Below are 55566 nucleotides of genomic sequence, written 5' to 3'. Positions count from 1 at the left end.
AGCGCGGTATCGAACGAGGCCTTAGGTGACGCGTAGATCGGGCGATTGCCGAGAAACGTCCAGGGGCACGTGTTCGAGACTATGGAGAGCACGAGATCGTTGATCGGCTCCTCGCCCGCCCGCTCCAGGGTGATCGTCCCGCTGCGGCGGTGCGGTTCCCCCATGAGCGCGCGCATCACCTGGCGGAGGTAGAGGGCGTGGGTCGATCTCCTGCCGCGCTCACGCTGCTGCTCCACCCGGCCGACCACGCCGGCGTCGAAGCCCAGCCCGGCGTTGAAGGTGAACCAGCGGGCCGGCACCGACTCGTCCTCCGAGCCCGGGGTGCCCGAGGCGAGGCCCAGTCCGACGGTCCGCTCGCTGCCCTCGCGCAGGGCGTCCAGCAGGGCGCCGGTGGCCTCCACGGCGTGGTTGGGCAGGCCGAGGGCGCGGGCGAAGACGTTGGTGGAGCCGCCGGGGACCACCGCGAGACGGGGCAGGTCCTGAGGGGCGGGGCCGGCGTGCAGCAGGCCGTTGACGACCTCGTTCACCGTGCCGTCGCCGCCGAGGGCGACCACCAGCTCGATGTCGTCGCTCTGTGCCGCCTGCCGGCCGAGGTCGCGCGCGTGGCCGCGGTACTCGGTGGTGACCGCCTCCAGCTTCATCTCGCTCGCGAGCGCGTGGATGAGCACGTCGCGCGTGCGCGCACTCGTGGTGGTTGCCGCCGGATTGACCACGAGAAGTGCACGCATGGTTTGCAGGGTACCTACTGGGTGGTACCCGGCCCAGACCGAGGTGGAGAACCGAGGTGGGGATCGGGGTGGGCGCACGGCGTGGGCGGTGCGCCGGACGCGCCCGCGGGTTCGTGCGCGCCGGGGGCTACCCTGCAAGGGTGAGCAGTGAGCAGAACCCCACCGTCCCTCAAGCCGCCGAAGAGCCCGGTCCCCGTCCCGGTCGGCTGACCGCCGCGGCGGCGCTCGCCGCACTCGAGGGTCTGGCACTCGTCGTCGGTGGTGCCTGGATGCTGGTGGGCGGTCTCACGGGCCACCCCGACGACCGGACGTCGGCCCTCACCGGCGGCGTCACCCTGATCGTCCTCGCCCTGCTGCCGCTGCTGGCCGCCCGCGGGCTGATCGCCCGGCGGGGCTGGAGCCGGGGGCCCGCCGTCATCACGCAGATCATGGCGCTGCCCGTGGCCTACAACCTGCTGCAGGCCGACAGCGTGGCCATCCCGGCGGGCATCGTGCTCGGTGTCGTCGCCGTCACGGCGCTGGTGCTGCTCGTGAACCCCACGACCACCCAGGCCCTCGGGATCCGGGGGCCCGGCGGCGCGGAGAAGTAGGCCGTCCCGCCCGGCGGTGTCCGGGCGCGTCCGGTGCCCGGTGGTCCGTCCTCGCGGCCGGCTACTCCTCGACCAGCAGCTTCTCCCGCAGCTGCGCCAGCGTGCGGGCCAGCAGCCGCGAGACGTGCATCTGCGAGATGCCGACCTCCTGCGCGATCTGCGACTGGGTCATGTTGCCGAAGAAGCGCAGCAGCAGGATCCGTTTCTCCCGCGGCGGCAGGTCCTCCAGCAGCGGTTTGAGCGACTCCCGGTACTCGACGCCCTCCAGGGCCTCGTCCTCCGCGCCCAGGGTGTCCGCGACCGCCGGGGACTCGTCGTCGGTGTCCGGGACGTCCAGGGACAGCGTGGAGTACGCGTTGGCCGACTCCAGGCCTTCCAGGACCTCCTCCTCCGAGATCGACAGCTTCTCGGCGAGTTCGTGGACCGTGGGGGAGCGTCCGTGCAGCTGCGAGAGCTCCGCCGTGGCCGTGGTCAGGGCCAGCCGCAGCTCCTGGAGCCGGCGCGGGACCCGCACCGCCCAGCCCTTGTCCCGGAAGTGCCGCTTGATCTCGCCGACGACCGTCGGGGTCGCGTACGTGGAGAACTCCACACCGCGGTCCGGGTCGAAGCGGTCGACCGACTTGATCAGTCCGATGGTCGCGACCTGGGTGAGGTCGTCCAGCGGCTCGCCGCGGTTGCGGAAGCGGCGCGCGAGGTGCTCCACGAGCGGCAGGTGCATGCGGACCAGCCGGTTGCGCAGCTCCGCGTAGGCGGGGCTGTCCTTCTCCAGGGTGCGCAGCTCGGCGAACAGGAGGCGCGCCCCGCTGCGGTCCTGCGGGTCGTGCCGCGTGCCCTGCGTGCCCCGTGCACCGGGCGCGTCGTCCTCGGTGTGTCGCTCGTGCTCGCTCATCGTCCCGCCCGTTGCCCTTTCCCGAGCCCTCGCCTCCGCTCGGACGGGCCGGACGGGGGTGTCCCCGGTCCGCGGCCCGTCGCCCGGGACGACGACCCCCGGGGAGGCCTCGTCCTCCGGATGCGGACGGGCCTGCTCGGGGATGCCGTCGATGCCGTCGATGCCGTCCGCCATGCGTCGGTTCTCGTTCTCAGAACGAGTGCCCTCGGCCGGCAGCTCCCGTGTGCCGTTCTCGTCCCGCACCGGCCCGTCCCCGTCCCTCACGTCGGCCCGGGTCCCGCGCCGCGCTGTTTGTAGAGGCTGATCGAAACGGTTCTGTCCTCGTCCACGGCGGAGGAGACCTTGCCCGCCAGGGCGGACAGCACGGTCCACGCGAAGGTGTCCCGCGAGGGCGCGTGGCCGTCCGTGGTCGGTGCCGAGACGGTGACCTCGAGCGAGTCGTCGACCAGGCGGAAGACACAGCTGAGCACCGAGCCGGGCACGGCCTGCTGAAGCAGGATCGCGCAGGCCTCGTCGACTGCGATGCGCAGGTCCTCGATCTCGTCGAGGGTGAAGTCCAAACGGGCTGCGAGGCCGGCCGTCGCCGTACGCAGCACCGACAGGTAGGCACCCGCGGCCGGCAGCCGGACTTCGACGAAGTCCTGGGTCGCGGGCTCGCCTGCGATCTGGGACACCCTCACCTCCAAGGTGGTACAAGCGTTACAGGGCCGAGGATCGACCCCGGGGCAACGCGATACGTGGTTCAGCGGTGACGTTATCGCGCTCCGAACTTTCCTGTCCCCGAGACCCCAACCCCGCACTGTCACTCATAGTAAACACATGAACACGCACAGTGGCTAGAGGTTCGGGGGGCTCAAATCGGAAGAGCGCGCGCCGGGTTGACGTACCCAGGCCTCAGACGGTCGAACCGTCCCCGGCCGAGGTCACACGAGGACGTGATCTACGAAGCACCAACGCCAGTTCTCGCCCGGTTCGAAGGTGCGCATGACCGGGTGACCGGTCTCGCGGTGATGCGCCGTGGCGTGCTGCCTCGGCGAGGAGTCGCAGCAGCCGACGTGCCCGCAGTCGAGGCACAGGCGGAGCTGCACCGGGTCCGTGCCCTCCGCCAGGCACTCCGGACAGGTCTGGCTGCGCGGCTCCGGTTCCGGGTGCGGCAGCGCGTCGGCGTGCGTGCACTGTTTCATGATTGCCAGGTTACGACGGGTGTGCGGATGACCGCGCGGAAGAAGAGGGCGGGCGAGGACGATGGACGTGATGCCGCTGCTGTTGCTGGTCGCGGGCAGTGCCGCGATCGCGGCGGCGGGGCGGCGGGTGCCGGTGCCCGCGCCCCTGCTGCTGGTCGCGGCGGGGCTGGCGGTGAGCTACGTCCCAGGGGTGCCCGACTACACCCTCGACCCGCACATCGTCCTGCCCCTGCTGCTGCCGCCGCTGCTTCACACGGCGGCCACCGACAGCTCCTACCTGGACCTGCGGGCTCAGGTGCGGCCCGTGGCGCTGCTCTCCGTCGGCTACGTGCTCTTCGCGACCTTCGTCGTCGGCTGCGCCGCGTACCTGATTGTGCCGGGCCTGCCGCTGACCGCGGCCCTGGTCCTCGGCGCGGTGGTGGCGCCGCCGGACGCCGTCGCGGCCACGGCGGTCGCCCGCCGGGTGGGTCTGCCGTCCCGGATCACGACGATCCTCCAGGGCGAGTCCCTGGTGAACGACGCCACCGCGATCACCGCCTTCAAGGTGGCGCTCGCGGCGGCCGTGGGCGAGGGGGCGACCTGGGCCGGCGGGATCGGGGAGTTCCTGATCGCTGCGGTGGGCGGTGTGGGCGTGGGTCTGGTGCTGATGGTGCCGATCCACTGGCTGCGCACGCATCTGAAGGAGGCGCTCCTGCAGAACACGCTCTCCCTGCTCGTCCCGTTCTTCGCCTACGCGGTGGCGGAGCAGGTGCACGCGTCCGGAGTGCTCGCGGTGGTGGTCGTCGCGCTCTTCCTCGGGCACCGCGCGTGGGAGGTCGATTTCGCCACCCGTCTCCAGGAGGAGGCGGTGTGGAAGATGGTGGCCTTCGTCCTGGAGTCGGCCGTGTTCGCCCTGATCGGGCTCCAGCTCCCCGTAGTGCTCAAGGGACTCGGGGAGTACGAGGGTGTCGACGCCGCCTGGTACGCGGTCGCCGTCTTCCTGGTGGTCGCCGCCGCCCGCTTCGTCTGGGTCTACCCCGCGACCTTCCTGCCGAGGCTGTCGGCACGCGTCCGCGCGCGCGAGGGGGACATGTCGTGGAAGGGCCCGTTCGTGATCAGCTGGGCGGGAATGCGCGGGGTCGTCTCCCTGGCGATCGCCTTCTCCATTCCGCTCACCGTGCACGGCGGCGAACCGTTCCCCGAGCGCAATCTCATCCTGTTCCTCACCTTCACCACGGTCATCGGCACCCTGGTCGTCCAGGGCGTCAGCCTGCCGCCGCTGATCCGCCTGCTGAAGTTCCCCGCGCACGACGTACAGGCCGAGACGCTGGCCGAGGCGAACGCCCAGGCCCAGGCCTCCCGTGCCGCCCAGCAGCGCCTGGAGGAACTCCTCACGGACGAGCGCAACGCCCTGCCGGTCCCCCTCGCGGACCGTCTCCGCACGGTCCTGGAGCGCCGCCGCAACGCCGTCTGGGAGCGGCTCGGGCAGGCCAACCCGGTCACCGGGGAGAGCGTGGACGACACCTACCGGCGCCTGTCCCGGGAGATGATCGGCGCCGAACGCGAGGTGTTCGTCCGGCTGCGCGACGGCCGCTACATCGACGACGAGATGCTCCGGACCCTGCTGCGCCGGCTGGACCTGGAGGAGGCGGCGGCGTACCGGGAGACGACGTAGCACGGACCGGCACAACGCGGGCCGTTCGGCCGGGACGGTCCGCGGGCGGTGGGCGCCGCCGGTGCCTCACGCCGACCGGCTCAGGGGAAGGGGCGGCCGGTGACGACCGCCGCCAGGGTCGTCCCGCGGGCGAAGGCCCCCTCCTCGGTGAGGGCGAGCAGGGCGTGCAGCATCTTGGCCACGTAGACGCGCTCCACGGGGAGGCCGTGGCGGTGCTCGAAGTCCTCGGCGAAGGAGTCGAGCCCGGGGGTGGTGCGGGCGTAGCCGCCGCAGTGGAAGCGGTCGTCGACGCTCCAGACGCCCCGGACCCCGCCGAAGGCGCGCACCTGGAGGCGCCGTACGTCGTCGGTGAGGAAGCCGCCCTTGAGGACGGATATCCCGAGCGCTCGTCTCCCCGGGGGCAGGCCGGCCGCCAGCCCGGCGAGCGTGCCGCCGGTGCCGCAGGCGAGGGCGGCCACGTCGGCGTGCTCGCCCAGTTCCTCGCCGAGGGCCCGGCAGCCGCGGACCGCCTCCGCGTTGCTGCCGCCCTCGGGCACGACGACCGCGTCCTCGGCGCCCGCCGCGCGCAGCAGGGCGCTCAGGGTCTCCGGCTCGGATGCGCGGCGGTAGGTCGTACGGTCGACGAAGTGCAGCCGCATGCCGTCGGCCGCGCACCGGGCCAGCGAGGGGTTGAGTGGCCGGTCGGCCAGTTCCTGGCCGCGTACCACGCCCACCGTGGACAGCCCGAGCAGGCGGCCGGCGGCGGCCGTCGCGCGCAGGTGGTTCGAGTAGGCGCCGCCGAACGTGACGACCGTGCGATCCGTCGCCATGGCGAGATTCGGTGCCAGTTTGCGCCATTTGTTGCCGACCAGCTCGGGGTGGATCAGGTCGTCCCGCTTGAGGAGCAGCCGGACACCGAGCCGCTCGAACCGCCCGTCGACGACCTCCTGAAGAGGGGAGGGCAGACGGGGCCGCAGGGCGGCGAGGCCGCTGGAGTCGGTGCCGGTCACCCCGTCATTGTCGCGCCGCCGCGCGAGGCGGGCACGTCACCTCAGCCGGTCGCCGATCCGGTTGCGCATCGACGCCATGGTGAAGCCCCTCGGGTCCACCTTGCCCGGCTGCCATTCGAGGTGGCCGATGACGGATCGCTCGTTCCACCCGTGGTGGCGGCAGACCGCGGCGGCGGCCCGCTCGATCGCCTCCAGCTGCGCCGCGGGCCAGGGATCCTCGCCGTCGCCCATGTTCTCGCACTCGAACCCGTAGAAGTGCCGGTTGCCGTCGGTGTTCGCCTCGTTGTCGCCCGGCAGTCCGCGCTCCGCGATCACCGCGCGCAGGACGTCGTCGTCGCCGAGCCCCGCGTGGTTGGCCCTGCCGTACCCGACCAGGTGGACTCTGCCGTCCTTGGTGATCACCCCGTGGCACAGCGGCCCCGGCAGGCCCGCGTAGCCCTTGCGGCAGATGTCCACCGTCCGCGCGCTGCCCTTGGTGACCGTGTGGTGGATCATCACGCCGTGCACGGGCCCCCAGGGCCCCTTGTGGTTGCGGTTGTGGTCCCGCCAGTCGCCGACCTCGACGACGGTGAGTCCCTCCGCCTTGAGCGCCTTGACGAAACTGCTCGCGGACATGGGTGAGGCCACGCTCGGCTCCTTCACTCTGCGCGACGACCGCCCGGCGCGCTCGCCTCCTACGGTGCTTGTACCGAAACGGAGCGCTCCCTAGTACTTGTTCGGTCCGCGAGCGACGAGATTCGGACAATGTCGTTCCGGTGAACGGCCTTGGGCAGGGCCGGACAAGAGGCCGAGGGGGTCGAACAGGCGCTCATATCTGCCCTGGTCTCCGGTGATCCATTCCCGCTCTTTCGGGTAATAGCATCGGCACGCTCCGTGAGTAAGGCTGGTCCCCGCACATCGATGCCGGGCGCAGCCGTCCGGCATGACCGGGAGGGCAATTCCTTATGTCGGTAGGCGAAGAGGTCCGCACCGAGCAGACCAGGCCGCAGCAGAGCCTCGGCACGGCGGCCGCGCGGAACCTGGCCACCACGACCAAGTCCGTTCCTCAGATGCAGGAGATCAGCTCGCGCTGGCTGCTGCGGACCCTCCCCTGGGTGGACATCCAGGGCGGTACGTACCGGGTGAACCGGCGCATGACCTTCGCCGTCGGCGACGGCAGGGTGACGTTCGTGAAGACCGGCGACCGCGTCGAGGTCATCCCGGCGGAGCTGGGCGAGTTGCCGGCCCTGCGCTCGTACGAGGACGAGGAGGTCCTCTCGGAGCTGGCGCAGCGCTGTGAGCAGAGGGAGTTCGGCCCCGGTGAGGTGATCGCCTCCTTCGGCGGCCGGGCCGACGAGGTCTACCTGCTGGCGCACGGCAAGGTGGAGAAGGTCGGCAGCGGCCCCTACGGCGACGACGCGGTGCTCGGCGTCCTCGCCGACGGCGCCTACTTCGGCGACGAGGCACTGCTCGACGCGGACGCCATCTGGGAGTACACCGCCCGGACGGTCACCGCCTGCACGGTGCTCGTGCTGCCCCGCCAGGAGGTGGAGCAGGTGTCGGAGCGTTCCGACTCCCTGCGGACGCACCTGGAGGAGCGGCGCTCGATCCCCGACCAGCCCACCAACCGGCACGGCGAGAAGGCGATCGACCTCTCCGCCGGCCACAGCGGCGAACCCGACATCCCGCACACCTTCGTCGACTACGAGGCCCGTCCCCGTGAGTACGAACTGAGTGTCGCCCAGACCGTGCTGCGCATCCACTCACGCGTCGCCGACCTCTACAACCAGCCGATGAACCAGACGGAACAGCAGATCCGCCTGACCGTCGAGGCGCTGAAGGAGCGCCAGGAGCACGAGCTGGTCAACAACCGCGAGTTCGGACTGCTGCACAACTGCGAGTACGACCAGCGGATCCAGCCGCACGACGGGGTGCCCGGCCCGGACGACCTGGACGAGCTGCTGAGCCGCCGGCGCGGTACCAAGCTGCTCCTCGCCCACCCGCGCGCCATCGCCGCGATCGGCCGTGAGCTCAACAGGCGCGGGCTCGTCCCCGAGACGATCGACATCGCGGGCAACCGCATCCCGACCTGGCGCGGGGTGCCGATCTACCCGTGCAACAAGATCCCGGTCACCGAGGCCCGTACGACGTCGATCATCGCGATGCGTACCGGGGAGCAGGACCAGGGCGTCATCGGTCTGCGGGCCACCGGGATCCCGGACGAGATCGAGCCGAGTCTGTCGGTGCGTTTCATGGGCATCAACGAACAGGCCATCATCAAGTACCTGGTCACGGCCTACTACTCGGCCGCGGTCCTCGTCCCGGACGCGCTCGGAATCCTGGAGAACGTCGAGATCGGCCGCTGGCAGTGACGCCAGTCTCCCGAACGCCGTGTCCCCGCCCTCCCGGGCGGGTACACCCCGGGGGTACGCAGGTGGACGGATGGGGGAGGTGAGTCCATGACGGAGGCTCCGCTCGGCGTCACCGACCCGCTTCGTCCGACCGGGCTGGAACGGCACGGGGGCATCGGCACGCAGCGGGAGAAGGCACCGGAGACGCCCTCCGACGGGCGGGGGGAGGAGGCGTCGCCCGAGGGGCACGAGGCGGCGGCGCTCCTGCGGGAGTCGCGGGCATCGGTCGACCCCGAACTGCGTTCCGCCCTCGCGTCCTTGCCCGCCGCGATGCGCCGCACCGCGCTCTACCACTTCGGATGGCAGCACGCGGACGGCAGCCCCGCGGCCGGTAACGCGGGCAAGGCGATCCGGCCCGCGCTCGTCCTGACCTCGGCCGCCGCCCTCGGTGGGCCCGAGGCCCGGGCGGCGGCGGTGCGGGCCGCGGCCGCGGTCGAACTGGTCCACAACTTCACCCTGCTCCACGACGACGTGATGGACCGGGACGTCACCCGGCGCCACCGGCCGACGGCGTGGACCGTGTACGGCGATGCCGACGCGATCCTCGCGGGGGACGCCCTGCACGCACTGGCCCTGCGGATGCTCGCGGCGGACCCGCACCCGGCCTCCGCCGCGGCGGCCGCCCGGCTCGGCGACTGCGTCATGGAGTTGTGCGAGGGCCAGCACACGGACACGGCCATGGAACGGCGCGCCCCGGGCGAGGTCTCCCTGGAGGAGACGCTCGCCATGGCCGAGGCCAAGACGGGCGCGCTGCTGGGCTGTGCCTGCGCCCTCGGCGCGCTGTACGCCGGCGCCGCGGACGAGGACGTCGAGGCCCTGGACCGCTTCGGCCGGGAGGCCGGGCTGGCCTTCCAGCTCATCGACGACGTCATCGGCATATGGGGCGACCCGCAGCACACCGGTAAGCCGGCCGGGGCGGACCTCGCCTCCCGCAAGAAGTCGTTGCCCGTCGTCGCCGCCCTCACCTCGGGCACCCCGGAGGCCGCCGAACTCGCCGAGCTCTACGCGGCGCCGTACGAGGAGGACAAGGAGGATCTGGAGCGCACCGCACTGGCCGTGGAGCGGGCGGGCGGCCGGGACTGGGCGCAGGCCCAGGCGGCCGACCACATGGCGAGGGCGATGCAGGAACTGGCCCGCGCCGTGCCCGACCCGCAGGCGGCGGGCGGACTGCTCGCGCTGGCCGAGTTCGTGACCCGGCGCAGCACCTGACCGTCGCCGCGCCACCTCGGTCGGCCCGGGCGGGCCGTCGAGCAGCCCGGTGACCGCGCAAGACCCCGGAGCCCGTGCAGGGCCGTACGGCACCTGACCGACGTACGGCCGCACCGCCGAGGGCTCCGGTCCGGCGGGTCCCGCACTTCCCCACGGTGTGCGGGGCCCGCCCCCTTCGCCGAGCGGCCGGCCAGCTCCAGGCCGACGGTCCGCCGCCGGCACCGGCCGATAGGCTCAACCGCCGTACACACGAGCGAGGTTGGGACGAGAGGGCGGCGGGACATGGGCGTGGTGATCCGGACGGCGGGGAAGGGCGACCGGGAGCGGATCGTCCGGCTGCTGGACGAGGCCTTCCAGGACGATCCCGTGAGCAGCTGGGTCTTTCCCGACGTGGCACACCGTCGCCGGACCCACCACCGGCTCATGGCCGCCTTCACCGACGCCGTGCTCGCCGACGGGCGCATCGACCTCACCGAGGACGGTGCGGCCTGCGCCCTGTGGCTGCCGGTGCCCGCGAGCGAGCACTCCGGCGGCGCAGCCGGTGACGGTGACGGTCCCGCCCGGGTGCGCGAGGCCGTCGACCCGGGAAACGAACGCGTCGAACTGATAGCCCGGCTGACCGAGGGCATCCATCCGTCGGACCGGGCCCACGAGTACCTGTGGATGATCGGTGTGGTCCCGCGACGGCAGGGCGAGGGCCTGGGCACCGCGCTCATCGAGTCGGTTCTGGACCGCTGCGACCGTGAGGGGCTGCCCGCCTATCTGGAGGCGAGCAGCGCCCGGGGCAGGGGCCTGTACGAACGTCTCGGCTTCGAGTTCACCGGACGCGCCCTGGAGCTGCCGGACGGCCCCCGGATGTGGCCGATGTGGCGGGAGCCGAGGACGCCGGCGGAGACCTGACCGCCGCGCCGCGATCGTGGCCCTGGCCGGTGGCCGCTGCCACCCGGCCAGGGCCCGGCGGACATCTTCCTGCTCGTCGCGGGCTCGGTGCTGCTTGTCCTCGGTGCCAGGGTCCGGCGGGAGCTGAACCTGAGGCTGCACCTGCCGCCGTCCCTGCTCGTCCCGCTCGTCACGCCGCTCGGCGACCTCTCCGGGCTGCTGATCGCGGCGCGGCAGTCCGACGGACTCGTCGCGGTGGTGACGGGCGTCGCCGCGAGGAACGCCGTCCCGTCCGTGCCCGGTGCGCCGGCGCCGGCGGTCGGCGTGGCCGGCCTGCTGCGTCTGGGCGGGCCTGCGCCGCACGGGATGGGCGCACCGGGGGCTGCCGGGCCGCCTCAGGCGCGCGTGGGGCCTGAGCGCGCCACCTCCCGGCCACGCCGGCTCTCCCGGCCATGCACACGTCCCCAGGGGCGTACTACGCCCCCGCGGCCACCTGGCTCCCAGGCGGCCCCCGGCGCACCGTGGGCCGGGCAGACGAAACCGCACCCGGTCCACCGTGGCCGCCGTGTTCGGCGGTCTGCGGACCGGGTGCGGAAAGGCAGACGCCACGACCGAAACGATCGCGGGTCGAAGGGCTTGATCCGGGATCAGGCCTTCTTGGTCTCCCAGAAGATCTTGTCGATCTGGGCGATGTAGTCCAGGGCCTTCTGGCCGGTCGCCGGGTCCTTCGAACCCTTGGCGGCCGACAGGGCCTTCAGGGTGTCGTTGACCAGCTGGTGCAGCTCCGGGTACTTCTCGAAGTGCGGGGGCTTGAAGTAGTCGCTCCACAGCACGGAGACGTGGTGCTTCGCCAGCTCGGCGCGCTGCTCCTTGATGACCGTGGCACGCGTCTGGAAGTGCGGGTCGTCGTTACCGGCCATCTTCTCCTGCACGGCCTTCACCGACTCCGCCTCGATGCGGGCCTGGGCAGGGTCGTACACGCCGCAGGGCAGGTCGCAGTGGGCGCTGACCGTGACCTTGGGGGCAAACAGGCGGGAAAGCATGAAGCGTTCCTTCCTCGTGATCGTCTTCTCAGGGGGGACATTACTCCCTGCGAGACCCGTTTTCGCGGGTGCCCCCATGGGCTTAGGACAAAAGTCCGGGGTGAGACGGAGACTGGTGGAGGAAAGACCGGGGAGGTGCCGGGTGATGCCGGAGTCGTCGCAGGAGCACGAGCGTCCGAGAGGGACGTTGCCGTTCGGCCCGGCCGTGGTGACCGGGCCGTCGATGGTGCCCACACTGCACCACGGGGACGTGCTGCTCGTGCACTGGGGGGCGCGCGTCCGGCCGGGTGACGTGGTCGTGCTGCGCCACCCCTTCCAGCAGGACCTGCTCGTGGTCAAGCGGGCCGTCGAGCGGCGCGGGGCCGGCTGGTGGGTGCTCGGGGACAACGCCTTCGCGGGCGGGGACAGCACCGACTACGGGGTGGTCCCCGGGGAACTCGTGCTCGGCAGGGTGCGGTGGCGCTACCGGCGGCTCAAGGCCGGTCAGCGTTCGCCCTTCGCCGTGGCCCGCTGGGCGCTGACCGCGCTCAGGCCGGTGCTCGGCGACCGGTCCGCCTCCAGGCGTTTGCGGGCCCGGTAGGCCGCGACGTTGGCGCGGGTGGCGCAGCGGTCGGAGCAGTACCGCCGGGAGCGGTTGGTGGAGGTGTCCAGGTAGGCGTTGCGGCAGGGGGCCGCCTCGCACAGGCCCAGCCGGTCCACGCCGTACTCGGTGAGGTGGAAGGCGAGGCCCATCGCCGCGATGGCGGCGAAACCGGCGGTCGCGTTGGACGGGTGGTCCGCCAGGTGCATGTGCCACAGCGGGCTGCCGTCGTCGTCGCGGTGGTCGTGGCCGGAGATCTGCGGGCTCACCGGGAACTCCAGGAGCAGCGAGTTCAGGAGGTCCACGGCGAGGGTCTCGTCGCCGCCGTCGGCCGCCTCGAAGACCGCGCGCAGCCGCCCCCGTACCGAGCGGAACCGGGTCACGTCGGTGTCCGTGGCACGCCGGGCCGCCGACTGGTTGGTGCCGAAGAGCTCCCGGACGGCCTCGACCGAGGTGAGGGAGTCCTGTCCCCGGGCCGGCTCCTCGGTGTTGACGAGACGGACGGCGTAGTCCGAGTAATAGGCCAGTTCCACTTGTAGTCCTTACGGAGGGGCTCTAGGGTCGTGCCTGCGGTCAGGTAAGAGCTGATCGTGCATCCAGGGTATTACGTGACACACGCGAGGGAGGGGCTCGATGACGGACGCGGACATCGCCACCACGATCACGCCCGCAGCCGACTGGCAGGCCTGGCAGCAGAGCTGGGACCGGCAGCAGGAGTGGTACATGCCCGACCGGGAGGACCGCTTCCGGGTCATGCTGGACATGGTCGAGGCCCTGGTCGGCCCCGCGCCGCGCGTCCTCGACCTCGCCTGCGGCACCGGGACCATCACGGCCCGGCTGCTCACCCGGTTCCCCGAGGCCACCAGCACCGGCGTGGACCTCGACCCGGCCCTCCTCGCCATCGCCGAGGGCACCTTCGCGGGCGACGACCGGGTCTCCCTCGTCACCGCCGACCTCAAGGACCCCGACTGGACGGCGAAGCTGCCGTACGACTCGTACGACGCCGTCCTGACCGCCACGGCCCTGCACTGGCTGCACGCCGAACCCCTCGCGGCCCTCTACGGTCGGATCGCGGAGCTGGTCCGCGACGGTGGTGTCTTCATGAACGCGGACCACATGATCGACGACACGACGCCCCGGATCAACGCGGCCGAGCGCGCCCACCGGCACGCGCAGATGGACGCCGCCAAGGCGAGGGGCGCGCTCGACTGGGCCGAGTGGTGGCAGCTCGCCGCCGACGACCCGGTCCTCGCCGGGCCCACCGCCCGCCGCTTCGAGATCTACGGCGAGCACGCCGACGGCGACATGCCCTCGGCGGCATGGCACGCGCGCGTACTGCGCGAGAAGGGCTTCGGCGAGGCGCGGCCGGTGTGGTGCTCGCCGTCGGACACGCTGCTGCTCGCGCTGAAGTGACCCGGTGACAGGCGGAAGGGGGCGGTACGGAGATCCGTACCGCCCCCTTCCGGTCGCCCGGGGCGCTCAGAGCACCTTGGACAGGAACGCCTTCGTCCGCTCGTGCTGCGGGTCCGTCAGGACGTCGCGCGGGTTGCCCGACTCGACCACCACACCGTCGTCCATGAAGACCAGGCTGTCGCCGACCTCGCGGGCGAAGCCCATCTCGTGGGTGACGACGACCATCGTCATGCCGGACTCGGCGAGGTCCCGCATGACGTCGAGGACGTCACCGACCAGCTCCGGGTCGAGGGCCGAGGTGGGCTCGTCGAACAGCATCAGCTTCGGGTCCATCGCGAGGGCCCGCGCGATGGCCACGCGCTGCTGCTGGCCGCCGGAGAGCTGCGAGGGGTAGTTGCCGGCCTTGTCGCCGAGGCCCACCCGTTCCAGGAGCTGCCGCGCGCGGTCCCGGGCCTGGGCCCGGCTGACGCCCTTGACCTGGACCGGCGCCTCCATGACGTTCTCGACGGCCGTCATGTGCGGGAACAGGTTGAAGCGCTGGAAGACCATGCCGATGTCCCGGCGCTTGACGGCGACCTCGCTGTCCTTAAGCTCGTAGAGCTTGTCGCCCTTCTGGCGGTAGCCGACCAGCTCGCCGTCGACGTACAGCCGCCCGGAGTTGATCTTCTCCAGGTGGTTGATGCAGCGCAGGAAGGTGGACTTGCCCGAGCCCGAGGGGCCGATGAGGCAGAACACCTCGCCCTGCTCCACCTCCAGGTCGATGCCCTTGAGGACCTCGACCGCGCCGAAGGACTTGTGCACGCCCTCGGCCTTCACCATGGCGGTCATGCCGCGCCTCCCGTCGTGTTGGAGCGGTTCGACAGGGACAGCAGGTTCGCCCTGATCTTCTGCATCGGGGTGGCCGGCAGGCTGCGGCTGGAACCGCGGGCGTAGTACCGCTCCAGGTGGTACTGGCCGACGCTGAAGACCGAGGTCAGCAGCAGGTACCAGGCCGCGGCCAGGAACAGCATCTCGGCCGGGGCGCCGGAGGTCTGGCCGATGTCCTGGGCGACCCGGAACAACTCGGCGTACTGGACGACCGACACCAGTGAGGTCGTCTTCAGCATGTTGATGACCTCGTTGCCGGTCGGCGGCACGATCACGCGCATCGCCTGCGGCACCACGATCCGGCGCAGCGTCTTGGTGTGGCTCATGCCGAGCGCGTGCGCCGCCTCGGTCTGGCCCTCGTCGACCGCGAGCAGACCCGCGCGGCAGATCTCCGCCATGTACGCGGCCTCGTTCAGACCGAGGCCGAGCAGCGCCGTCAGGAACGGCGTCATGAAGTCCGACCACTCGTCGCGGTAGAACGGGCCGAGGTTGATGTACTCGAAGACCAGGCCCAGGTTGAACCAGACGACCAGCTGCACCAGCACCGGCGTGCCGCGGAAGAACCAGATGTAGAACCACGCGATGGACGAGGTCACCGGGTTCTTCGACAGCCGCATCACGGCCAGCAGGATGCCGCCGACGACGCCGATCAGCATCGCCAGGACGGTGATCAGGAGCGTCTTGCCCATGCCGGTCAGGACGCGGTCGTCGAAGAAGTAGTCCGGGATCGCACCCCAGTTGATCTTGCCCTGGGAGAACGCGTACACGACGGCGACCAGCAGCGCGATCGCGACGACCGCGGAGACGTACCGCCCGTAGTGCCGGACCGGGATGGCCTTGATGGCTTCCGGTCCGGCCGGCGGGGTGTCGGCCGGGCCGCCCGCCGTCTTGTCGATGTCAACAGTCACGGATGTTGCCTTTCAGTGCCCGCCGCGCGGTCACTTGCCGCCGTTGATGGTGGCCTCCGTGACGGCACCTTCCGCCACGCCCCACTTGTCCATGATCTTCTTGTACTCGCCGTTGGCGATGACCGCGTCCAGCGCCGCCTTCAGGGCGTCCCGCAGCTGCGCGTTGTCCTTGGCGACCGCGATGCCGTACGGGGCGGCCTCGACCTGCTCGCCGACGAGCTGGAAGTCGTTGCCGCCGCCGGAGGTCTTCACCGCGTACGCCGCGACCGGGAAGTCGGAGGAGCCGGCGGCGGCGCCGCCCGCGCGCAGGCGGGTCTGGGCCTGCTGGTCGTTGTCGAAGGCCTCCATGGAGATCTTCTTGCCGGCCGGGCACTTCTCGTTCTCGGCCTTGGCGAGGTCCTCGGAGACCGTGCCGCGCTGGACCACGAGCTTCTTGCCGCACAGGTCGGACCAGGTCTTGATGCCCTGGTCGTCGCCCTTCTTGGTGTAGATCGAGACACCGGCGGTGAAGTAGTCCACGAAGTCGACGCCCTGGCCGACCTTCTTGCCGGTGTCGGAGTCGACGCCCTCCTGCCGGTCCTTGGTGTCGGTCATCGCGGACATGGCGATGTCGTAGCGCTTGGAGCGCAGACCGGTGATCAGGGTGTCGAAGGTGCCGTTCTCGAACTCGAACTTCACCCCGAGCTGCTTGCCCATCGCGTCCGCGAGGTCGGGGTCGATGCCGACGGTCTTGCCGGACTTGTCCTTGAACTCGACCGGGGCGTAGGCGATGTCGGAACCGACCTTGACGACGCCCTTGTCACGGATGGACTGGGGCAGCTTGTCCGCCAGCGGTGCGCCCGCGGCGGACTGGTTGTCGCTGCCGGAGTCGCTCTTCTCGGTCTGGTCGCCGCATCCGGTGAGCAGCAGGGCGCCTGCGACCGCGATCGCACCGACCGCTGCTAGCCGGGACTGCGCGGCGGTCGTACGACGGGTGGAGCGTGCGGTCATGGTGGTTCCTCCGGCGGATGAAAGGAGATGCCGATGGGGACGGTGGAGTTCCGGTGGGGCTGGGCGCCGCCCGGGGGCCGGCCGGCGCCGTGGGTCGACGAGTGAACGCGTCTTCGAGTGTCGCGACCCCGTGTGATTACGGCATCTTGCCATTCGGACTCGGCCATTCAGGGGGGACGGCATGTCAAAATCGGATAACGGGTCACCCCCCGAACCGCACCAGGTCGGTACATCCCGTCCGAACCTTTACGGGAATCGGGCCTTCCGGCCGGAAAATCTTCGGCATTCCACTGAATGCGGGCACGGTTCGGCAGTGTGCGCGGCTGGTGAAGGCCGGTTGTGCAGGCCTGTCAAGGGCTCGAGGGAAGTTGTCCTGATCCCCGGCTATGAGCCATGTCACCGGCATGCGGCGTTCGAGGTCCGACATGTGAGCTTGCCCTTATCGGACTCGTCGAGGGGGCCGTCCGTCGGGTAAGAAGGTTCTTTACACCCCTCATCAGGGGCTCAGGGCGCGTGTGCGGCGCGCCCGTCGCGCAGGGCCCATGTGGCGCGGACAGCCACCTTCCTGTGCGGTGCCCGCCCATTCCTCACCAGGAGTGGACAAACCCTCAAACCATGAACTCTTAAGGGGTAAGACAAAGTGGCAGCGGAGATCGTCAATCCTCGCAGCGACAGCGAAGCCGGTACGGAACAGGAGGCGGGGGAGCCCCTCGACTCCTTCGACCCGGCGTTCGCTCTGCATCGCGGCGGCAAGATGGCCGTGCAGGCCACCGTGCCGATCCGTGACAAGGACGACCTGTCCCTGGCGTACACGCCCGGCGTCGCGAAAGTGTGCAGCGCGATCGCCGAGCAGCCCGACCTGGTGCACGACTACACCTGGAAGTCGTCGGTCGTGGCGGTCGTGACGGACGGTACGGCCGTCCTGGGACTCGGGGACATCGGGCCCGAGGCCTCCCTTCCGGTGATGGAGGGGAAGGCGATCCTCTTCAAGCAGTTCGGCGGTGTGGACGCGGTCCCGATCGCGCTGGCCTGCACGGACGCCGACGAGATCGTCGAGACGGTGGTGCGGCTCGCTCCCTCCTTCGGCGGTGTGAACCTGGAGGACATCTCGGCGCCGCGGTGCTTCGAGATCGAGCGCAAGCTCCAGGAGCGCCTCGACATCCCGATCTTCCACGACGACCAGCACGGTACGGCGGTCGTGACGCTGGCGGCGCTGCGCAACGCGGCGCGGCTGAGCGGGCGGACGCTGGGCGAGCTGCGGGCGGTGATCTCGGGCGCCGGCGCGGCCGGTGTCGCCATCGCCAAGATGCTGGTCGAGGCCGGCATCGGGGACGTCGCGGTCGCCGACCGCAAGGGCGTCGTCTCCTCCGACCGGGACGACCTCACCCCGGTCAAGCGGGAGCTGGCCTCCTTCACCAACAAGGCCGGGCTGTCCGGCACGCTGGACGCGGCCCTGTCGGGCGCCGACGTCTTCATCGGCGTCTCCGGCGGTACGGTGCCGGAGCCGGCGGTGGCCTCGATGGCGAAGGGCGCCTTCGTCTTCGCGATGGCCAACCCGAACCCCGAGGTGCACCCGGAGGTCGCCCACAAGTACGCGGCGGTCGTCGCGACGGGGCGCTCGGACTTCCCGAACCAGATCAACAACGTGCTGGCGTTCCCGGGCATCTTCGCGGGCGCGCTCCAGGTGCGGGCCTCGCGGATCACCGAGGGCATGAAGCTCGCGGCCGCCGAGGCGCTGGCCTCCGTGGTGGGCGACGACCTCGCCGCGGACTACGTCATCCCCTCCCCGTTCGATGAGCGGGTCGCCCCGGCCGTCACGGCGGCGGTGGCGGCGGCCGCCCGTGCGGAGGGTGTCGCGCGCCGGTGACGCCATGACGCACCCCGGGCCGACGGCCCCGCCCCGACGGGCGGGGCCGTCGGCCGTTCTCCGGCGCCTCTGACAAGAGGGCGTGTGTCACAGGGCGCCACGGTTCCGGATGGCCGGTGCGGAACCTATCGTCAAGGTCATGTTCGCTGTCTACGCCGCCCGAATCGACCGCGACCAGCCGCTGACCGGCCTGGAGTTGGGGGAGCGCCCGGCCCCCGAGGCCCGCCCCGGCTGGAGCGTCGTCGATGTCAGGGCCGCTTCCCTCAACCACCACGACCTGTGGTCCCTGCGCGGTGTCGGCCTCCCCGAGGACCGGCTGCCGATGATCCTCGGCTGCGACGCCGCCGGTGTCGACGAGGACGGCAACGAGGTCGTCCTGCACTCCGTGATCGGGCAGACCGGCCACGGCGTCGGCCCGCGGGAGCCCCGCTCGATCCTCACCGAGCGCTACCCGGGGACGTTCGCCGAGCGGGTCGCCGTGCCCACCTGGAACATCCTGCCCAAGCCGAAGGAGCTCTCCTTCGAGGAGGCGGCCTGTCTGCCGACCGCCTGGCTGACGGCGTACCGGATGCTGTTCACCAACGCCGGGGTGCGTCCCGGTGACTCCGTGCTGGTGCAGGGCGCCGGCGGCGGGGTCGCCACGGCCGCGATCGTGCTCGGCAAGGCGGCGGGGCTGCGGGTCTTCGCCACCAGCCGGGACGAGGCCAAGCGCAAGCGGGCCCTGGAGCTGGGTGCCGTGGAGGCCGTCGAGCCGGGCGCGCGGCTGCCGCAGCGGGTCGACGCCGTCATCGAGACGGTGGGCGCCGCCACCTGGTCCCACTCGGTCAAGTCGCTGCGGCCGGGCGGCACGCTGGTCATCTCCGGCGCGACCAGCGGTGACCGGCCCTCGCACGCCGAGCTGACCCGTGTCTTCTTCCTGGAGCTCAGGATCGTCGGTTCGACGATGGGCACCAAGGACGAGCTGGAGGATCTGCTCTCCTTCTGCGCCGCCACCGGTGTACGTCCCGTCATCGACGACGTGCTCCCGATGGACCGGGCACGCGAGGGCTTCGAGCGGATGGCGTCCGGCGAGCTGTTCGGCAAGATCGTGCTCCAGGCTTCCTGAGCCCGCGGCTCTCCCCTCCTGCCGCCTCTGTGGCACGGCGGGTCCGGTTCTCCGGGCCCGCCGTTTCCTTTGTCAATGTGGGTTGACACTCTCAGGCTGTCAATCTACGTTGACAGCATGAGTGAAGCTACGGATCTCGCCGCACGTGCGGGTGATCGCGACCCCCGGGTCGGGCTGCGGGCCGTCGCGGCCCTGCGCAGGCTCCTGGAGCAGTTGGAGGCGGTGCAGGTGCGCGCCGCTCGCCATCAGGGCTGGTCGTGGCAGGAGATCGCCTCGGAACTCGGGGTCAGCAGGCAGGCCGTGCACAAGAAGTACGGGAGGCATTGATGTTCGAGCGGTTCACCAAGGACGCGCGGGCCGTGGTGCAGGGGGCGGCCGAGCATGCCGAGGAGACGCGGGCGCAGACCGTCGAGGCCGAGCACCTGCTGCTCGCCCTGCTGGACCGTGAGGGCACCCGCGCCTCCTTCGCGCTGGCGGCCCTCGGCGCCGGTGAGCGCCGGGAGGCGGTACGGGAGGACCTGGCGGAGGCGCGGCGTCGTGCCGGGCTGACGCGGGCGGAGACCGAGGCGCTCGCCGGGCTGGGGATCGACGTCTCCGAGATCGTCGCCCGGGTGGAGGAGACCCATGGCGTCGGTGCGATGTCCGGCCCCCGCAAGGGCAGGCGGTGGTGGTCCGGGCACCGCCCCTTCGGCAAGGGGGCCAAGGAGGTGCTGGAACAGTCCCTGCGCGTCGCCCTCGCCCGGCACGACCGGCACATCGGCGACGAGCACATCCTCCTCGCCCTCACCGTCCGCCCCGGTGTGGCCGCCGAGGTGCTCGCCGACCACGGGGTGACCCACGAGTCGCTGAGCGCGGTGCTGGGATCGGGACCCGGCGCCGGGGAGGCGTGCGCCTGAAGGTACGGGTGTGCTGTCCGCCGCGGCCGCCCGGGCACCCGCGGTGGGTGCCCGGGCGGCCGGTCGTGCCCGGGGAACGGTCTCTGCCGGTACCGGACTCTCAGGGCTTCGGTGCCCGCAGTATCGCGCCGATGTGGGCCGCTGCCGTCGACAGGTGCCGGCGGGTGTCGCGGAGCTGGTCGGTCGTGACGCCGCGGTCGCGGGCCGCGTCGCGGATGTCGTCCCGGAAGCGGTCGAGCAGCCGGTCCAGGTCGCGGGCCGGGTCGCCGGTGGACTCCGAGGCGTCCTCGTGGGCCCAGGCCGGGGTGTAGTCGGCCGGGAAGTCCTCGGGGGTGGCGGAGTACTCGGGAGCGGACGTCTGTCCGGGAGGGGTCGAGCGCTCGGACCGGTGAGTCGTGGTGTCGGTGCGGCCGAAGCCCCACTCCCTGCCGAGGTCCTTCCCGAAGTCCTTGCCGAAGTCGCCGACCTCCTTGGCCAGTTCGCTCAGTCCCTCGCGCAGGCCTGTCGGCCAGTCACCGCGCGAGAAGTGGTTCTGCACCTGTTCCTGGACCCGCTGGGCGATGCGCTGCACCTCCTCCTGCGCCTGGGCCCGGGCCCGCTCCTGGGCCTCCTTGGCCTGGTGCCGGGCCCGCTGGGCCTCCTCGCGGGCGCGGCGGCTCTCGTCCTTGGCGCGGCGGGCCTGGTCCTTCCACTCCTGCTTGACGCGCCGCATCTCCTCCTTGGCCGCGCGCCAGGCCTCGTTCTCGTCGGCGTCCGCGGCACCGGTGGCGGAGCCCCCGCCGCCGTCGGACGTCGTCGAGCCGGCACCCCGGCGGGCGGCGCCGGCCGCGGCCCGCATCTCCCGGCGCAGGTCACCCGCCGCCCCGCGGACGTCGGCGCGGATCTCGGCGGCCAGCTCGGCGACCGACTCGCGGATCTCCAGCTCCAGGTCGGCCAGCTCCCCCGCGCGGTCGGACAGCTCGGCGCGGCCGGCGTCCGTGATGGCGTACACCTTGCGGCCGCCCTCGGTGGTGTGGGTGACCAGGCCCTCGGCCTCCAGCTTGGCCAGGCGCGGGTAGACCGTGCCCGCCGACGGCGCGTACAGGCCCTGGAAGCGCTCTTCGAGGAGGCGGATCACCTCGTAGCCGTGGCGCGGGGCCTCGTCCAGGAGCTTGAGGAGGTAGAGGCGGAGGCGGCCGTGGGCGAAGACGGGGGGCATGTCAGAGCACCTTCTTGTCGGTCGTGCCGTCGGCCGGGGCGCCGGGGGCGCCGTGGTCCCGGCCGGAAGCGGAATTGTCCCCCGGGCCGTCCTGCGGGTCGCCCACGGGGGCGGTGTCCTGAGGCCCTCCGTCCCACGGGGTGTCCTCCGGTGTCGGACGGCGCAGCAGGGCGATCGCGCCGGAGACGGTGGTGGCCTTCAGCCGGCCGTTGCCCGCGCCGAGCCGCCCGGTGATGTGCTTGGCGCCCCACTGCCCGCCCACCCGCAGGTCCTCGAAGGCGCTGGAGACCGTCCCGCTGGCCGTGTTCGCCTCCACCCGCGCGTCGGCCGGCTGCGGCAGCCGGATGGCGATCTCGCCCGAGACGCTGGTCAGGTCGATGGCGGTGGGCGAGCCCGTGCTGTCCAGGTCGACGATCATCGAGCCGCTGACCGAGTCGGCCCGGACGGAGGAACCCGCCTCGACCACCGTCAGGTCACCGGAGACCGAGTGGAAGCGCAGGTCGCCGGTGAGGGCCTGTGCTTCCACGTTCCCTGAGACGGTGTCCGCGCGGACCGGGCCGGCGAGGCCCACCAGCGTGGTGTCCCCGGAGACGCCCTTCACCCGGGCCCGTCCGTCGAGCCCGGAGACGACGGCCGCCGCGCTGACCACGCCGACCTCCACGCGGGTGCCGGTCGGCACCGCCAGGGAGACCACCGCGCTGCGCTGCCAGCCCTTGCGGTCGAGCCACTTGAGGAAGCCCTTCCAGGGCAGATCGTCATAGGCCACCGTGAGCACGCCGTCCTGGTGGGTCACGATCAGGGGCGGGCCCTCGATCTCGGACACCTCCAGGCGGGCGGAACCCTCGTCCGTACCCACGACGTTGACCGTTCCGTGGACGACGCGTACGTGGAGCTCGCTCACGGACTCGTCGAAGGTGAGCTTCCTGGGCTCCGCGACGGACCACTCGGACATGCGGCAGACCTCCTCGACCGAACGCGCCATATCGCGTCCTGCCATTCACGATATATCGCGGACGCTCAAAGTCAAGGCGTCCGTTCCGGTGATCTCCGAACGGCCGGGAGGGAGGCATTGCCCTAACTTGTGACCATGTCGACGCACGAGTCCGCGGCCGCCGCCGGTGCCCTGCTGCTGTGCCGCGCGGAGCCGGACCCCGTGGCCGCCGTCGCCCCGCTGCTGGGCGAACGCATGCCGCTGGCCCGCGCCGGCGCGGAATGGAGCGTGCTCGTTCCGGAGGGCGGGCCCTGGCGGCACGGCGGCGAACCCGTCGACCGCGTGCTCACCGGCTGGGCCACCGCGCTCGCCGTGGGCGCCCCGTGGCCCGTACTCGCCCTGTGGTGGGACGCCGACCGGGCCGGTTACGCGCTCGCGTCGGGATTTCGCCGGCCCGTCGGCTACGAGTGGCTCGCGGACGGCACCCCGGTGGGCGAGGACGAGGCGATGCGCACCTTCGCGGCCCGTCTCGGCCTGGACCCGGTCCTGGACCTCGAGTCACTGGAGGGGCTGACCCGGTCCGATCCCGGGGCCGACGCCCGGAGCAGGCTGCACGGACTGCTCGCGGTCCTCACGCGCGCGGGGCTCGCCCTGCCCGCCGGGCTCGACCCCGGTGCGAGCGCGGACCGCCTCGGTGCGGTCGTCCGCGACCTGCCCGAAGCCCGGCGCACCGAGGCTCCCGGGTGGCGACCCACCGCCGACGAGACCCCCCTCGCGCCGTGGATGCCCTGGGTGGGCGGCCCAGGGGCGCGCGCCCTGGCCCTGACGCAGATGGCGGCGGGCCTGCCGCTGGCCGCCTGGGGCCTACGGCGTGGCAGTGGCGGCTGGACGGCGGCGGGGGCACTGCTGATGGCCCACGGCGCCCTGGGAACGGCGTACGGCCTCTCACGGCGCCCCTGACGGACGCGTGGCGGGGGAGCCGTTCCGTCGACCGGGGCGGGCAGGGCGCCGTGGGGTGGGGGTGGGCGGAGCGGGCTGGTTACGCGTCCTCGTCGTCCTCGTCGTCCAACCGCGCCAGCCACGTCGCCAGCCGCTCCACGGGCACCTCGAAGTCCGGGTTCAGGTCGACGAAGGTCCGCAGCTGCTCGGCGAGCCACTCGAAGGTGACCTCCTCCTCGCCGCGCCGCTTCGCCAGTTCCTCGATGCCGCGGTCGGTGAAGTACAACGTGTTCTCCGTCGGATGGGCCGGCCGGACCGGCCGGGTCGAACAGGGGCGGCTCCCTCGGAACCGCTGGTCCCAGGATAGGCGGTGCCCGGCACGCCGAAGGGCCCGGTCCGCGTTCCTCGGAACGCGGACCGGGCCCTCAGGGACCGCCGTCAGGGCACGTCAGGCCCGTTCGAGGATCAGGCCTCGAACACCTCGCGCACCAGCTGCTCCTGCTCGGCCTGGTGCCGCTTCGCGGAACCCACGGCCGGGGACGAGCCGTGCGGCCGCGAGATGCGGCGCAGGCGCTCGCCGTGCGGGACGTCGGCGCCGACCGCCAGGTCCAGGTGGTCGATCAGGTTGAGCGCGATGAACGGCCAGGCACCCTGGTTCGCCGGCTCCTCCTGGACCCACAGGTACTTCTCGGCGTTCGGGTACTTGGCGATCTCCGCCTGGAGCTCGGTACCCGGCAGCGGGTACAGGCGCTCGATGCGGATGATGGCCGTGTCCGTGACACCGCGCTTCTGCCGCTCGGCCTCCAGGTCGTAGTAGACCTTGCCCGCACAGAAGACGACCTTCTTGACCGCGGCCGCCTCGACCGAGTCGTCGCCGATGACCGGGCGGAACTGGCCCGTCGTGAACTCCTCCGCCTTCGAGGCCGCGGCCTTCAGGCGCAGCATCGACTTCGGGGTGAAGACGACCAGCGGCTTGTGGTGCGGGTTGTGCACCTGCCACCGCAGGAGGTGGAAGTAGTTCGACGGCAGGGTCGGCATCGCGACCGTCATGTTGTTCTGCGCGCAGAGCTGCAGGAAGCGCTCCGGGCGGGCCGAGGAGTGGTCCGGGCCCTGGCCCTCGTAGCCGTGCGGGAGCAGGAGCGTCACGCCGCTCGTCTGGTTCCACTTCTGCTCGGCCGACGAGATGAACTCGTCCACGACCGTCTGCGCGCCGTTGACGAAGTCGCCGAACTGCGCCTCCCACATCACCAGCGCGTCGGGGCGGGCCAGCGAGTAGCCGTACTCGAAGCCCATCACCGCGTACTCGGAGAGCAGCGAGTTGTAGACGTTGTACCGGGCCTGGTCCTCGGAGAGGTACAGCAGCGGCGTGAACTCGTCGCCCGTCTCGCGGTCGATGACCACCGCGTGACGCTGGCCGAAGGTGCCGCGCTGCGAGTCCTGGCCGGTGAGGCGGACCGGCACGCCCTCCAGGAGGAGGGAGCCGACGGCGAGGGTCTCGCCCATGCCCCAGTCGATCGTGCCGTCCTCGACCATGGCCGCGCGGCGCTGCAGCTGCGGCAGCAGGCGCGGGTGGATGGTGACGTGGTCGGGGATGTTGACCTGGGACTCGGCGATCCGCTTGACCGTCTCGGCGCTGACCGCGGTGTTCACGGCGACCGGGAACTCGGCCTGCGGGTCCGAGGGCTCCACGGAGGAGGGCTGCGAGACGGCCTCGCGGACCTCGGTGAAGACCTTCTCCAGCTGCCCCTGGTAGTCCTGGAGCGCCTGCTCGGCCTCTTCCAGGGTGATGTCGCCGCGACCGATGAGGGACTCGGTGTACAGCTTGCGCACCGAGCGCTTCTTGTCGATCAGGTCGTACATCAGCGGCTGGGTGAAGGCCGGGTTGTCCGACTCGTTGTGACCGCGGCGGCGGTAGCAGATGAGGTCGATCACCACGTCCTTGTTGAACGCCTGGCGGAACTCGAAGGCCAGCCGCGCGACGCGGACCACGGCCTCCGGGTCGTCGCCGTTCACGTGGAAGATCGGGGCCTCGATCATGCGGGCCACGTCGGTGGCGTACATCGAGGAGCGCGAGGACTCCGGGGCGGCGGTGAAGCCGACCTGGTTGTTGATGACGACGTGGACCGTGCCGCCGGTGCGGTAGCCGCGCAGCTGCGACATGTTCAGGGTCTCGGCCACCACGCCCTGGCCCGCGAAGGCCGCGTCGCCGTGGATCGCCACCGGCAGGACGGTGAAGTCCGTGCCGCCCTTGTTGATGATGTCCTGCTTGGCGCGCGCGACGCCCTCCAGGACCGGGTCCACCGCCTCCAGGTGCGAGGGGTTCGCGACCAGCGAGACGTTGATCTGCTCGCCGTCCAGCCCGGTGAAGGTGCCCTCGGCGCCCAGGTGGTACTTCACGTCGCCCGAGCCGTGCATCGACTTCGGATCGAGGTTGCCCTCGAACTCGCGGAAGATCTGCGCGTACGACTTGCCGACCACGTTGGCCAGCACGTTCAGCCGGCCGCGGTGGGCCATGCCGATGACGACCTCGTCCAGGCGGGACTCGGCCGCCGAGTCGATGACCGCGTCCAGCAGCGGGATGACGGACTCGCCGCCCTCCAGGGAGAAGCGCTTCTGGCCGACGTACTTGGTCTGCAGGAAGGTCTCGAAGGCCTCCGCCGCGTTCAGCCGGCGCAGGATGCGCAGCTGCTCCTCGCGCTCCGGCTTGGTGTGCGAGCGCTCGATGCGGTCCTGGATCCACTTGCGCTGCTTCGGGTCCTGGATGTGCATGAACTCGACGCCGGTGGTGCGGCAGTACGAGTCGCGCAGCACGCCGAGGATGTCGCGCAGCTTCATCAGGGACTTGCCGGCAAAGCCGCCGACCGCGAACTCGCGCTCCAGGTCCCACAGCGTGAGCCCGTGCTCGGTGATGTCCAGGTCGGGGTGCTTGCGCTGCTGGTACTCCAGCGGGTCGGTGTCGGCCATGACGTGGCCGCGGACCCGGTAGGAGTGGATCAGCTCGAAGACGCGGGCGGCCTTGGTGACGTCGTCGTCGTGCGAGGCGTCGATGTCCTTGAGCCAGCGGACCGGCTCGTAGGGGATGCGCAGCGCCTCGAAGATCTCGTCGTAGAAGCCGTTCTCGCCGAGGAGGAGGTTGGCGACCTGGCGCAGGAACTCGCCGGAGGCGGCGCCCTGGATGACCCGGTGGTCGTAGGTCGACGTGAGCGTCATGACCTTGGAGATGCCGAGCTTGTTCAGGGTGTCCTGGGAGGTGCCCTGGAACTCCGCCGGGTAGTCCATGGAGCCGACGCCCATGATGACCGACTGGCCGGGCATCAGGCGCGGCACCGAGTGGACGGTGCCGAGGCCGCCGGGGTTGGTCAGCGAGACCGTGACGCCGGAGAAGTCGTCCATCGTCAGCTTGCCGTCGCGGGCGCGGCGGACGATGTCCTCGTAGGCCTGCCAGAACTCGAAGAAGTTCAGCGTCTCGGCCTTCTTGATCGCCGCGACGACGAGCTGGCGGTCGCCGTTGGGCTTGACCAGGTCGATGGCGAGACCGAGGTTGACGTGGGCCGGCTTGACGAGGGTCGGCTTGCCGTCCTTCTCGCCGAACGAGTGGTTCATCGCCGGCATGGCCTTGATGGCCTGCACCATGGCGTAGCCGATCAGGTGCGTGAAGGAGATCTTCCCGCCCCGGGCGCGCTTGAGGTGGTTGTTGATGACGATGCGGTTGTCGAAGAGCAGCTTCACCGGGACCGCGCGCACGGACGTGGCCGTGGGCAGCTCCAGCGACGCGTTCATGTTCTTCGCGACCGCGGCGGCCGGGCCGCGCAGCGTCACCGTCTCGGGGCCCTCGGGGGCCGCGGCGGCGTCCTTCGCGGGGGCGGCCGCCTTCGCCGCGGGCTTGGCCGCGGGCTGGGCCTGCGCGGGCTTGGCGGCCGGAGCCGCCGGAGCGGCGGCGGGCTGCGCCGCCGGCTTCGCGGCGGGGGTCGGCTGAGCCGCCGGGGCGGGTGCCTGGGACTGGGCCGGGGCGGGAGCCTGCGCGGGGGGCGCGGGGGCGGCCTGGGGCGCGCCCGCGCTCTCGGTCGCGGTGCCGGCGGCCGGCTGGGCCGCGGCGGCTCCGGGCTTGTAGTCGGCGAAGAAGTCCCACCAGGCTCGGTCCACGGAATTCGGGTCCTGGAGGTACTGCTGATAAATCTCGTCGACGAGCCACTCATTGGCACCGAACGCGGCAGCGGGGTTCTTGCCCGCTTGGTCGGTGTCGGTCGAGATGCTTGAGTTACTGGGGGACTGTGGCGACACGGCGAGAACCGCCCTCTTCCGCTTCACAAGATGGTGGACAGCGGGAATCAAGGCTACGCCTCCCTGACCCGGAAGGTCAGACCGGGCCCGTTCATCGTCGCGTAAGTCACATTGCAGACCGCGTTTCGGCGCTGGAAATGGCGGGAAACAAGCGAGGTTCTGATGCATGAGGGAAGGGGAGACCCGGGCCCGGCGCCGGGAAAACGCGGGCCTGTGCCTGATCACACGTGTCCGTCGGCGCGGATGCCCGTGGATCTTGGTGCTCCGCTTCGAACCCTACGTCAACTCGGCAACGAGGGCAGGCCCGGAAGAGTGATGAGAATCCGGCATCCCCGATCGGATTCGGCCACACCGATCCGGCCGCCGTGCAGATCCACCGCCCAGCGGGCGATCGCCAGGCCGAGCCCGGTGCCGCCGTCGCTGCCCGGACCGTGCGGCCGGGACACCGAACCCCGGTTGAACCGCTCGAAGACCCGGCGCCACTCCGAGCGCGGAATGCCGGGGCCCTCGTCGAGGACCTCCAGCTCCAGCGATTCGGGCAGGTCCCCGCGCCGCGCCTTGACCGTCACCCGGCCGTGCGGCGGGCTGTGCTTGACCGCGTTGTCGATGAGGTTGGCGACGACCTGGTGGATGCGCTCGGGGTCGGCGTGCGCGGTCAGGTCCGACGGGAAGACGTCGAGCGCCAGGTGGACGTCGGTGCGGGTGTGGCTGCCCGAGCCCGAGGCGATGCCCGCGCGCGCCGAGGCGACCATGTTGGCCTCCTTCAGCACGCCGGAGAGGTACGGCCACACCTCGAAGCGCCTCTGGCGCAGCGGTATGACGCCGTTGTCCAGGCGGGAGAGGTCCAGCAGCGTCTCCACCAGCCGGCCGAGCCGCTCCGTCTGCCCGAGGGCCGTCCGCATGGTCTCCGGGTCGGCCTCGGTCACCCCGTCGACGATGTTCTCCAGCACCGCGCGCAGCCCCGCGATCGGGGTGCGCAGCTCGTGCGAGACGTTCGCCACCAGCTCCTTGCGCTGCCGGTCCTGGGCCTCCAGGTCGTCGGCCATGCGGTTGATGGTGACGGCCAGGTCGCCCAGTTCGTCGCGGCGGTTCTCGCGCACCCGGCGCGTGTAGTCGCCGTGCGAGATCGACCGGGCCACGGCGTTCATCTCGTCCAGCGGAGCGGTGAGCGAGTGCGCCACGAACTGCGTGATCAGCAGGGTGGCGATCATCGAGAAGACCGTGATGAAGCGCAGCTCCGTCTTGGTGTGCACCGCGATCACCGAAAGGCCCGTGGTGATCAGCACCGACGTGACGACCAGCGCGCCCAGCTTGGTCTTGATCGAGAACGGGCGAACACCGCCCCAGGGATCCCCGGTGGTCCGGGGGCCGGGGCTCCTCCGTGCGGCCTCCCGTCCCCGGCTCATGGCGTCGGCGTCTCCAGCGCGTAACCCACGCCGTGCACCGTGCGGATGCGCTCGGCGCCGATCTTGCGGCGCAGCGCCTTGATGTGGCTGTCCACGGTCCGGGTGCCGGAGGCGTCCGCCCAGTCCCACACCTCGGCCAGCAGCTGCTCACGGGAGAGCACCGCGCGCGGGGTGTTCGCGAGGCACACCAGCAGGTCGAACTCGGTGGGGGTGAGGTGGACGTCCTCGCTGCGCACCCGCACCCGGCGCTGCGCGTGGTCGATCTCCAGTTCGCCGAGGCGCAGGATGCCGCTGCGCGGCGTGGAGGCGGCCACGACCGCCCGCTCCACCCGGCGCAGCAGCACGTGCACGCGCGCGGCCAGCTCACGCATCGAGAACGGCTTGGTCATGTAGTCGTCGGCGCCGACGCCGAGCCCGACCAGCATGTCCGTCTCGTCGTCGCGCGCGGTGAGCATGAGCACCGGCACCGGGCGGGAGGCCTGCACGCGACGGCAGACCTCCAGGCCGTCGAAGCCGGGCAGCATGATGTCGAGGATCAGCAGGTCGGGCTGCCACGCCTCGGCCGTGTCGACGGCGGCCGGACCGTCGCCCGCCGTCTGCACCAGGAAGCCCTCGGCGCGCAGGCGGGTCGCGATGGCGTCCACGATCGTCTGGTCGTCCTCGACCACCAGCACGCGGCGCTGTGCGCCCTGGGTGGCCGTCGCCGTGCCGTTGTGGGAGGTCTGTGTCTGCTCCATCGCCCGCCCCTGAGGTGTGCTTACCGGAATCAGTGGGGTGATCCCTCGTCTGCGCATGACTGCGATTGACGCTTGAATGACCGCGTCAGGTCAGCAGCGTACGGGGAGTCACCGCGCCTTTGCTATCCAGGCCCGACGCCGAGGTGGACGACGTCCGGAACGCCCCGGGCAACGGGGATCTCTTCGGTACGCACCTGCTGGAACCCGGCATTACGCAAGGTTTCTTCGAATTCCGGAGAGGGCTGCGCAGACCACACGGCAAGCACCCCGCCGGGTCTCAACACCCGTGCGCATCCCGCCAGTCCGGCCCCCGAGTACAGCCCGCCGTTGCCCTCGGTGACGGTCCAGTCGGGGCCGTTGTCGATGTCCAGGCACAGCGCGTCGTACGTGGCGGAAGTCTCATTGACGTGATCGATCAGATCCGCCTCGACGATCTCCGTGCGGGGGTCGGCGAGCGCCTCGGCGGACATCCCGGCCAGCGGTCCGCCGCGGTGCCAGTCGATGACGGCGCGCTCCCGCTCGACGACCGCGATACGGCCCCAGCGCGGGTCGGCCGCCGCGTGTGCGAGCGAGAAGCCGACACCGAGGCCGCCGATGAGCAGGTGCGGTGCGGGCCGCTCGCCGGAGGCGGTGAGCGCGTCGGCCGCCGCGTCGACCAGCCGTCGCTCGGAGCGTCCGTCGGAGGTGTCCATGAGGAAGCAGCCGTTCGCGATGATCTGCAGCAGCGTCCCGTGCCGGCGCAGGACCACCTCGCCGTGCGGGCCCTCGCGACGGTCCAGCACTTCGGGGAGGTCGTGGGGATCGTGGGAAGTGAGGGGCATCGGCCCATCCTGGCAGGGAGGAATGCCGCGGGCCCCCGCCTTGCTCTCACTCGGGCGGGCCGAGCGTCCGAGCGTGCCCGGCCCGGACGCGCCGACCGGCTCCACCTGGCCGCCCGACCGGCTCCACGGCTTGATCGCTCACAGCGAACACGCCTCGGGGAACAATACGGGACTCCCTTTCATTGAGTCGATGTAACTCAACTTGACTGCCGAAGGGGAGATCATGGCTGCTGAGTCCGCCGCCTTCACACCGCTCACCCTGCCCGTGCTGCCGCTCGACGACGAAGTGGTCCTGCCCGGCATGGTCGTCCCCCTGGACCTGAGCGACGCCGAGGTCCGGGCCGCGGTGGAGGCCGCCCAGGCCGCCGCCAGGTCCGAACCCGGCAAGCCCCGTGTCCTGCTCGTCCCCCGCGTCGACGGCACCTACGCGAAGACCGGCGTCCTCGGCACGGTCGAGCAGGTCGGCCGGCTCGCCGACGGAGACCCGGGCGCCCTGGTCCGGGGCCGGGGCCGGGTGCGGATCGGCGCCGGCACCACCGGGCCCGGCGCCGCGCTGTGGGTCGAGGGGACGCGCGTCGACGAGACCGTGCCCGAGCCGCTGCCGGGCCAGGTCGCCGAACTGGCGAAGGAGTACAAGGCCCTCGCCACCGCCTGGCTGCGCAAGCGCGGCGCCTGGCAGGTCGTGGACCGGGTCCAGGCCATCGACGACGTCTCCGCGCTCGCCGACAACTCCGGCTACTCGCCCTTCCTCACCACCGAGCAGAAGGTCGAGCTGCTGGAGACCACCGACCCGGTCGCCCGCCTCAGGCTCGCCACCCAGCAGCTGCGCGACCACCTCGCCGAGCAGGACGTCGCCGAGACCATCGCCAAGGACGTCCAGGAGGGCGTCGACAGGCAGCAGCGGGAGTTCCTGCTGCGCCGCCAGCTCGAGGCCGTGCGCAAGGAGCTGCGGGAGCTGAACGGCGACGGCAAGGACCCCGCCGAGGAGTCCGACGACTACCGCGCCCGCGTCGAGGCCGCCGACCTGCCCGAGAAGGTCCGCGAGGCGGCCCTCAAGGAGGTCGACAAGCTGGAGCGCTCCTCCGACCAGTCCCCGGAGGGCTCCTGGATCCGCACCTGGCTCGACACGGTTCTGGAGATGCCGTGGAACGAGCGGACCGAGGACGCCTACGACATCCAGGGCGCCCGCGGTGTGCTGGACGCCGAGCACGCGGGGTTGGACGACGTCAAGGACCGCATCACCGAGTACCTGGCGGTGCGCAAGCGGCGCGGCGACCGGGGCCTGGGCGTCGTGGGCGGCCGGCGTGGTGGTGCGGTCCTCGCCCTCGTCGGCCCGCCCGGCGTCGGCAAGACGTCCCTCGGCGAGTCCGTCGCGCACGCGATGGGCCGCAAGTTCGTCCGTGTCGCCCTCGGCGGCGTCCGCGACGAGGCCGAGATCCGCGGCCACCGCCGTACGTACGTCGGTGCGCTGCCCGGCCGGATCGTGCGGGCGGTCAAGGAGGCCGGGTCGATGAACCCGGTCGTGCTCCTCGACGAGATCGACAAGGTGGGCTCGGACTTCCGGGGCGACCCGGCCGCCGCCCTCCTGGAGGTCCTCGACCCGGCGCAGAACCACACCTTCCGGGACCACTACCTGGAGGTAGAGCTGGACCTGTCCGACGTCGTGTTCCTCGCGACGGCCAACGTCCTGGAGGCCATCCCGGAGGCCCTGCTCGACCGCATGGAGCTGGTCCGCCTCGACGGCTACACCGAGGACGAGAAGGTCGTCATCGCCCGCGACCACCTGCTCCCGCGCCAGCTGGAGCGGGCCGGGCTCGACGGGGACGAGGTCGCGGTCGACGAGGGCGCGCTGCGCAAGCTGGCCGGCGAGTACACCCGCGAGGCGGGCGTGCGGACCCTGGAGCGGTCGATCGCCCGGCTGCTGCGCAAGGTGGCGGCCCAGCACGAGCTGGGCGAGCGGGAGCTGCCGTTCACCGTCACCGACGCCGACCTGCGGGCCCTGATCGGCCGGCCGCACCACGTGCCGGAGTCCGCCCAGGAACCGGCGGAGCGGCGCACCTCGGTGCCGGGCGTGGCCACCGGCCTCGCGGTCACCGGAGCGGGCGGCGACGTCCTGTACGTGGAGGCGTCGCTGGCCGACCCGGAGACGGGCGCGGCGGGGCTGACCCTGACCGGTCAGCTGGGCGACGTGATGAAGGAGAGCGCGCAGATCGCGCTGAGCTTCCTGCGCAGCCACGGCGCCGAGCTGGAGCTGCCGGTGGCCGACCTGAAGGACCGGGGCGTGCACATCCACTTCCCGGCGGGCGCGGTCCCCAAGGACGGCCCGAGCGCCGGCGTCACGATGACCACGGCGCTGGCCTCGCTGCTCTCCGGGCGGCTGGTCCGCACGGACGTGGCGATGACCGGCGAGGTCTCGCTGACCGGCCGCGTGCTGCCGATCGGCGGGGTCAAGCAGAAGCTGCTCGCGGCGCACCGGGCGGGCGTCACCACCGTGATCATCCCCAAGCGCAACGAGCCCGACCTGGACGACGTCCCGGCGGAGGTGCTGGACAAGCTCGACGTCCACGCCGTCACCGACGTGCGCCAGGTCCTGGAACTGGCCCTCGCACCGGCGACGAACGGTGCGCGGTCCGAGGTCCCGGTCGCGGCCTGACGGAACCGCGCCGCAAGGGCGGGGCCCCTGTCCGGGGCCCCGCCCTCGCGCGGTCAGCCGTTGGCGAGCGCCTGGACCCGGTCCAGGGCGCCGTTGAACCGGTTGTGGTCCCCGACCGTCGGCCCGGACGAGGTGTACTGCCACATCGTGTAGTACCCCCAGCCGGCCGGCAGGGTGCCCACCGTCGAGGCGTACCGGGCGATCCACAGCGGGTTGTTCACGGCGAAGCCGCCGTAGTTGCCGGTGCACTGGGTCCACCAGCTGGTGGCCGTGTAGATCACGGCGTCGCGACCGGTGCGGGCCTTGTAGGTGTTCAGGAAGTCGCGGATCCAGGTGACCATCTGGCTCTGCGTCCTGCCGTAGCAGGCGGCTCCGTACGGGTTCCACTCGATGTCCAGGGCGCCCGGCAGCGTCCGGCCGTCACGGGACCAGCCGCCGCCGTGGTCGACGAAGTAGTTGGCCTGGGCGGCGCCGCTGGTCGTGTCCGGGGTCGCGAAGTGGTACGCGCCGCGGATCATGCCGACGTTGTACGAGCCGTTGTACTGCTGGGCGAAGTAGGGGTTGGTGTAGTACGTCCCCTCGGTGGCCTTGACGTAGGACCACCTGACCCCGCTGTTCCACAGGGTCGACCAGGCGACGTTGCCCTGGTGGCTGGAGACGTCGACACCCTCCGTCTGGGTGGCGTCGCCGGGCACGGGGGTGCCGTGCCGCCCGTCGTGCTCCACGACGCCCATGCCCATGTGGGCGGAGCCCCGGGGCGGGACGTCGGCGGCCGACGCGGGGTGCGCCGGGAGGGTGAACAGCAGGGAGAGGGCGGCGAGCAGGATCCCGGTGACGGCTGAGCGCCGTCCGGGGGCCGATCCGGATCTGTGCACGGGCATGGCGTGCCTCCGCTGGGTCGGTGGTGCTCGGTGGGGGATGCGCGGGGGGAGGAGGACGCGGGTGGCGTGAGCATGCCACCCTGGTCCCGGAGTACGACGCTACGCACGTAGAACCGCGGGTGGAAGAGGAGCCGGAAGCCGCCGTTGGTCTACGCCTGCGAAATACTTGCCGAGCTGCGGAGACGGCGCACCGTGGCGGAAACTTTCAGCAACGGGAAATTCTAGGCAGGGGCTGACGTGCACGAAGACGGGAACGGCGGCGGTCGCGGGGTCGGCTCCGCCGGGAACGGCAGTGGTGTGAACCAACCGGAGTTCCTGGCCCTGGAGCGGGAGTTGACCGTCCTGCTCCGGCGGGCCCGCGCCAACCAGGGCGAGATGGCCCGCGAGGTCCACCCCGACCTCGAATCGTCCGCGTACGGCCTCCTCGTGCGCCTCGGCGAGTGCGGCGGCCAGCGGGCCACGGAGCTGGCCGCCTACATCGGCGTCGGCAAGGCCACGATGTCCCGCCAGCTGCGCGCCCTGGAGGACCTCGGCCTCGTCGCCCGGGAGCCCGACCCCGCCGACGGCCGCGCCTGGCTGATCACCCTCACGCCGGAGGGCCAGGCCCGCGTCGGCCGGGTCCGGGAGGCCCGCCGCGCCCGCTACGCCCGCCGGCTCGCCGGCTGGGACCCCCGCGAGGTCACGGAACTGGCCAGGCTGCTGCACGAACTGAACCGGGGCATGGAGAAGTAGCCCCGCCGCCCGGCGGGTCACAGCTCCGCGTAGACCACCGTCGCGTCGTCGTGCGTCTTGCCGCGCCCCAGGAACGCCCGGGCTCCCGCCGCGTCCGCGCGCTCCAGCTCGCGGACCCGGTCCACCAGGGCCCGCGCACCCTGCTTGCGCACCAGGGCCAGGCACTGCGCCCAGTCGCCCTCCCCGAACTTCTCCACCCAGCGCGCGGCCCCGTCCGTCAGGGCCGCCAGTGTCCGCACCTCGCCGCGCGGCAGCACTCCCGTCACCGCCCGCCGCGCCACCGCCGGGTCGGCCGCGGCCGTGAAGAAGCCGCCCTCCTTGTTCCGCAGGCGGGCGTCCACCAGTGCGTCGGTGGCCAGGGCCGAGCGGGGCAGCCGGGCCAGCCGGTCGTCCAGGACCCCCGTGACCGTGCCGTCGGGGGACTCCACCAGCAGGGCCGAGTCCGACAGGACCAGGTACTCGACCGCGGCCGGGGACCAGCGGGCCAGGACCACGGTTGCCTGGGGCGTGCGCGGGTGAGAAAGATCACAGGTTTCCGCGTGTGCGGCCGAGGTATGCGCGATGGCGCGGGACAGGGCTTCGGTGAGAGGAACATCCGGGAGTGAAACGGTCAGTTCGGTCAGCGCGCCGCCGAGGCGTGCGGTGAACCAGGGCACGGAATGCAGACACCCCGTCCCGCTCGGCGGCGGTGTCACGCCGTCGAGGACGACGATCGCACCCCCCTGTCCCGAGGCCGGAAGTCCGACGCTCGCGAAGTCCTCGTTGGGGTGGTCGGCCTGACCGGGTTCCGAGACGAGTTCCGTGCGCATCCGGCCAGTCTGCACGACCCCTTCACAGTGTTCGCAAAAGACCGGCAAGTTGCCCCGTTGGGGCGCGGTGTGGCAGGTCAGGCGCCCATTTTGGGGGGGAATTCGGTACTCCGGGAACGCGTGGCGGCACATAGTGCCACCGCCCGTCACGGACGTCCAACCGGCGCGCCTGGCGGGCGTGTCGCACCGGCAGCGAGAACTTGCTCACCAACTCCCCTCCGGGGTTCACTCCTTCGGGTGGCGGGTCGGATGATGCACGCCCACCGCCCACCGGCACTGGGAGGGTCGGGATCCGGTGGGAGGCTTGTCCTGCACACGCGGTCCGCCCGCCCGACGCGCGGTCGGCGGCTGGGAGACAGTCCAGAACGCGGCGGCGGGCGCACGCGCCGACCGGCCAGTTGACGGAGCGCCACCCGGACCCACGGGTACACGAGTCAGGAATGCGAGCACCGGTGCAGAAGACGCGGCCTCGTCGCACAGACAAGCAGCCGACCCCCGCGGGGAGCGCGGAACGTACCCCCGGCACCTCCGCCCCGGCGCCACCGGCGGCCCCCGTCGGCAAGGGCCGCCCGACCCACGTGCGCAACCGCCTCATCGTCGCCGTGGCGGTCGTGGCCGCGGCCATCGCCGCGGCCGGTGCCCCGTCGGTCGTCGCCGCCTCCGGGCAACTGCACGACTCCCAGGAACTGGTGACCCTCGCCGAGCGGACCCAGGGGGCGCTGACCCTCGCCCACTCCCTCGCCGACGAGCGCGACGAGGTCGTCCCCTACATCGCCGCCGGCCGCCCCAAGTCGAAGGCGCCCTCCGAGCAGCGCGGCGCGCGCGTCGACCGGCAGGTGGAGGAACTGCGCGCCGACACCGACGCGCCCGCCTCCCTGCGCGAGGACCTCGACGCGGTCGGGGCGCTGCGCCGGGCGGCGCTCACCGGCAAGAGCACCGCGCTCCAGGCGCACGACGCCTACTCCGAGGCGATCACCGAACTCCACGTCCTGGCCGAGGAACTGGCCGAGCGGATGCCGCCCCGCGCGGGCGCCGGCGCGTACGCCCTGGCCGAACTGGACACCGCCGTCCAGCAGGCCGCCGCCACCCGGGGCCTGCTGCTCGCCGCCCTGAACGTGCCGAGCAGCACCGAGACCGTCATCGACCCGATCACGGGCCTGCCGACCGAGACCACCTCGTCCTCGGACGCCGACGCCGAGCAGCGCGACGCGCTCGCCGCCGCCGCCCAGCAGGCCCGGGTGCGTTCCGACGCGGCCCTCGCCGACTTCCGCGAGGGCGCGCCGAAGGAGGCGCGCGCCGGCTTCGACTCCACGGTGGCCGGCCCCGAGGTCAACTCAGCCGAGAAGTACCTCGCCGGTCTCACCGACGAGCCGACGCTCTCCAACGACGACCTCGCCACCAGCGCCAAGAGGCTGGAGGCCGCGCTCTCCGCCCGCGTCGACGCCATGCGCGGCGCCGAGTCGGCCCTGTACGAGAAGCGCACGACGGCCCTGGAGAAGCTGCGCGACGACGACGTCACCGCGCTGGAGATCCGCGTCGCCGCCCTCGGCGCCCTGATCCTGCTCGCCGTCGGCATCGCCACGGCCATGGCGCGCAGCCTCACCCGTCCTCTGTCGGTGCTGCGCCGCGGCTCGGCCCGGCTGGCCGGCGCCGAGGACCCGGCGGCCGAGACGCCCGTGGCCTTCACCGGCCGCAACGACGAGTTCGCCCAGGTGGTCCGCTCCGTCAACGCCCTGCACGCGCACGCCGCGACCCTCGCCGAGCGTGTCAACACGCTGGAGTCCGACCGCAAGCACCTCGTCGGTCAGCGCCAGAAGATGGCCGACGCCCGCGAGGAACTCCGCGCCCAGCTGGCCGAGTCCACCGCCCAGCTGGAGGTGGTCCGCAAGAGCATCGGCTCCACCTTCGTGAACCTCGCGCTGCGCACCCTCGGCCTGGTCGAGCGGCAACTCGCGGTCATCGAGAGCCTGGAGGAGCGCGAGCAGGACCCGGACCGCCTCGCCACCCTGTTCAAGCTCGACCACTTCGCCACGGTCATGCGCCGGCACAGCGAGAACCTGCTCGTCCTCGCCGGCACCGAGCATGTCCAGCACAGCGCCGGACCGGTGCCACTGGTCGACGTGGTCCGGGCCGCGGTCAGCGAGATCGAGCGGTACGAGCGGGTCCGCATCGCCGCGCTGCCGCCGCACGCGCACGTGGCCGGATTCGCCGCCGACGACCTCTCCCACCTGCTGGCCGAGCTGATGGAGAACGCCACCTCCTTCTCGCCGCCCGACCTGCCCGTCGAGGTCTCCGGCTGGCTGCTGGAGAACGGCGAGGTGATGCTCTCCGTGCAGGACGAGGGCATCGGCATGGCGACCGAGCGCCTCCAGCGGCTCAACGCCCGCCTCACCGACTTCGACCCGGAGGCGCCCTACGACCAGGAGGGCGACGACGGACTCGGCCTCGGCCTGTACGTGGTGGCCCGCCTCGCCCACCGGCACGGGGCGCGGGTGCGGCTGCGGGAGCAGAAGCAGGGCGGTGTCGCGGCCGTCGTGGTCCTGCCGAGCCCGCTGCTCGCACCGGCACCGCCGGCCGCGCTCGCCCCGACCGTGCCGATGACCGACGGTACGGGCTCCTTCTCCCTGCCGGGTGCCGACGCGGAGGCCAACTCCAACGTCCTGCACGGGCGTGCGGAGAAGAGCGTCCGGCACGGCGTGGACCCGCTGGTGGCCTCGGCGGAACAGGCCGTACGCCGCGCCGAGGCCGCCGGAGCCGACGAGGCGTCCGAGGCCGCCGCACCGAGCGAGGCACCCGAAGCCGCCGCACCGAGCGAGGCACCCGAGGCGCCCGAGGCCGCCGAGCGGGACTCGGCTCCGGCTCCCGAGGTGGCCGCCGACCCGGCCCCCGCTCCGGCGCCGGACGGAACCGGACCGGCCGCGGGCCGCGACCTCCCCGACGACGCCACGATGGCCCTGCTGCTCCCGCCGCAGCCATCGGAGCAGGCGCCCGCGGAGGCACAGGCGCGGGAACAGCACCAGGAACCGGCCCGGGGCGAGGCACCCGCACCGGAGATGTCCACGCCGGACCCCGCCCCGCCGGCCCGCACCGCGCCGGAGATCCCCGGCCCCCGTTCCGCCGACCCCTACGCCATCGGCCCCGACGACCACGAACGCACCCCGGACGAGGGGGCCGCGGGGGCGGACGAGAGCGCCGGGAGCGCCGAGCCCGTCACCGACAAGGGCCTGCCCAAGCGGACCCCGAAGCTCACCACACCCGCCGCGGCCCCACGGCCGCGCACGGCGGGCTCCGTGGACGCCGACGCGCTCCGCCGCCGTCTGGGAGGGTTCCGCCGGGGGGCAGAGGCCGGCCGCCGCGACGTCGAGGCGGAGATCGCCGACCGGACCGGTACGCACCCGGCGCCGGACGCCGCAGCAGACACAACCGAAGAAGCCACGGGGGGCACTGTCGAGGAGGCAAGCAGTTGACCGCGCCCAGTACCTTCGGACTGAGCAGTGAAGCCCGCAATCTCCACTGGCTGTTGACCAACCTCGTGGAGGAGGTGCCCGGCATCCTCTCGGTCGCGGTGGTCTCCTCCGACGGCCTGCTGCTGCTCTCCTCCGACCAGGAGCGCAACGACGCGGCCCGCGAGGCGCAGTCCGTGCGCCGCGCCGGCCCGCGCGGTTCCGCCGCCGACCTGGCCACCGTCGTGTCCGGTGTCGGCAGCCTGACCATCGGCGCCGCCCGGCTGATGGACTTCGGGGGCGTCAAGCACACGATGGTCGCCATGGACGAGGGCAGCCTGTTCGTGATGTCCATCAGCGACGGCTCGCTGCTCGGCGTGCACGGCTCCGCGGACTGCGACATGAGCGTCATCGCGTACCACATGGCGCTCTTCGTGGGCCGCGCCGGCCACGTCCTGACTCCCGAACTCCGCAGTGAGCTGCGGAAATCCCTGGAGACCGAGTCGACCTCGACGGGGAGTACCCGATGAGCAGCAGCCCCAGGAAGTCCCCGAAACACCTGCCCGTACGCGGCGCCGACCGCAAGCCCGCCCGCGTACGCCCCTACTCGCTCACCGGCGGCCGCACCCGCTTCGGCCACGTCCTGCTCGTCGAGACGTTCGTCGGCGCCACGGCCGGCACGGCCGCGCTGGAGGCCGCCGAGGAGCGCAAGGAACTGACGAACGGTTCGCTCACCTCCCGCGTGATGCCGGAGATGCGGGCCATCGTCGAACTCTGCCGCCGGATGCGTACGGTGGCCGAGATCGCCGCTCTGCTGAAGATGCCGCTCGGCGTGGTCCGCGTGCTCCTCAGCGACCTGGCGGACCAGGGAAAGATCCGTGTGTACGGCACCGGAACCGGCCACGGCACGGGCCGCCCGGACCGCGCTCTGCTCGAAAGGGTGCTCAGTGGACTCCGTCGTCTCTGACGCCGCCGCCTCCGGCGTCTCCCCCCTCGTCGACCCCGACGAGCCCATGCAGCCCTGGCAGACGGACCGCACCCGTGCGCCCATCGCCACCAAGATCGTGGTGGCGGGTGGGTTCGGTGTCGGCAAGACCACGCTGGTCACCGCCGTCTCGGAGATCACGCCCCTGCAGACCGAGGCGCTGATGACCGAGGCGAGCGAGGAGACCGACGACCTCACCGCCACGCCGGGCAAGCTCACCACCACCGTGGCCATGGACTTCGGGCGCATCACGCTCGACGAGGACCTGGTGCTCTACCTGTTCGGCACGCCGGGCCAGCAGCGGTTCTGGTTCATGTGGGACGACCTGGTGCGCGGTGCGATCGGTGCCGTCGTGCTGGCCGACACGCGCCGCCTGAAGGACTGCTTCCCGGCGCTGGACTACTTCGAGAGCTGCGGACTGCCGTACGTCGTCGCGGTCAACCACTTCGACGGCAGCGAGCGGTACGACGCCGAGGACGTGCGGGAGGCGTTGACGATCCCCGCGCACATACCTGTAATGATCATGGATGCGCGCCGCCGGATCTCGGCCATCGAGACCCTCTTGTCCCTCGTGGGCCACGCGCTCGACGAAACCCCCGAGTAGTCCCACCGAGCAGTCCCCTTAGGAGCGTCCCCCGCATGCGGAAGATACTCGTCGTCGGAGCCGGCCAGTCCGGTCTCCAGCTCGCCCTCGGCCTCCAGTCCCACGGCTACGAGGTCACCCTGATGTCCAACCGGACCGCGGACGAGATCCGCACCGGCCGGGTCATGTCGACGCAGTGCATGTTCCACACGGCACTCCAGCACGAGCGTGATCTCCAGCTGAACTTCTGGGAGTCCCAGGCCCCGAGGATCGAGGGGCTCGGCGTCTCGGTGGCGGCCCCCGGCTCCTTCGACCCCGGCCCCTCGCAGCGGGCGATCGACTGGCTGGGCCGGCTCGACGGCATCGCGCAGTCGGTGGACCAGCGGGTGAAGATGGCTGGCTGGATGGAGACCTTCGCGCAGCGCGGCGGCCAGCTGGTCATCCACGGCGCCGCCGTCGGCGACCTGGACTACTTCTCCCGCGCCTACGACCTCGTCCTCGTCTCGGCCGGCAAGGGCGAGCTGGTCCAGATGTTCGGCCGCGACGCCTCCCGCTCCCCGTACAGCGAGCCGCAGCGCGCCCTCGCCGTCGCCTACGTCCACGGCCTGGGCCCGCGCCCGGAGCACCCGGACACCGAGGCGGTCCGCTGCAACCTGGTCCCCGGCGTCGGCGAGATGTTCATCATGCCGACCTTCACCACCTCGGGCCGCGCCGACATCCTGTTCTGGGAGGGCATACCCGGCGGCCCGCTGGACGCCTTCAAGGACGTCAAGGACCCCGCGGAGCACCTCTCCCTGACCCTGGGACTCATGGAGAAGTTCCTCCCGTGGGAGTACGCGCGGGCCACCAAGGTCGAACTGACCGACGCCGGCGGCACCCTGGCGGGCCGCTACGCCCCCACCGTCCGCAACCCCATCGGCCGGCTTCCCGGCGGCGGCCTGGTCCTCGGCGTCGCCGACGTGGTCGTCGCCAACGACCCGATCACGGGCCAGGGCTCCAACTCCGCCTCCAAGTGCGCCGCCTCCTACCTCGCCTCCATCCTGGAACAGGGCGACAAGGAGTTCGACGAGGCGTGGATGCGGCAGACCTTCGACCGCTACTGGCAGACGGCCCAGCACGTCACCAAGTGGACGAACGCCATGCTCGCCCCGCCGCCGGAGCACATCCTGAACCTGATCGGCGCGGCCGGACAGCTCCAGCCCGTCGCCGACCGCTTCGCCAACGGCTTCAACGACCCGGCCGACTTCGAGAACTTCTTCTACGACCCGGCGAAGACCGAGGGCTACCTCATGGAGGTCTCCGGCGCGGCCGGCGCGTAACCGCCCGCGTACCCCTCGTCCGATCCGTCCGTCGCCCCCTCGGGGAGCCGCGGTGGCGCGTACCACCGCACCGGCTCCCCGCCGGGATCGGGCCGTACGGCGCCCAGCACCGGGTTGGCGGCGATCGGCGACACCTTGACCTCGGCGCCGGGGCGCGGTGCCTGGACGACCTTGCCGTCGCCGAGGTACATCGCCACATGGGTGGCCTCGGGGAAGTACACGACCAGGTCACCGGGGCGCAGCTCGTCCAGCGGTACGCGCTCCAGCCGCGCCCACTGCTCCTGGCTGGTGCGGGGGATCGGCGTCCCGGCCCGCTCCCAGGCCACGGAGGTCAGGCCCGAGCAGTCGAAGGACGCCGGGCCCTCCGCGCCCCACTCGTACGGTTTGCCGACCTGCTCCACCGCGAAGCGCACCGCCCGGTCACCCCCGGCGGAGGGCTTGGCGGGGGGCTTGGCGTCCTCACCCAGCGCTCCGGACGCCAGGAAGCTCTCCTGCGCCCGGGCGGTCCCGCTCCGCTCGGCCTGTGCCACCGCGGCGAGTTCCCCGGGGGTGAGCGAGGCGAGGAGTTCCTCCACGGCGCCCAGGCGCTCGCGTACGTCGTCCCGCGCCTCCTCCTGCCGCTTCGCCAGGGCGGCCTGCCGGCCGAGGGCCTCGCGCGCGCGGTCGGCCAGCTCGTCGGCCTTCTTCTCCTGCCCGGTCAGACGGCCCACCGTCTCGGCCCGCTCCCGGGCCAGCCGCCCGATCACGTGTCCCTGGTCGAGCGCGTGCCGCGGATCGCGGGCCAGCAGCAGGCGCAGGTAGGGGGAGAGGTCGCTGCTGCTGCGGTACTGCTGCCGGGCCAGCCGGCCGGCCTCGCCGCGGCTGTCGCGCAGGGACAGCCGCGCCCGCGCCGCCTCGGCGTCCAGCCGCTTCACCACGGCACGCTGCGCCGCCAGGCGCTCCTCGGCGCCGTTGTAGGTCTCGGTGGCCTTCTCCGCTTCCCGGTACAGCCGCTGAAGGTCCGTCAGCAGACCGGCCACGGACCGGCCGGCGCCGGTGCCGGGTCCGGGGTCGGCCGCGGCGGGCACGGGTGCGAGGACGATCCCGGTCGCCACCGCCGCCGTGCACACCAGACGCAGAAGCCTTCCTGACACGCCATCACCTCCGGTGCGGGGCGGCACGTCCGCTCCGCACGGCGAGCATGTGGCGCCTTCCCGGGCTCCGCGCGCCGAGTGTGCGCGGATCGGCGCAACGGGGTCACCCGTGGGCGTCGTCCGGCTTGCCGCCCGGCGTGGCGTCTGGATCGGTGCCCGCCCCGGCGCCCGGCCGGGACCAGGGCCACTTCCGGCCGGAGCCGCCCCGGCCCTCGGGGTCGTACGTGTACTTCCAGCGGGCGAAGCGCAGGCCGCCGTGGGCGTCCCGGGGCTCCCTCCGGTACACGAGGACGGTGGGCGGCCCGCCGTGCGGGTCGGGCACGGGGATGCGGTACGTCTTCGGGGGGTGCCCGGTCATGCCGGTCAGGACGGGCAGCACCCGCCCGTCCATGGGGCCGCCCTCGAAGGGGGTCTCTTCGCTCTTCACGGCACCAGTGTCGGCGATCCGCGTACCGGTGTCAGAGGTCCGCCGCGAGCGCCTCGACCAGCGCCGCGGTCTGCGGGTCGCGGTGGGCGGTGACCGTCAGGACGGCCAGGAACTGATCCACGAGCCAGTCCCGCAGCTCGTCGCGGGGCGGCTGCTTCTCCTCGTCCAGCCAGATCAGCGAGGCCGCCTCCACCGCCGTGATCCACATCCGGACGGTCATCCGCAGCCGCGGACCCGGGTCGGCCGCGTCCAGGTGGCTCATGATGTGCTCGGCGGCGGCCCGGCGCACCCCGTCCACGATGGAGGAGGTCCGGGAGGTCTCGGCCACGCCGCCGCCCCGCAGCAGGGCGCTGAAGCCGGTGTCGTGCTCGTCGACGAAGGTGAGGTAGCGGTCCAGGGCCCGGGACAGCCGGGCCAGCAGCGGGCCCTCGCGGGGTTCGTCGAAGCAGTGCCGCAGCTCGTCGGCGGCCGACCTCAGCGCGGCCTCGTACAGCTGCTGCTTGCCGCCCGGGAAGTACCGGTACACCAGCGGCCGCGAGACCCCGGCCTGCTCCGCCACGTCGTCCAGGGACACCTCCTCCGGCGACCGGTGCGCGAAGAGGACGAGCGCCGCGTCGAGCAGCTGGACGCGGCGCTCCTCGACGCTGAGCCGGCGGTAGGCGGGGGTGGGGGCCTGCGGGGTCATGAACCGCAGCGTAACCCGCACACCCCCGGTGCCACCCGGACGAGCGGGACCGACCGCCCCGACTAGGCCAGCAGCCCGGACGACCTCCACAGCCGCCGGCCGACCCCGCGCAGCACCCCGATGTCGTCCAGGAAGTCGGTGAGGCGCTTCGCGCCGGTCTGCATGATCTCCGTGCGGTGGCCGCTCGCCCTGACCTGGGCCAGGGCCTCGCGCCGGTCCAGCCCGACGTTCGTGTACACCTCGGGGTTGATGAAGGCGATGGAGAAGACGCGGGCGAACTCGCCGGAGGTGACCCGGGTGAACTCCCGCGACCACTTCGGCGCCGTCACCATCTGGCGGCGCAGCTCCTCACGGGCGTAGCGCACGTGGCGGGCCTCCTCCACGACGTGGATGCGCGTGACCCCCCGGACCAGCGGCTGCACCCGCTCGTCGGGGAAGGTCAGCCGCTGCATCCAGTCCAGCACCTCCTCGCCGAGCAGCGTGGCGGTGAAGGAGCCGGGCGTGGTGGAGATCGTCTTGAACAGGCGGCCCAGGTGCTGGTGGAGCGGGCTCACCGGGTACCACGGCGTCTCGCCGCGGGATATCAGCCGGGCGAACATCTTGGAGTGGCGGCACTCGTCCTCGATCTCGGTCAGCGCGTAGCGCACGTGCGCGCTCGTCGCGGCCTTGTCGTAGATGTGCCGCACCAGCAGCTGCATGAGGATCAGCTCGAACCAGATGCCGAGCGAGGCGAGGGCCGCGGCCTCGTGCTGGGAGAGCAGGATCCGCTGCTCCTCGCTCATCCGCTTCCACAGCGGGGTGTCGTACAGCGACACCAGCTCCGGCGGCCAGAACCACTTCCCCTCCTCGAAGGGAGCGTCCCAGTCCAGCTCCTTGTCCGGGTCGAAGGAGTGCTTGGCGGAAGAGTCGAGCAGCCGCTCGGCCACCTGCTCCCGGTCCTTGAGCAGGCCGAGCGCGTCGCGCAGGCCCCCGAGCGCGTCGGCTTCCGTCACGGTCGTCATCGCTGTCCCACCTCGTCGTGTCACCCGCGGTCGCTCGGACTGGCTTCGTCTTATGAGACTGCTTGTCAGTAAGCTCGTCAATCCCCTGGGCGCAAGTTGTCGACCGCGAGTAAGGACGTGCGGGGTGCTCGGCCGAGCAACCGAGCCCGTCCGGCACCTCGCCCGCGACCGGCTCGCGCGCCCCCGCCGGGAACGAGGTCCGCAGGGTGAACGCGTACGGCGTCGGCCCGTGCGTCCGCAGGTGCGGCAGCCGCGACTCCGCCTCCGCGACCCCCACCCGGCGCCGAGCCGGCATCTCCCGGTGCCGCCCCTGGTACACGAACGCCGTCAGTGCGTCATGTCCCGCCACACCGTCAGGTCGACGATGAGCCAGTCGTCGCCGAAGCCGCGTCCGCGGAGGCGTTCACGTCGACCTGGGCGAGTGCGTGGGCGGCGTCCGTCATGTACCGAACGTTGGGTCGGTGTCCCGCGTCGCGGTACCCCGCGTCTCAGCCGGTGGGCGTCCCCCGCCCCAGGGCGGCCTCCATCACCGCCCGCGCGATCGGCGCCGCCAGCCCGCCCCCGCTGATGCCGTCCCGGTCCGCGGCCGAGCCCTCGACCACCACCGCGACCGCCACCTTCGGCTCCAGGTCCCGCTCACCCTGCGCCCAGGAGACGAACCAGGCGTACGGGGTGCCCGAGTTGCCGACCCCGTGCTGCGCGGTGCCGGTCTTGCCGCCGACGAGGGCACCGCGGATCGCGGCGTTCGCGCCGGTGCCCTTCTCGACGACGCCGGTCATCAGCTCCTTCAGCCGCGTCGCCGTGGCGGGGCGCATGACCTCCCGGGTGGGCCGCGACCCGGCCGTCGCCACCAGGCTGCCGCCCGCCCGCTGGGTCCGCTCCACCAGGTACGGCGAGCGCACCTGCCCGCCGTTCGCCACGGCCGCCGCCACCATCGCCATCTGGAGCGGCGTCGCCCGGGTGTTGTACTGCCCGATCGACGACAGCCCGAGCTGAGCCCGGTCCACCGAGGTGTCGAAGGTGCTCGGCGAGACGGCGAAGGGGATGCGCAGCCCGGCGTCGTTGAAGCCGAAGGCCTCCGCCGTGGCCGCCATGCGGCGCACGCCCACGTCCACGCCGAGCTTGGCGAACACCGTGTTGCAGGACCACTCGAACGCCTCCCGCAGCGAGGCGTCCCGGCACCCTTCGGCCTCGTTCGTCAGCCTGGTCCGCGTCCCGGGGAGCGTGTACGGGTCCGGGGAGCGGGTCGGCGCGTCGAGGTCCCGGACCACGCCCGCGTCCAGCGCCGCCGCCGCGGTGACCACCTTGAAGGTCGACCCCGGGGGGTAGGTGCGGCGCACGGCCCGGTTGAGCATCGGCCTGTCCGGGTCGCCGTTCAGCCGGTCCCAGGTGCGGGTGGCCGCCGTGCCGTTCCCGGACAGCGACTGCGGGTCGTACGACGGTGTGGACACCAGCGCCAGGACGCGGCCGGTCGACGGCTCGATCGCGGCCACCGCCCCCTTGTGCCGGCCGAGCCCCTCGAACGCCGCCCGCTGGGCGGCCCCGTCGATCGTGGTCACGACGTCGCCGCCCGCGTTGTGGCTGCCCGTGACGTCGTTCCAGAGGGGGAGCGGCGCGAGCAGCGGGTCGACGCCGGACAGCAGGCCGTCCTCGGCGTGCTCCAGCAGGGTCGTGCCGTAGGCCTGCGAGGCGAAGCCGGTGATCGGCGCGTACATCGGCCCGTCCGCGTACGTCCGCTCGAAACGCAGGTGCTCGCCGGTGTCCCGGGAGCCGGTGACCGGCTCGCCGCCGACCAGGATGTCGCCGCGCGGCTGCTGGTAGCGGGCGATGTCGGGGCGGCGGTTGGCCGGGTTGCCGTCGTACTCCGGAGCCTGGACGATCTGCACCCGGGCGGCGTTCACCACCAGCGCGACCAGCAGCAGGGCGCAGAAGACGGCGGCGTGCCGGATGTGCCGGGTCACCGGAGCCGTTCCGTTCTCACGGCGCCACCCGCCCGTCGGCCTGGCTGCGGGCCGCGTGGCTGACCCGGATCAGCAGCGCCACGATCGCCCAGTTGGTGACGACCGACGACCCGCCCTGGGCCAGGAACGGCATCGCCATGCCGGTCAGCGGGATCAGCCCGGTCACCCCGCCCGCGATGACGAAGACCTGGAGCGCCACGATCGAGGAGAGGCCGACCGCGAGCAGCCGGCCGAAGGGGTCGCGTGCGCCGAGCCCCGCCCGGTAGCCGCGGTCCACCAGCAGGGCGTACAGCAGGAATATCGCGGTCAGGCCGAGGAAGCCCAGTTCCTCACCGGCGGTGGCGAGGATGAAGTCCGACTTGACGGCGAAGCCGATCAGGACGGAGTGCCCGAGTCCGAGGCCCGTCCCGGTCACGCCGCCCGCCGCGAAGGCGAAGAGCGACTGGGCCAGCTGGTTGGGCCCGTCGCCCGCCTCGATGGACGCGAAGGGGCGCAGCCAGTCCTCCACCCGGCTGTGCACGTGCGGCTCCAGCCAGCCCACGGCGACCGCGCCCAGCGAGGCCAGCAGCAGACCGACGGCGATCCAGCCGGTGCGGCCGGTGGCGACGTAGAGCAGGACGACGAAGAGGCCGAAGAACAGCAGCGAGGTGCCGAGGTCGCGCTCCAGGACCAGCACGCCGACGCTGACCAGCCACACCGCCACGATCGGGCCGAGGACCCGGCCGGTGGGGAGCTGGAGCCGCCACACGCGGCGTCCCGCGTACGCCAGCGCGCTGCGGTTGGCGGCCAGGTAGGAGGCGAAGAACACCGCGAGGAGCACCTTGGCGAACTCGCCGGGCTGGATGGAGAAGCTGTCGATCCGGATCCAGATGCGGGCGCCGTTCACGGCCGGGAAGAAGATCGGCACGGTGAGCAGGACGAGCGCGGCGGCGACGCAGACGTAGGAGTAGCGCTGGAGCACGCGGTGGTCGCGCAGCAGCAGGACCACCACGATGAACAGCGCCACGCCCAGCGTCGACCACACCAGCTGGGCCGGGGCCGCCCGGTCGCCCGGCGTCTCCAGGTCGAGGCGGTAGATCAGCACGAGACCGAGGCCGTTGAGCAGCACGCCGATGGGCAGCAGCAGCGGGTCCGCCCAGGGGGCGCGCAGCCGTACCGCCAGGTGGGCGAGGAGGGCCAGTACACCGAGCCCCGCGCCGTAGCCGGCGGCGCCGGGCGGGAGGGTGCCGTGCTGGGCGAGGCCGACGTTGCAGTAGCCGAACACCGAGAGCAGCACGGCCATGACGATGAGGGCGAGTTCGATGCCACGGCGCCGGGGGAGACGGGCGACGGGCGCGGGCGTGTCCGCCTGGGCCACGGTGATTCCGGTTCCGGTTCCGGCCTTGGTCATGTCCGGAACTTACCCATGTGAGGGGGTCTGGGGGTGGTCGGTGTCAACACCAGCGCGGCGCGGGTCCGATGGTGTCGATGGAGCGGGCCGCGCCCCAGGCCCAGGTGCCGTCGGTGAGGAGGTACCAGAGCGGGTTGCCCCGCACCGTGTCGCCGGGGGTCTTGCACTGGATGCGGGCCGTCTCGCCCCGGTGGGCGTACCGGACGACCTGCCCGCCCCGGGGCGGCGAGGTGCGCAGCGGGAGCCGGTCGGCGCTGACCACGCCCCGGGAGCGGCCCTGCTCCTGGCGACCGTCGCCCCCGCCCCAGTCGCCGCCGTTTCCGCCTGCGACGGCGGCACCCCGGACGGCCGGTGAGCGCGAGGACAGCGCGGAAAGCAGGGGCATGGCAGTACCTTCCGGAGTGAACGGGTCTTCAGGTGACTAACCGCCACATTAGGAGCACCCTGTACGCACCGCTCGCCGCACTGCGCCATCGGGGAACGGCCGGCCGGCCCGCCCGGACACCGGTGTCGAACCGGGCGGCCACCGCGGTCACCGGTGCTGAGGAAGCGTCAGGGTCGCCAGCGCCCCGCCGCCCGGGGGGTTGGCGAACTCCAGCCGGGCGCCGAGCACCTCCGCCTGCCCCAGCGCGATCGTCAGACCGAGCCCGTGCCCCCTCGCCCCGGCCTCGGTGCGGAAGCGCTGCGGCCCGTGGGCGAGCAGGTACTCCGGAAAGCCGTCCCCGTGGTCCCGCACGGTGATCACCGGCCCGTCCACGGTCAGCGTCACCGGCGCCCGCCCGTGCCGGTGCGCGTTCACGACCAGGTTGCCGAGCACCCGCTCCAGCCGCCGCCGGTCGGTCTCCACCCGCGCGTCCCGTACGACGTCCACCCGGGTGTCGGTGCCCGCGCCACGGACCACCCGCACGGCCAGCGCGCCCAGCGCCTCCGGGTCCGCCTCCGGCCGCTCCCGCCCGCTGTCCAGCCGGGAGATCTCCAGCAGGTCCTCGGTGAGCGTGCGCAGGGCGTCCACCCGGTCCCGCACCAGCTCGGTCGGACGGCCCGGCGGGAGCAGCTCGGCCGCCGCGTGCAGGCCGGTGAGCGGGGTGCGCAGCTCGTGCGCGACGTCCGCGGTGAAGCGCTGCTCGGCGAGGAGTTTGCCCTGGAGCGACGACGCCATGGAGTCCAGCGCGGCGGCGACCGACGCCACCTCGTCCTGCGGACGTCGCGGCTCGCCGGCCCGGGGGTCGTCGACCCGTGCGTCGAGGTCGCCCGCGGTGATCCGCCGCGCCACCCGGGCCGTCGTGTGCAGCCGGCGGGTCACCCGCGTCACCGCGAACGCGCCCACCAGCAGTGTCGCCCCGATCGCGAGCGCCGACGACCACACGATCGCCCGGTCCAGACCGTCGATGGTGCGCTCGCCCTGGGTGTGGTCGACCCGCACCGCGAGCGCCCGGCCGCCGGCCGCGGGGCCCGCCGCCCACATCGTGGGGCGTCCCTCGTGCTCGGCGGCCATCGTGCCCCGCCGGCCCGACACGGCCAGCTCCCGCAGCCCCGGCGGCAGGCCCGGCGGATCGACGCCGGCGCTCCGCCGCAGCGGGTCTCCCGCCTCGTACGCCCGCGTCGCCTCCGCCAGCCGGGACAGGGCGGCCTCCCTGGCCTGGCCCACGGTCTGGTCGGTCACCGACACGTGCACCAGCACGCCCAGCAGCGCGGCCAGCGCACAGCACATCACGGTGATGAAGACGGCGGCCCGCACCGCGAGCGATCCGGCCCACCGCGGGAGACGGAGCCTCACCGGGTGCTCGCCGAGGGGGAGGACGACCGGGACGGGGACGGGGACGGGGACGCGGACGGACGTCCGGTGTGCCGCCCGCCTCCGTCCGTGCGCAGCATCTCGTCGCTCGTGAGCAGCATGGCCCGCTGGTCCGCGTCCCACGTCCACTGGAGCCGGTACTCGTAGCCCGAGACCTCCGAGGGCGAGCGGACGATCACCGCCCGGCCGGCCAGCTCGACCGCGCTCACGGCGTCGTCGTAGGACATGACCCGCACGAGCCGGTCCCGCTCGGCGGTGTAGACGCGTACGGCGGTCAGCTTCTCGGGCAGCAGCGCGAAGCCCAGGGCCATCTCGGGGCGCCCGTCGCCGGTCAGGTCACGGTAGTACGGCCTGAGCACCGGGCACCGGCCGCGCTCCCGCGCGACACCGCCCGGACCGCAGTCCGCCATCCGGCGGGCCGTCTCGCGGTACGGCGCCCCGGCGTCCTCGTAGTCGTCCGGGTGCGCGTCGATCTCGGCCCGCACGACGGCCACCGGGTCCACCTCGCGGATGTCGCCGCCGGGCACGTCGACGCCCTTGACGACCTCGTTGTCCACCTCGCCGATGTCGTAGGCCGGGCTCGACGCCGGTGTCAGGTCCGGCCAGAGCAGGGCCGGGCTCCGTGCGGCCGGTGTGGCACCCGCGCTCCGCAGCCCGCCCGAGTCACCGCAGGCGCCCAGCGCCCCGGCCGCCGCCGTCACCAGGAGCAGCGCCAGGGCGGCGGGGACGCGGGCGGGGCGCTCACGGCGGCTCGGGAGCACTGCACTCCTGGGGTTCGGTCGTCAGGCGGCCGGCGTCGGTGACCCGTCGGCCCGTTCCGTGCGGGAGTCCATCTTGCGGGTGCGGGCGCGGACCGGGCCACTCGGCCGGGTCCGCGTCCCCGCGGGTGAGGAGCCGCCGGACCGGAGGAGGGGGCGGGCGCCGGTCCCGGACGCCTGGCGCGTCAGGGCAGTTCCGCCGCCCGCCGCCGCTCGAACAGCGGCGCCAGCAGGTCGCCGAAGTCCCGCACCCGCGGCCCGACGTCGTCCGGGCGGAAGACGAGCTGCTCCGCCCGCCCGCACCCGGCCACCTCGTCCCACGTCACCGGAGTGGAGACCGCCGGCACCGAGCGCGCCCGCATGGTGTAGGGGGCGGCCGTGGTCTTGCGGGCGGCGTTCTGGCTCCAGTCCACGAAGACCTTGCCCGGCCGCAGGCTGCGCGTCATCCGGTGCACCACGAGCTGCGGAAGGGCCCGCTCCGCCTCCACCGCCAGCGCCTTCGCGTACTCCGACACCCGCTCCGACGACGACCCCCGCACCCCCGCCAGCAGGTGCAGCCCCTTGGCCCCGGACGTCTTGGCGTACGCCTCGATCCCGTCCGCCGCCAGCCGTTCGCGGAGCCACAGGGCGACCTCGCAGCAGTGCACGACGGTCGCGGGCGCCCCCGGGTCCAGGTCGAAGACCAGCCGGTCGGCCTCGGCGGGGTCGTCCGCGGTCCACTGGTGCGTGTGGAACTCGGTCACCAGGTTCGCCGCCCACATCAGGCTCGGCAGGTCCTGCACCAGCACCATCCGCGCCGGCCCCTCCGACCGGGGCACCTCGGCCGTGGTGACCCAGTCGGGCGTACCCGGCGGCACGTTCTTGGTGAAGAACACCTGGCCGTCCGGGCCGTCCGGGTAGCGCAGGAAGGAGACGGGGCGGTCCCGCAGGTGCGGCAGCAGCACCTCGGCGGTCGTCGCGTAGTAGTGCAGCAGCTCGCCCTTGGTGAGGCCGGCCGCCGGGTACAGCACCTTGTCCAGGTTGCTGAGGGCGAGCCGTCGCCCCTCCACCTCAGTGATAGGCGCCATACCATGAGAATCTCACGAAACATGGACAAACCGCCCGACAGGAAGGGTGCGGCACGTGCGATCCATCTGGAACGGCGCCATCTCCTTCGGCCTGGTCAGCATCCCGATCAAGCTGATGAACGCGACCGAGAGCCACTCGGTCTCCTTCCGCCAGATCCACACGGAGGACGGCGGCCGGATCCGCTACCGGAAGGTGTGCGAGCTGGAGGACCGCGAGGTCACCCAGGACGAGATCGGCAAGGCCTACGAGGACGCCGACGGCTCGATGATCCCGATCACCGACGACGACCTGACCCAGCTGCCGATCCCGACCGCGCGGACGATCGAGATCGTGGCCTTCGTGCCGGAGGAGCGCATCGACCCGCTCCAGATGGGCTCGGCGTACTACCTCGCGGCGAGCGGTGCGCCCGCCGCCAAGCCGTACACGCTGCTGCGCGAGGCGCTCAAGCGCAGCAACCGGGTCGCCATCGCCAAGTACGCGCTGCGGGGCCGCGAGCGCCTCGGCATGCTCCGGGTCGTGGGCGACGCCATCGCGATGCACGGCCTCCTGTGGCCGGACGAGGTACGCGCCCCCGAGGGCGTCGCCCCCGACGCCGGCGTCACCGTCCGCGACCAGGAGCTGGACCTCGCGGACGCGCTGATGGACACGCTCGGCGAGATCGACCTGGACGACCTGCACGACGAGTACCGCGAGGCGCTCGAGGAGGTCATCGCCGCGAAGGCCGCCGGCGAGACGCCGCGGGAGACGCCCGAGCCCGCGGCGCCGGGCAAGGTGCTGGACCTCATGGCCGCGCTGGAGAGCAGTGTGCGGGCGGCGCGCGAGTCCCGGGGCGGCGAGGGGGCCGGAGCGGCGGAGGAGGCCGAGGTCAGGTCCCTGCCGCGGCGGGCGGCCTCCTCCCGGCGGGCCCCCAAGGAGACCGGCGGCAAGAAGTCCACGTCGGCGGCGGCGAAGAAGCCGGCCGCGAAGAAGGCGGAGGCGAAGAAGTCCACGGCCTCCGCCACCGGGAAGCCGGCCGCGAGGTCGGGCCGGGCCGCCAAGAAGACGGCGGACCCGGGCACCGCCAAGAAGGCGACGGGCAAGGGCGCGACGACCCGGAGCACGGCCTCCAAGGGCACCGCCAAGAAGACGGCGTCCCGCAAGCGCAGCGCCTGACCCCCCGTCGGCCGGGCGGCACCCCGGTGCGCGGTCAGCCGTCGGCCGTCAGGCGGGTGGTGGACGCGCGGGGGAGCGCGGAGGGGACGGGCACGAAGACCGCGGTGCTCGCCGGTCCCGTCGCCGTCGGCGCGAGGGTGGCGGCCGTGGACGGCACCGGGCTCTCCGGGCGCCGCCCGATCGTGTCGGCGGGCCCACCGCCCGGAGTGCCGCCGCCGGCGGAGAGCTGCGACCACGCGGTCAGGGCGAGGGCCAGTGCGGCGGCCGTGCCGATCACCCGGCCGGTCCGCCGGAGCCGGGCACGGGTGTCCAGCTCACGCCAGGCCGGGCGGGCCCACGGGTCCTCCGGGTGCCACGGCTCGCCGACCCCGGCGGGGGCGGGGCCGGCCCACGGTCCGGCGTCCGGGCCGCCGTCCGGGATCCGCTCCCGCGCGGAGGGCTCCCTCGGGGCCGAGGCGCGGATGGCACGCTCGTCGTCCTGGAGGAACCTGCGCCACACGTCCTCGGGCAGGGGCGGCACGCCGTCCGGCTCGTCCGGTGCGGCGCCGCTGCCGGACCCGTAAGCGGTCATGGTCCCGTTCCCCCTCTCCTCGTCCGGTCCACTTTTGCACAGGGGGAGACGGCCGGGCGGGGGCCGCCGTTCCCCCGGGACCGAACCGGACCGAACCGCACCGCGGCCGAGGGGGCGGCGCCACCGCCGAGGGGCGCCGGCGCACGGCCCGGAGAGCCCGACGGTCACGAGGGCCCCGCGCACCGCCCGAAGCGTCGGACCCCGGCGGTCACGGCGCCGGAGAGGGCGTGGGCGTCGGGGCGGCCGTCTCCACGTCCAGGTCGGGCCGCGGCTTCAGCACCAGCACCCGCTCACCCGGCTGCGGCGGGGGCGGGGTGACCCTCTCCCGCGGCAGCTTCGCCGGGCCGGTCTGCTGGAAGGTGACCTCGTCGTACTCGACGAGCCCGGTCCTCTCCAGCACCGTGATGTGGTCCAGCACCGTGTCGTTGGCCAGGTCGGCCAGCTGCCGCACCAGCGTGTTCTTGGTCGTCGCCCGGATCTTGGCGATCGCCGGGAAGATCTGACCGTGCGTCACCCGCATGATGTTGACCGCCGCCGAGTCGAACTCCCCGCCGCTCTTGGCGTCCACCGTCGACACGAACCCCTCCTGCTGCGGGGAGGCCCGGTTGGGCAGGGTGATGCCCAACTCGGGGGAGATCTCGCGGCACATCGCGTCCAGACCGGCGTGGCCGACGACCAGGTGCTCGCCGGCCGTCTTCATCGCCTCGGTCGTCCCGCGCTCCATCACGATCTCGCCCAGCGGGTACTCCCACAGCCCCGCGGCCCGGACCTTGACCACGAAGTCGCGGTCGGCCTCCGTGAGCGGCCCGAACTTCGTACTGGCGATGACCCGGTCCTGATTTCCGTCTGCCTCGTCCAGACCGAGCATGGCCGGGAAGGCCAGCGCGGTGAGGGTCAGGGTCATCGCGCCGATCAGGACGACGACTCCGATCCTGCCGCGGGACAGGCGCATGATGCCTCCAGGGGCGACGCGAGAGACTCGCACGGATACGCGTACGCCAGGAGGTACGGAAACGGCGGGCGGATCTTTCACCGCCCGCGCACAAATCTCGGGCGTCCGCTCAGCCGATGTCGGCGCCGTACACCCGCTCGACCGCGAGGGTGAGGAGCACGCGGCGGTCGGACACCATCGTCGACCGGTACTCGTCCCAGTCCGGGTGCTCGCCGGCGGCGGCACGGTAGTACTCCACCAGCGCCTCCACCTCCGGCCCGTGCGGGTCGGTGCCCGGCCCGGTGAGGGTCACCACGCCCTCGGCGGTGGCCCAGGACCGCCCGTCCGGGGCGGTCACCTCCAGGGCGGCCCGCGGGTCGCGGCGCAGGTTCGCCGTCTTGGCCAGCCCCTCGCGGGTCGAGACGCGGATGACGCCGGCCCGCGGATCGTAGGCGGGCATCACGGGGGAGAGCTGCGGGCGGCCGTCGGACCTGATCGTCGCGAGCACGCCGAGCCGGCTCTCGGCGAGCAGGGCGTGAGGGTCGAAACGCGGTGTGGTGGTCATGCGCCGATCATCACCCGCCGCCGGGCCGGCTGTCCCGCGAACCGGCCCCGCGCCGGACACCGCTCGACCCATGGGGGTGCACCCCCGTCGGACCAGGCTGTGCCACGCCAGGGTGCACCCCGTCGTGAACACGGCCGCGCCCCGGGGCCGTCCGACGGAAGCCGGGCGACCCCGGGGCGGGGTGCGGGGGGATGACGGACCGTCAGCCGACGGCCGGCCGCTCCCAGCGG

At 72.6% G+C, this 55566-nt stretch carries 54 protein-coding genes and 1 pseudogene (2 of these 55 running past the window's edge); 20 read left to right on the top strand and 35 right to left on the bottom strand.

Features of this window, described 5'->3' with window-relative positions:
• On the bottom strand, positions 1-728 hold the 5' portion of the coding sequence (locus ACZ6EG_RS16730) for a diacylglycerol/lipid kinase family protein (protein WP_469605195.1). Its footprint begins 241 nt before the window's first position; only the first 728 of its 969 coding nucleotides appear in the window; its start codon is at positions 726-728; its stop codon lies beyond the left edge, outside the window.
• A 140-nt stretch (positions 729-868) separates the two neighbouring features.
• Between ACZ6EG_RS16730 and ACZ6EG_RS16725 the strand changes: the two genes are divergently transcribed.
• Positions 869-1318 (top strand): hypothetical protein, encoded by a 450-nt coding sequence (locus ACZ6EG_RS16725; RefSeq protein ID WP_356604459.1) that lies wholly within the window; start codon positions 869-871, stop codon positions 1316-1318.
• A 61-nt stretch (positions 1319-1379) separates the two neighbouring features.
• Here the strand turns inward: ACZ6EG_RS16725 and ACZ6EG_RS16720 are convergent, their stop codons facing one another.
• The 3 genes from ACZ6EG_RS16720 to ACZ6EG_RS16710 all read right to left on the bottom strand — a co-directional run bounded on the left by ACZ6EG_RS16720 (position 1380) and on the right by ACZ6EG_RS16710 (position 3391).
• Positions 1380-2471: an RNA polymerase sigma factor SigF gene (locus ACZ6EG_RS16720; protein ID WP_391969606.1), complete on the bottom strand. Its 1092-nt coding sequence runs from the start codon at positions 2469-2471 to the stop codon at positions 1380-1382.
• Positions 2468-2881: an ATP-binding protein gene (locus tag ACZ6EG_RS16715; protein ID WP_351995178.1), complete on the bottom strand. Its 414-nt coding sequence runs from the start codon at positions 2879-2881 to the stop codon at positions 2468-2470. Before ACZ6EG_RS16715 ends, ACZ6EG_RS16720 begins: the two co-directional genes overlap by 4 nt.
• Before the next feature lie 249 nt (positions 2882-3130).
• Entirely contained in the window at positions 3131-3391 is a 261-nt protein-coding gene (locus ACZ6EG_RS16710) for a UBP-type zinc finger domain-containing protein (RefSeq protein WP_356604461.1), read from the bottom strand.
• 61 nt (positions 3392-3452) lie between these two features.
• Here ACZ6EG_RS16710 and ACZ6EG_RS16705 point away from each other — a divergent pair, with 61 nt between their 5' ends.
• Entirely contained in the window at positions 3453-5045 is a 1593-nt protein-coding gene (locus ACZ6EG_RS16705; protein WP_391969605.1) for a Na+/H+ antiporter, read from the top strand.
• Positions 5046-5125: 80 nt separating this feature from the next.
• Here ACZ6EG_RS16705 and ACZ6EG_RS16700 read toward each other — a convergent pair whose 3' ends face one another.
• Positions 5126-6034 carry a 1-aminocyclopropane-1-carboxylate deaminase/D-cysteine desulfhydrase gene (locus tag ACZ6EG_RS16700; protein WP_469605189.1) on the bottom strand — a complete coding sequence of 303 codons (909 nt, stop codon included), beginning with the start codon at positions 6032-6034 and terminating at the stop codon, positions 5126-5128.
• A 36-nt stretch (positions 6035-6070) separates the two neighbouring features.
• Positions 6071-6649 (bottom strand): N-acetylmuramoyl-L-alanine amidase, encoded by a 579-nt coding sequence (locus tag ACZ6EG_RS16695; protein ID WP_391969793.1) that lies wholly within the window; start codon positions 6647-6649, stop codon positions 6071-6073.
• Between the two features lie 329 nt (positions 6650-6978).
• On the opposite strand from ACZ6EG_RS16695, the gene ACZ6EG_RS16690 reads away from it, so the two are divergent.
• The 3 genes from ACZ6EG_RS16690 to ACZ6EG_RS16680 all read left to right on the top strand — a co-directional run bounded on the left by ACZ6EG_RS16690 (position 6979) and on the right by ACZ6EG_RS16680 (position 10533).
• A complete protein-coding gene (locus ACZ6EG_RS16690) occupies positions 6979-8385 on the top strand; it encodes a family 2B encapsulin nanocompartment shell protein (RefSeq protein WP_469605186.1) in 1407 nt (468 codons plus the stop codon).
• 87 nt (positions 8386-8472) lie between these two features.
• Positions 8473-9633, top strand: a complete 1161-nt coding sequence (locus ACZ6EG_RS16685) for a family 2 encapsulin nanocompartment cargo protein polyprenyl transferase (RefSeq protein ID WP_391969602.1) — start codon at positions 8473-8475, stop codon at positions 9631-9633.
• A gap of 282 nt (positions 9634-9915) precedes the next feature.
• Entirely contained in the window at positions 9916-10533 is a 618-nt protein-coding gene (locus ACZ6EG_RS16680; protein ID WP_469605182.1) for a GNAT family N-acetyltransferase, read from the top strand.
• Positions 10534-11159: 626 nt separating this feature from the next.
• Here ACZ6EG_RS16680 and sodN read toward each other — a convergent pair.
• Complete coding sequence (gene sodN, locus ACZ6EG_RS16675; RefSeq protein ID WP_003973716.1) at positions 11160-11555, bottom strand: superoxide dismutase, Ni; 396 nt, start codon at positions 11553-11555, stop codon at positions 11160-11162.
• Between the two features lie 145 nt (positions 11556-11700).
• Here sodN and sodX point away from each other — a divergent pair, with 145 nt between their 5' ends.
• Positions 11701-12135 carry a nickel-type superoxide dismutase maturation protease gene (gene sodX, locus ACZ6EG_RS16670; RefSeq protein ID WP_391969599.1) on the top strand — a complete coding sequence of 145 codons (435 nt, stop codon included), beginning with the start codon at positions 11701-11703 and terminating at the stop codon, positions 12133-12135.
• Here the strand turns inward: sodX and ACZ6EG_RS16665 are convergent.
• The gene (locus tag ACZ6EG_RS16665; protein ID WP_391969598.1) at positions 12039-12668 is read right to left on the bottom strand and encodes a CGNR zinc finger domain-containing protein; all 630 of its coding nucleotides are present in this window, start codon (positions 12666-12668) and stop codon (positions 12039-12041) included. The genes sodX and ACZ6EG_RS16665 overlap by 97 nt on opposite strands.
• A gap of 100 nt (positions 12669-12768) precedes the next feature.
• Here ACZ6EG_RS16665 and ACZ6EG_RS16660 point away from each other — a divergent pair, with 100 nt between their 5' ends.
• Positions 12769-13548: a class I SAM-dependent methyltransferase gene (locus ACZ6EG_RS16660; protein ID WP_391969597.1), complete on the top strand. Its 780-nt coding sequence runs from the start codon at positions 12769-12771 to the stop codon at positions 13546-13548.
• A 66-nt stretch (positions 13549-13614) separates the two neighbouring features.
• On the opposite strand, the gene ACZ6EG_RS16655 is transcribed toward ACZ6EG_RS16660, so the two are convergent.
• The 3 genes from ACZ6EG_RS16655 to ACZ6EG_RS16645 are packed head-to-tail and all read right to left on the bottom strand — an operon-like array spanning position 13615 to position 16313.
• Positions 13615-14376 (bottom strand): amino acid ABC transporter ATP-binding protein, encoded by a 762-nt coding sequence (locus ACZ6EG_RS16655; protein ID WP_356604478.1) that lies wholly within the window; start codon positions 14374-14376, stop codon positions 13615-13617.
• Positions 14373-15323, bottom strand: coding sequence for an amino acid ABC transporter permease (locus ACZ6EG_RS16650; protein ID WP_469605176.1), 951 nt, complete (start codon positions 15321-15323; stop codon positions 14373-14375). Before ACZ6EG_RS16650 ends, ACZ6EG_RS16655 begins: the two co-directional genes overlap by 4 nt.
• A gap of 30 nt (positions 15324-15353) precedes the next feature.
• The gene (locus tag ACZ6EG_RS16645) at positions 15354-16313 is read right to left on the bottom strand and encodes an ABC transporter substrate-binding protein (RefSeq protein ID WP_391969595.1); all 960 of its coding nucleotides are present in this window, start codon (positions 16311-16313) and stop codon (positions 15354-15356) included.
• A gap of 640 nt (positions 16314-16953) precedes the next feature.
• On the opposite strand from ACZ6EG_RS16645, the gene ACZ6EG_RS16640 reads away from it, so the two are divergent.
• The 4 genes from ACZ6EG_RS16640 (at position 16954) to ACZ6EG_RS16625 (ending at position 20181) form a co-directional block, all read left to right on the top strand.
• On the top strand, positions 16954-18180 hold the full coding sequence (locus ACZ6EG_RS16640) for an NAD(P)-dependent malic enzyme (protein WP_391969594.1): 1227 nt from the start codon (positions 16954-16956) through the stop codon (positions 18178-18180).
• Between the two features lie 139 nt (positions 18181-18319).
• On the top strand, positions 18320-19285 hold the full coding sequence (locus tag ACZ6EG_RS16635; RefSeq protein ID WP_384693889.1) for a zinc-binding dehydrogenase: 966 nt from the start codon (positions 18320-18322) through the stop codon (positions 19283-19285).
• A 117-nt stretch (positions 19286-19402) separates the two neighbouring features.
• Positions 19403-19612, top strand: coding sequence for a helix-turn-helix domain-containing protein (locus tag ACZ6EG_RS16630; RefSeq protein ID WP_053142812.1), 210 nt, complete (start codon positions 19403-19405; stop codon positions 19610-19612).
• The gene (locus tag ACZ6EG_RS16625; RefSeq protein WP_391969593.1) at positions 19612-20181 is read left to right on the top strand and encodes a Clp protease N-terminal domain-containing protein; all 570 of its coding nucleotides are present in this window, start codon (positions 19612-19614) and stop codon (positions 20179-20181) included. The genes ACZ6EG_RS16630 and ACZ6EG_RS16625 overlap by 1 nt, the downstream gene beginning before the upstream one ends.
• Before the next feature lie 100 nt (positions 20182-20281).
• On the opposite strand, the gene ACZ6EG_RS16620 is transcribed toward ACZ6EG_RS16625, so the two are convergent.
• Both ACZ6EG_RS16620 and ACZ6EG_RS16615 read right to left on the bottom strand, forming a co-directional pair.
• Positions 20282-21379: a PadR family transcriptional regulator gene (locus tag ACZ6EG_RS16620; RefSeq protein WP_391969592.1), complete on the bottom strand. Its 1098-nt coding sequence runs from the start codon at positions 21377-21379 to the stop codon at positions 20282-20284.
• Position 21380: 1 nt separating this feature from the next.
• Positions 21381-22331 carry a DUF4097 family beta strand repeat-containing protein gene (locus ACZ6EG_RS16615; protein WP_469605169.1) on the bottom strand — a complete coding sequence of 317 codons (951 nt, stop codon included), beginning with the start codon at positions 22329-22331 and terminating at the stop codon, positions 21381-21383.
• 135 nt (positions 22332-22466) lie between these two features.
• Here ACZ6EG_RS16615 and ACZ6EG_RS16610 point away from each other — a divergent pair, with 135 nt between their 5' ends.
• The gene (locus ACZ6EG_RS16610; protein ID WP_469605167.1) at positions 22467-23270 is read left to right on the top strand and encodes a hypothetical protein; all 804 of its coding nucleotides are present in this window, start codon (positions 22467-22469) and stop codon (positions 23268-23270) included.
• 79 nt (positions 23271-23349) lie between these two features.
• Here the strand turns inward: ACZ6EG_RS16610 and ACZ6EG_RS16605 are convergent, their stop codons facing one another.
• The 5 genes from ACZ6EG_RS16605 to ACZ6EG_RS16585 all read right to left on the bottom strand — a co-directional run bounded on the left by ACZ6EG_RS16605 (position 23350) and on the right by ACZ6EG_RS16585 (position 30494).
• Positions 23350-23535: a DUF6104 family protein gene (locus ACZ6EG_RS16605; RefSeq protein WP_053136981.1), complete on the bottom strand. Its 186-nt coding sequence runs from the start codon at positions 23533-23535 to the stop codon at positions 23350-23352.
• A 179-nt stretch (positions 23536-23714) separates the two neighbouring features.
• Complete coding sequence (locus tag ACZ6EG_RS16600; protein ID WP_391969589.1) at positions 23715-27530, bottom strand: multifunctional oxoglutarate decarboxylase/oxoglutarate dehydrogenase thiamine pyrophosphate-binding subunit/dihydrolipoyllysine-residue succinyltransferase subunit; 3816 nt, start codon at positions 27528-27530, stop codon at positions 23715-23717.
• Between the two features lie 281 nt (positions 27531-27811).
• A complete protein-coding gene (locus ACZ6EG_RS16595; RefSeq protein WP_391969588.1) occupies positions 27812-28936 on the bottom strand; it encodes a HAMP domain-containing sensor histidine kinase in 1125 nt (374 codons plus the stop codon).
• Entirely contained in the window at positions 28933-29673 is a 741-nt protein-coding gene (locus ACZ6EG_RS16590; RefSeq protein ID WP_053136987.1) for a response regulator transcription factor, read from the bottom strand. The genes ACZ6EG_RS16595 and ACZ6EG_RS16590 overlap by 4 nt, the downstream gene beginning before the upstream one ends.
• A 122-nt stretch (positions 29674-29795) precedes the next feature.
• Entirely contained in the window at positions 29796-30494 is a 699-nt protein-coding gene (locus ACZ6EG_RS16585) for a spermine/spermidine synthase domain-containing protein (protein ID WP_384693910.1), read from the bottom strand.
• Positions 30495-30717: 223 nt separating this feature from the next.
• On the opposite strand from ACZ6EG_RS16585, the gene lon reads away from it, so the two are divergent.
• Positions 30718-33147, top strand: a complete 2430-nt coding sequence (lon, locus tag ACZ6EG_RS16580; protein WP_391969587.1) for an endopeptidase La — start codon at positions 30718-30720, stop codon at positions 33145-33147.
• 53 nt (positions 33148-33200) lie between these two features.
• On the opposite strand, the gene ACZ6EG_RS16575 is transcribed toward lon, so the two are convergent.
• Positions 33201-34028, bottom strand: coding sequence for a lysozyme (locus ACZ6EG_RS16575; protein ID WP_391969586.1), 828 nt, complete (start codon positions 34026-34028; stop codon positions 33201-33203).
• 237 nt (positions 34029-34265) lie between these two features.
• Here ACZ6EG_RS16575 and ACZ6EG_RS16570 point away from each other — a divergent pair, with 237 nt between their 5' ends.
• On the top strand, positions 34266-34760 hold the full coding sequence (locus ACZ6EG_RS16570) for a MarR family winged helix-turn-helix transcriptional regulator (protein WP_391969585.1): 495 nt from the start codon (positions 34266-34268) through the stop codon (positions 34758-34760).
• A gap of 17 nt (positions 34761-34777) precedes the next feature.
• On the opposite strand, the gene ACZ6EG_RS16565 is transcribed toward ACZ6EG_RS16570, so the two are convergent.
• Positions 34778-35569 carry a protein phosphatase 2C domain-containing protein gene (locus tag ACZ6EG_RS16565; RefSeq protein WP_391969584.1) on the bottom strand — a complete coding sequence of 264 codons (792 nt, stop codon included), beginning with the start codon at positions 35567-35569 and terminating at the stop codon, positions 34778-34780.
• A 440-nt stretch (positions 35570-36009) separates the two neighbouring features.
• Here ACZ6EG_RS16565 and ACZ6EG_RS16560 point away from each other — a divergent pair, with 440 nt between their 5' ends.
• The 5 genes from ACZ6EG_RS16560 to ACZ6EG_RS16540 are packed head-to-tail and all read left to right on the top strand — an operon-like array spanning position 36010 to position 41899.
• Positions 36010-39036, top strand: a complete 3027-nt coding sequence (locus ACZ6EG_RS16560) for a sensor histidine kinase (protein ID WP_469605159.1) — start codon at positions 36010-36012, stop codon at positions 39034-39036.
• Positions 39033-39542 (top strand): roadblock/LC7 domain-containing protein, encoded by a 510-nt coding sequence (locus ACZ6EG_RS16555; protein WP_391969582.1) that lies wholly within the window; start codon positions 39033-39035, stop codon positions 39540-39542. Before ACZ6EG_RS16560 ends, ACZ6EG_RS16555 begins: the two co-directional genes overlap by 4 nt.
• Complete coding sequence (locus tag ACZ6EG_RS16550) at positions 39539-39979, top strand: DUF742 domain-containing protein (protein WP_053137006.1); 441 nt, start codon at positions 39539-39541, stop codon at positions 39977-39979. The genes ACZ6EG_RS16555 and ACZ6EG_RS16550 overlap by 4 nt, the downstream gene beginning before the upstream one ends.
• Positions 39960-40601, top strand: coding sequence for a GTP-binding protein (locus ACZ6EG_RS16545; protein WP_391969581.1), 642 nt, complete (start codon positions 39960-39962; stop codon positions 40599-40601). The genes ACZ6EG_RS16550 and ACZ6EG_RS16545 overlap by 20 nt, the downstream gene beginning before the upstream one ends.
• A gap of 35 nt (positions 40602-40636) precedes the next feature.
• Positions 40637-41899, top strand: a complete 1263-nt coding sequence (locus ACZ6EG_RS16540) for a styrene monooxygenase/indole monooxygenase family protein (protein WP_391969580.1) — start codon at positions 40637-40639, stop codon at positions 41897-41899.
• On the opposite strand, the gene ACZ6EG_RS16535 is transcribed toward ACZ6EG_RS16540, so the two are convergent.
• The 11 genes and pseudogenes from ACZ6EG_RS16535 to ligD form a co-directional block, all read right to left on the bottom strand.
• Positions 41863-43032 (bottom strand): C40 family peptidase, encoded by a 1170-nt coding sequence (locus ACZ6EG_RS16535; protein WP_391969579.1) that lies wholly within the window; start codon positions 43030-43032, stop codon positions 41863-41865. The two genes, ACZ6EG_RS16540 and ACZ6EG_RS16535, sit on opposite strands and share 37 nt — an antisense overlap.
• Before the next feature lie 103 nt (positions 43033-43135).
• On the bottom strand, positions 43136-43459 hold the full coding sequence (locus tag ACZ6EG_RS16530; RefSeq protein ID WP_391969578.1) for a hypothetical protein: 324 nt from the start codon (positions 43457-43459) through the stop codon (positions 43136-43138).
• 31 nt (positions 43460-43490) lie between these two features.
• Positions 43491-44144: a TetR/AcrR family transcriptional regulator gene (locus ACZ6EG_RS16525; RefSeq protein ID WP_391969577.1), complete on the bottom strand. Its 654-nt coding sequence runs from the start codon at positions 44142-44144 to the stop codon at positions 43491-43493.
• A gap of 62 nt (positions 44145-44206) precedes the next feature.
• A complete protein-coding gene (locus ACZ6EG_RS16520) occupies positions 44207-45145 on the bottom strand; it encodes an AurF N-oxygenase family protein (protein ID WP_356604528.1) in 939 nt (312 codons plus the stop codon).
• Positions 45146-45278: 133 nt separating this feature from the next.
• Positions 45279-45529: pseudogene (locus ACZ6EG_RS16515) on the bottom strand (DUF3291 domain-containing protein); the annotation flags it as partial.
• 104 nt (positions 45530-45633) lie between these two features.
• Entirely contained in the window at positions 45634-47106 is a 1473-nt protein-coding gene (locus tag ACZ6EG_RS16510; RefSeq protein ID WP_469605152.1) for a penicillin-binding transpeptidase domain-containing protein, read from the bottom strand.
• A gap of 16 nt (positions 47107-47122) precedes the next feature.
• Positions 47123-48496 (bottom strand): FtsW/RodA/SpoVE family cell cycle protein, encoded by a 1374-nt coding sequence (locus ACZ6EG_RS16505; protein WP_391969575.1) that lies wholly within the window; start codon positions 48494-48496, stop codon positions 47123-47125.
• Positions 48497-48539: 43 nt separating this feature from the next.
• The gene (locus ACZ6EG_RS16500; RefSeq protein ID WP_391969574.1) at positions 48540-48881 is read right to left on the bottom strand and encodes an SH3 domain-containing protein; all 342 of its coding nucleotides are present in this window, start codon (positions 48879-48881) and stop codon (positions 48540-48542) included.
• Between the two features lie 147 nt (positions 48882-49028).
• Positions 49029-50273 (bottom strand): ATP-binding protein, encoded by a 1245-nt coding sequence (locus ACZ6EG_RS16495; RefSeq protein WP_391969573.1) that lies wholly within the window; start codon positions 50271-50273, stop codon positions 49029-49031.
• A complete protein-coding gene (locus ACZ6EG_RS16490; protein WP_469605147.1) occupies positions 50270-51052 on the bottom strand; it encodes a hypothetical protein in 783 nt (260 codons plus the stop codon). The genes ACZ6EG_RS16495 and ACZ6EG_RS16490 overlap by 4 nt, the downstream gene beginning before the upstream one ends.
• Before the next feature lie 182 nt (positions 51053-51234).
• Complete coding sequence (ligD, locus tag ACZ6EG_RS16485) at positions 51235-52116, bottom strand: non-homologous end-joining DNA ligase (protein WP_469605144.1); 882 nt, start codon at positions 52114-52116, stop codon at positions 51235-51237.
• A 55-nt stretch (positions 52117-52171) separates the two neighbouring features.
• Between ligD and ku the strand changes: the two genes are divergently transcribed.
• A complete protein-coding gene (gene ku, locus ACZ6EG_RS16480; protein ID WP_391969570.1) occupies positions 52172-53269 on the top strand; it encodes a non-homologous end joining protein Ku in 1098 nt (365 codons plus the stop codon).
• Positions 53270-53303: 34 nt separating this feature from the next.
• On the opposite strand, the gene ACZ6EG_RS16475 is transcribed toward ku, so the two are convergent.
• From ACZ6EG_RS16475 to ACZ6EG_RS16460, 4 genes are all read right to left on the bottom strand, one after another.
• Entirely contained in the window at positions 53304-53840 is a 537-nt protein-coding gene (locus ACZ6EG_RS16475; protein ID WP_469605140.1) for a hypothetical protein, read from the bottom strand.
• A gap of 208 nt (positions 53841-54048) precedes the next feature.
• Positions 54049-54792 (bottom strand): DUF4142 domain-containing protein, encoded by a 744-nt coding sequence (locus ACZ6EG_RS16470; protein ID WP_391969568.1) that lies wholly within the window; start codon positions 54790-54792, stop codon positions 54049-54051.
• A 109-nt stretch (positions 54793-54901) separates the two neighbouring features.
• On the bottom strand, positions 54902-55336 hold the full coding sequence (locus ACZ6EG_RS16465) for a PPOX class F420-dependent oxidoreductase (RefSeq protein ID WP_383646438.1): 435 nt from the start codon (positions 55334-55336) through the stop codon (positions 54902-54904).
• A 202-nt stretch (positions 55337-55538) separates the two neighbouring features.
• Positions 55539-55566 carry the 3' end of a TcmI family type II polyketide cyclase gene (locus ACZ6EG_RS16460; RefSeq protein WP_356604549.1) on the bottom strand. 308 nt of this gene lie beyond the right edge of the window, so the window shows 28 of its 336 coding nt (coding positions 309-336); its start codon lies beyond the right edge, outside the window — the gene reads right to left on this strand; it ends in the stop codon at positions 55539-55541.

The organism is Streptomyces sp. NPDC041968, from assembly GCF_055589025.1.
This window is presented reverse-complemented; position numbering and strand designations above follow the sequence as displayed.

Coding starts and splice junctions, on each gene's coding strand:
- ACZ6EG_RS16710 (WP_356604461.1), bottom strand. CDS start 3,391: ATGAAACAGTGCACGCACGCCGACGCGCTGCCGCACCCGGAACCGGAG.
- ACZ6EG_RS16705 (WP_391969605.1), top strand. CDS start 3,453: ATGGACGTGATGCCGCTGCTGTTGCTGGTCGCGGGCAGTGCCGCGATC.
- ACZ6EG_RS16695 (WP_391969793.1), bottom strand. CDS start 6,649: ATGTCCGCGAGCAGTTTCGTCAAGGCGCTCAAGGCGGAGGGACTCACC.
- ACZ6EG_RS16690 (WP_469605186.1), top strand. CDS start 6,979: ATGTCGGTAGGCGAAGAGGTCCGCACCGAGCAGACCAGGCCGCAGCAG.
- ACZ6EG_RS16685 (WP_391969602.1), top strand. CDS start 8,473: ATGACGGAGGCTCCGCTCGGCGTCACCGACCCGCTTCGTCCGACCGGG.
- ACZ6EG_RS16680 (WP_469605182.1), top strand. CDS start 9,916: ATGGGCGTGGTGATCCGGACGGCGGGGAAGGGCGACCGGGAGCGGATC.
- sodN (WP_003973716.1), bottom strand. CDS start 11,555: ATGCTTTCCCGCCTGTTTGCCCCCAAGGTCACGGTCAGCGCCCACTGC.
- sodX (WP_391969599.1), top strand. CDS start 11,701: ATGCCGGAGTCGTCGCAGGAGCACGAGCGTCCGAGAGGGACGTTGCCG.
- ACZ6EG_RS16660 (WP_391969597.1), top strand. CDS start 12,769: ATGACGGACGCGGACATCGCCACCACGATCACGCCCGCAGCCGACTGG.
- ACZ6EG_RS16655 (WP_356604478.1), bottom strand. CDS start 14,376: ATGACCGCCATGGTGAAGGCCGAGGGCGTGCACAAGTCCTTCGGCGCG.
- ACZ6EG_RS16645 (WP_391969595.1), bottom strand. CDS start 16,313: ATGACCGCACGCTCCACCCGTCGTACGACCGCCGCGCAGTCCCGGCTA.
- ACZ6EG_RS16635 (WP_384693889.1), top strand. CDS start 18,320: ATGTTCGCTGTCTACGCCGCCCGAATCGACCGCGACCAGCCGCTGACC.
- ACZ6EG_RS16630 (WP_053142812.1), top strand. CDS start 19,403: ATGAGTGAAGCTACGGATCTCGCCGCACGTGCGGGTGATCGCGACCCC.
- ACZ6EG_RS16625 (WP_391969593.1), top strand. CDS start 19,612: ATGTTCGAGCGGTTCACCAAGGACGCGCGGGCCGTGGTGCAGGGGGCG.
- ACZ6EG_RS16620 (WP_391969592.1), bottom strand. CDS start 21,379: ATGCCCCCCGTCTTCGCCCACGGCCGCCTCCGCCTCTACCTCCTCAAG.
- ACZ6EG_RS16615 (WP_469605169.1), bottom strand. CDS start 22,331: ATGTCCGAGTGGTCCGTCGCGGAGCCCAGGAAGCTCACCTTCGACGAG.
- ACZ6EG_RS16610 (WP_469605167.1), top strand. CDS start 22,467: ATGTCGACGCACGAGTCCGCGGCCGCCGCCGGTGCCCTGCTGCTGTGC.
- ACZ6EG_RS16595 (WP_391969588.1), bottom strand. CDS start 28,936: ATGAGCCGGGGACGGGAGGCCGCACGGAGGAGCCCCGGCCCCCGGACC.
- ACZ6EG_RS16590 (WP_053136987.1), bottom strand. CDS start 29,673: ATGGAGCAGACACAGACCTCCCACAACGGCACGGCGACGGCCACCCAG.
- ACZ6EG_RS16585 (WP_384693910.1), bottom strand. CDS start 30,494: ATGCCCCTCACTTCCCACGATCCCCACGACCTCCCCGAAGTGCTGGAC.
- lon (WP_391969587.1), top strand. CDS start 30,718: ATGGCTGCTGAGTCCGCCGCCTTCACACCGCTCACCCTGCCCGTGCTG.
- ACZ6EG_RS16575 (WP_391969586.1), bottom strand. CDS start 34,028: ATGCCCGTGCACAGATCCGGATCGGCCCCCGGACGGCGCTCAGCCGTC.
- ACZ6EG_RS16565 (WP_391969584.1), bottom strand. CDS start 35,569: ATGCGCACGGAACTCGTCTCGGAACCCGGTCAGGCCGACCACCCCAAC.
- ACZ6EG_RS16560 (WP_469605159.1), top strand. CDS start 36,010: ATGCGAGCACCGGTGCAGAAGACGCGGCCTCGTCGCACAGACAAGCAG.
- ACZ6EG_RS16550 (WP_053137006.1), top strand. CDS start 39,539: ATGAGCAGCAGCCCCAGGAAGTCCCCGAAACACCTGCCCGTACGCGGC.
- ACZ6EG_RS16540 (WP_391969580.1), top strand. CDS start 40,637: ATGCGGAAGATACTCGTCGTCGGAGCCGGCCAGTCCGGTCTCCAGCTC.
- ACZ6EG_RS16525 (WP_391969577.1), bottom strand. CDS start 44,144: ATGACCCCGCAGGCCCCCACCCCCGCCTACCGCCGGCTCAGCGTCGAG.
- ACZ6EG_RS16520 (WP_356604528.1), bottom strand. CDS start 45,145: ATGACGACCGTGACGGAAGCCGACGCGCTCGGGGGCCTGCGCGACGCG.
- ACZ6EG_RS16505 (WP_391969575.1), bottom strand. CDS start 48,496: ATGACCAAGGCCGGAACCGGAACCGGAATCACCGTGGCCCAGGCGGAC.
- ACZ6EG_RS16500 (WP_391969574.1), bottom strand. CDS start 48,881: ATGCCCCTGCTTTCCGCGCTGTCCTCGCGCTCACCGGCCGTCCGGGGT.
- ligD (WP_469605144.1), bottom strand. CDS start 52,116: ATGGCGCCTATCACTGAGGTGGAGGGGCGACGGCTCGCCCTCAGCAAC.
- ACZ6EG_RS16475 (WP_469605140.1), bottom strand. CDS start 53,840: ATGACCGCTTACGGGTCCGGCAGCGGCGCCGCACCGGACGAGCCGGAC.
- ACZ6EG_RS16470 (WP_391969568.1), bottom strand. CDS start 54,792: ATGCGCCTGTCCCGCGGCAGGATCGGAGTCGTCGTCCTGATCGGCGCG.
- ACZ6EG_RS16465 (WP_383646438.1), bottom strand. CDS start 55,336: ATGACCACCACACCGCGTTTCGACCCTCACGCCCTGCTCGCCGAGAGC.